This window comes from Pedobacter sp. ok626 (genome assembly GCF_900100435.1).
Taxonomy (GTDB): domain Bacteria; phylum Bacteroidota; class Bacteroidia; order Sphingobacteriales; family Sphingobacteriaceae; genus Pedobacter.
Window position 1 is genome coordinate 230,686 of the sequence record NZ_FNEX01000007.1, and the last position, 55,959, is coordinate 286,644.

Below are 55,959 nucleotides of genomic sequence, written 5' to 3' on the forward strand. Positions count from 1 at the left end.
GAAACCACTTATTTCAACGTAGGTTCTAATGACATTTTTGGATTGATATTGATCGGAAACTACAGGCCAAGTAAAAAACTAACCGCCAACGCTAATTTTACGCTCACACAGAGCAAATACTCCTCTTCCCTAAACAGTGCGCTGAATAGAGATGGTTTGAGCATCAGAAGCGCCCTGGGGCTATCCATGCAACTCCCAATGCGAACAGCTTTTGAAGCTAATGTAAATTATGCCAACAATGCCAATGCGCAGGGCCGAACTAAGGCTTCTGTATCGAGTAGCATGGCCGCCAGAAAGAGTTTCCTTAAAAACAGACTCAGCGCAAGGATAACTGTGAGTGATCCTTTTGGCAAACGCAACAACACCTTGCTTAGTGAAGGGGTTAATTTCAAACTGCAAAGTTACTCGACCAGCAATACGAGCAATGTAACGATGAGTTTGAATTACCGCTTTACGAAAATTAAAAAAGTACCAACGCCACCTAAAGCCCAATAGCTCGCCTAAAATCAGAAATTCGTATATTGCGGCATGGAAGAGCGTAATCCCTGGATAACAATTGACAGCCATAAAATCTATGAAAACAACTGGATTGGCTTAACAGAACACAATGTAATCAACCCTTCGGGGGGTAAAGGTATATATGGCGAAGTGCATTTTAAAAATTATGCCATTGGCATTATGGTATTAGACCAAGACCATAACACCTGGTTGGTTGGACAATACCGATTCCCTTTAAAAGCATATAGTTGGGAGATCCCTGAAGGAGGTGGCCCACTCGAATCCGATCCATTAGAAAGCGCCCAACGCGAGTTACAGGAAGAAACGGGTCTTCTGGCAAATGACTGGATCGAATTGCAACGGATGCATTTATCTAATTCCGTAAGTAATGAATTAGGCATCATTTATATGGCTAGAGATTTAACCCAAGGTGAATCTTCACCAGAAGAAACGGAAGAACTGGTATTGCGTAAACTCCCATTTGATGAAGCTTACCAAATGGTCATCAATGGCGAAATTACTGACAGCATGAGCGTTGCCGCTATTTTAAAAACCAAAATATTGATCCTCGAAGGTCTGCTATAATATTTTTATCTACATTAATAACTATGAACAAGTTTCTAGGCTATATCTTCAGTCTACTATTTTATATCTTCTTTGGGTTAACATTGGTGATCTTCCAGCCCATTCAATGGATTTGCTATAAGTTCTTTGGCTATAAAGCACATAAAGCATCTGTTGACGCCCTAAATTTTTTCTTAACCTATTGTGGTCTGTTGATGGGCAGCTCTATTACCTTTATAAATCAACAAAACCTGCCTACGGATAGACCAATCATCTTTGTGGCCAATCACCAAAGCATGTACGATATTCCAGGCCTCATTTGGTTCCTAAGAAAATACCATGTAAAATTCATTTCTAAAATTGAGCTGACAAAAGGGATTCCTTCTATTTCTTTTAATCTAAAATATGGCGGAGGTGCAAATATCAACCGTAAAGATAGCAAGCAGGCCGTTTCTGAGCTGATCAAGCTAGGCCAAAGGATGAAGGAGAATAATTGGTCGGCCATGATATTTCCTGAAGGTACTCGTGCCAAAGACGGAAAATTGAAAGCTTTCCAGGTTGGTGGCATTGCTACGCTGTTAAAAAAGGTCCCGAATGCTTTAATTGTCCCAGTAGCTATTGAAAACTCATGGAAACTGGTACAGTATGGTGCCTATCCATTAAGTTTTGGTGAGAAATTAAGATGGACCGTATTGACTCCGATAGAACCGCTTAATAAAAATCCAGAAGAAATTGTACTTGAAGCAGAAAATGCTATCCGGGTTAAACTAAACCAGGTAAACTACAGCACGATTTAGATATTTTTATTGTCTATATGCTTAAAAAATTCGTCCCTATAGGTATCCCCTATTGGAATGGTTTTCCCGCATATAGAGATCCTACTGCGTTCGATACTCTCAATCTTGTCCAATGCAATGATGTAAGATTTATGAACCCTGATGAATTTCCCTTTAGGTAAGGTTTCTTCCATCTTTTTCATATTCTGCAAGGTGATTACACGTTCTGTTTTCGTGAATATGGAAATGTAATCCTTTAAGCCCTCAATGTAAAGTATATCATCCAATTCAATCTTTTGAATTTTATGCTCTGTCTTCACAAAGATAAAGTCTTGAATAGGATTAACCGGTTGCGGGGCCGGAACAATAGCCATTAACGGCTGTATGGTAGAATCGGGTGGACTGGCCACTTTTACCCGATTGTGCACCTTCTCTACCGCCTTATAAAAGCGATCGAATGCAATAGGTTTTAATAAGTAATCAGACACATTAAGGTCGTAACTCTCTAAGGCATACTGAGAATATGCAGTCGTTAAAATATAGTTGGCCTTTCCACTAGCAATCTTTAAAAACTGTATTCCAGTCAATTCAGGCATCTGAATATCTAAAAATACAATATCCACCCCACCCGCCTGCACCATTTGCAATGCTTCGATGGCATTTTCTGTACGTTTAACCAACTCCAGAAAAGGTACTTTAGAAACGTAATCCTCTATAATATCAAGCGCCAGCGGTTCATCATCAACAGCTATACATTTTAACTTTGTCATATATCAAGCATTAGTTCGGTGGAATAATGAGTTGCCGAATTTACAATATTTAATTTATACCTTTCAGGATAAAGTAACTGTAACCTGCGTTCCACATTGTTTAATCCCACACCACCCATTACATCTTTGTTATAGGTATTCTTCTTATTTGACACACTAAAATGTAAGATCTTCTGGTTGGCGATGATATTGATTCTGATGGGATCTTTAGGGTCGTTAGCTACTCCATGTTTAAATGCGTTCTCTACAAATGAGATCAGAATCAATGGCACCACTTGCTGATCGTCTATCTCTCCATTTAAAGTCAACTCAACCGCAGCCCCATCTTTAAATCTTAGTTTCTGTAATTCTATATAACTCTGCACATAGGTAATTTCTTTACTTAATGAAACCCAGCTATCGTTACTCTCGTAAATCATATAGCGCATAATTTCTGACAGCTTTAAAATGGCATCAGCCGTTTTATCAGATTTTTGATAGGCTAGAGAGTAAATGTTATTTAAAGAATTGAACAAGAAATGTGGGTTAAGCTGCGATTTTAAGAACTGTAGTTCCATATCACGTTTTTCACTTAACAGGTTGCGCTGCACACGTTCGCTACCAAACCAATCTATTGCAAACTTTAACAAGGCGCTGACTACAACAAAAAAACCGGAGACAAAAATGGCGAATACAATGTATTTAGTAATTTCGAAATATTCTATTTTACCGGATTCCTGGCTAAAATAAGTTAAAAAGAGATCGCTGTTTAAGCTTGCTACTACCGTCTTTATAATTACCATAATGGCTATAAGCATAAAGATGGAGAACATATAAAGTCCGTACTTCTTTTTCTGCTCCACCAATATGGGAATCAACAAAGTATAATTGATATAAAAAATAGAGAGGTTGATGATGGCAAAGTAACCAAACTTGACCATTACTTCATAGGAAGATGGCTTTTGATCGCCATTAAAAGTATCCCAGAGCAACACAGCCAATATAAGCAGCCAAAAAAATACGTGTACAGCTAAAGGACCTTTGTTTTTCATTTATACGGAGTAATAATTAATATCTAAGCTATCAAATTACACAAATCTAATTATTTTAAGACGGAGGCATTCGACGAACAGACATTTTTCTTCTACCAACTGGCACAAACAGGCCGATTAATAAGACAACGCCCCATTTCAGCCGTTTATCTAGTATAAAATACACTTGGTCTAAAATATTTTAGCAGCCTGTTTTTATTTATTCTATTTGTTTCATCAAAGCAAAACAAATAAAAGGACTCATGAAAAAGTTAGCAAATACTTCGCCGTTTTTATTACTATTGGTTCCAGTATTTATAGTAATATTATTGACATTCATAACTGCTGGTTCTGATCGTCAAAATGAGGATTTAGCTGTAAAAGCTCCTGCTATGAAAACTACATTGATCAAAGTAGTAAGCCCATTTTCTAAGTAACAGCAGCTCTTTAGCAAAGGCTACATACTACCTAAGGCGGTTTAGCGCCCCGGGTAAATAGCATATAAATTTAGTTTAGTTAATAATGAAAAATGGCGGTGGATACCGCCATTTTTTTTGTTTGTATCTAGGTTTTTCCTCTTTTTTCTCAATAATATTTTGAAAACTAAAATATTAGTTATAGATTTATACTAAATCTTTAGTTATACCGAAAATTGCGCACAAAACGGAATAACCTGTAAGAATTAAATAACTAACCGAATATAATATGGAAATAAAAGATTTAACCAAGGCAGAAGAACAGATTATGCAAATCATCTGGCAAATCGAAAAGGGCTTTGTTAAAGAAGTAATGGACTTTTTACCAGAACCAAAGCCAGCCTACAACACCGTATCCACCATTATCCGCATTCTCGAGACCAAGGGTTTCGTTGCACATGAGGCATTTGGAAAATCGCATCAGTACTACCCTCTTATCAGCAAGGAAGATTATAAACGACATGCAACAGAAAAGCTTTTAGATGGCTATTTCGAAAACTCTGTTGAGAGCATGTTCTCCTTCTTTGTTAAAGAGGAAAAGCTGGACTTGAGCGATGTAGATGAAATCCTTAAAATGATTAACAAAATTAAAAACAGACCAAGATGAGCTGGGCACATTACATCCTGCAAGTCAATATCTACCTGCTGGTATTTTATGGCTTCTATAAGTTATTGTTAGACAAAGAAACTTATTTCACACTCAACCGAATTTACTTGCTTTCGGCAGGTCTACTTTCGTTAGCCATCCCCTTTTTAAGGTTCGAATGGTTTACTGAGCAACCGGTAACACAGCCATTTTCTGTGGGTGCGGGCCAGTTGAACGACCTCATGACAGAAGTAATGGTAGGAAATGTAACTCCAGACAGACTTAGCCTGGGCAATCTGGCAGTTTCTATTTACCTCCTCGGCGTCCTGTTTTTCTTTGGAAAATTCATTTGGCAGCTCCTTTCTATCAGCAAACTACTGAAACGAACCGACAAAGGCACTGCTTTTTCATTCTTTAAGCACAAAAGGATCGATAAAGACCTACCCCAGCTATCAACCATTCAAAAACATGAGGAGATACACATACGTCAATACCATAGTATGGATATCATTCTTTTTGAAGTCCTGGCCATATTTACCTGGTTTAACCCAGTGATCTATGCCTACAAAAACGGGATAAAGCACATTCATGAATATCTGGCAGATGAAGAAGCCGCCAAGGTTCAAGGGGATAAAGCAGAATATGCTTTATTATTATTGAGCAAAGCCTTTGGGGTTCCTCAAAACTCACTAACGAATAGTTTTTTTAATAAATCATTGATCAAAAAAAGAATTTTTATGCTACATAAACCAAGATCAAGAAAGACAGCCATATTAAAGTACGGCATGTTCCTCCCATTATTTGCCATTGCATTAACGATGTCATCGGCAACCATCAGAAACAATAAAAACATTAAGAAAATAGCTGATGAGATCCCTTTAAATACGCCTATAGAAGTGATTAAAGAGGTGGTACAAGAGACTATAAACAAACCCGCAGCACCACCGTCTGTAAAAAAAGCTACAGTTACCAGCCAAACCGCAGGAATTATTGAGCCCGGCTGGGAAGACTTCTACAGATATGCAAACCGAGCCATTAGGTATCCTTATTTTGCCCATAGAGTCAAGCTACAGGGAAATACCATGATCAAATTTAAAGTTGCTGATGGTTTGGTAGAGAACGCAGCTATTGTTGCCAAACTTGGTGAAGGCTGCGATGCCCAGGTGATGAAGGTAATTGTAAGTTATACAGGCTACAAACACATTAAAGATGGAGACTATACTTTAAAAGTTAAATTTTTACTTGATGGGGCCGATACTCCTTTGAAAAATGAGACTATAGCACCAATAAAAGGTTACCAAGCCTTAAATGATATTACCATAACTGGTTCAGCCCTGGCAAAAGAAGTTGCCAATGGCAACGTAATTGATGACAACAAAATCTATGACTTTGTGTCGATTGACAAACAGCCTAGTTTTATCGGGGGGATGGCGTTCTTCTATGCCTACTTAAAAAAAGAAGTAAAATATCCTGCTGAAGCAGTTAAGAACAATGTTCAGGGTAAAGTATTCCTTTCCTTTATCGTTGAAATGGATGGTAGCCTAACCAATATTAAAGTGGAAAGACGTCTGGGCTCAGGAACGGATGAAGAAGCCATTAGGGTATTAGAGGAATCTCCAAAATGGACTCCCGGTATACAAAATGGCAGACCAGTACGTGTAAAATACAATATCCCAATCAGTTTTACCCTAAACAAAACAAATAACCAATCGGGTAAGAGTCAAGGCCAAATCAACAATAGCGAGAGCCCAAGCTTTAGCAGCAATAACATTACAGTAACTGGATATGGAACTAAAACGGCCAATGCGCCACTGTATGTAATAGATGGAAAAATCATGGAAAATGCGGATGTCAATACCATAAAACCTGAGAACATCCATTCAATCAACATACTTAAAGATGCCAGTGCAACGGCAATATATGGAGCAAAGGGCGCCAATGGAGTAATCATAATCACAACCAAGGGAAAATCACTTGACCAAGTTGTTATAGAACAAGAGAAGAAGGAGAAATAAAACAAAATTCCCTATACAAAAAAACCCGACCAATATGGCCGGGTTTTTTCGTGTAATACCTTGTCTCGTGGTATAAAACTATTAAATATCTTCCTCAGATACAAATTTTGCAGAATAAAAATCTCTATTCATGCGTGCGATGTTCTCTAAAGATATGCCTTTAGGGCATTCTGCCTCACAAGCTCCTGTATTGGTACAATTACCAAATCCTTCTGCATCCATCTGCGCAACCATACTTTGTACCCTACGGTAACGTTCAGGCTGTCCTTGAGGCAATTGTGCCAACTGAGAAATCTTAGCAGATACAAAAAGCATAGCCGAAGCATTTTTACAAGTCGCCACACAAGCACCACATCCAATACAAGCTGCAGCTTCGAAAGCTGAATCCGCTTGCACTTTAGGAATTGGAAGGTTGTTTGCGTCTTGTGCATTCCCTGTATTAACCGAAATAAAGCCACCTGCAGCAATAACTCTATCAAATGCAGATCTATCTACCGTTAAATCTTTAATTACCGGAAAAGCCTTTGCTCTCCATGGCTCAACAACGATGGTATCACCATCTTTAAATGAACGCATGTGCAATTGGCAAGTAGTAACTCTATCCTTTGGTCCATGCGGTCTGCCATCGATGTACATAGAGCAGGCACCACAGATCCCCTCTCTACAATCGTGATCAAACACAACAGGTTCGTCACCCTTAGAAATTAACTGTTCGTTCAATACATCAAACATTTCTAAGAAAGACATATCAGGAGAAATCTCTGATAATTTATAATCCACCAAACCGCCTTTGGCTTTTGTATTTTTTTGACGCCAAACTTTCAGCGTTAAATTCATATTTCCTGTACTCATAATATTGAGATTTTAGTACTTAGCTATTATTTATAACTTCTTTGTGCAATCTTGATGTTTTCAAATTTTAGCTCTTCTTTATGTAGCTCAAATTTAACACCCTCTTTGTACTCCCATGCAGCTACGTAAGCGTAGTTTACATCATCACGCATTGCTTCACCTTCTTCAGTTTGATATTCTTCTCTGAAGTGACCTCCGCAAGATTCGTTTCTGTTCAAAGCATCAATACACATCAACTCACCAAGTTCGATGAAGTCGGCCACACGACCTGCTTTTTCCAACTCAGGGTTAAATTCGTTAGCCTCTCCTGGTACACGAACATCGCTCCAGAATTCCTTACGAAGTTCTTGAATTTCTGCAATTGCTTCAGTTAAACCCTTAGCATTACGTGCCATTCCACATTTCTCCCACATGATCTTACCTAATTTCTTATGGAAATGATCTACAGTCTTAGTTCCTTTAATGGCAAAGAATTTGTCGATAATGCCTTTTGCACTAGCCTCAGCTTCAACAAATGCAGGGTGATCTTGCGGAATTGGTTTTGTAGCCAATTCTTTAGATAAGTAAGCACCAATTGTGTAAGGAATTACAAAATAACCATCAGCTAAGCCTTGCATCAAAGCAGAAGCTCCTAAACGATTCGCACCGTGATCAGAGAAGTTAGCCTCTCCTAGCGCATATAAGCCCGGCACAGTAGTCATTAAGTTATAATCTACCCATAAACCACCCATGGTATAGTGAACCGCAGGATAGATACGCATTGGCAATTCATAAGGATCCTCTCCAGTGATCTGCGCATACATATCAAACAGGTTACCATATTTTTCCTTAATTACCTCACGGCCTAAGCGCATGCAGGTTTCTTTATCAGGGTTGTGGATATTCTGTACGCTAGCCTCAATACGACCATAACGCTCAGTGTTAGCTTTAAAATCAAGATACACAGCCAATTTAGAACTACCTACTCCATAACCTGCATCGCAACGCTCTTTTGCTGCGCGTGATGCAACATCACGTGGTACAAGGTTACCGAAAGCAGGGTATCTGCGCTCTAAATAATAATCTCTTTCATCCTCAGGAATCTCAGAAGCTTTACGAGGATCATCTTTCTTTTTAGGAACCCAGATACGTCCATCGTTACGTAACGACTCAGACATCAAGGTTAGTTTAGATTGGTGATCTCCAGAAACTGGAATACAAGTAGGGTGAATTTGCGTGTAGCAAGGGTTACCAAAGAAAGCTCCTTTTTTGTGTGCTTTCCAAGCTGCAGTTACGTTACTGCCCATTGCGTTTGTAGAAAGGTAGAATACGTTACCGTAACCACCGCTGCAAAGCAATACCGCATGACCTGAATGACGTTCTAGTTCACCAGTAAGCAAATTACGGGCAATAATACCGCGTGCTTTACCATCAACTACAACAACTTCAAGCATTTCGTGACGGGTAAACATTTCAACTTTACCCATACCGATTTGACGCTCCAAAGCGCTATAAGCACCTAAAAGCAATTGCTGACCGGTTTGACCTGCAGCATAAAATGTACGTTGAACTTGTGTACCACCAAAAGAACGGTTGTCTAACAAACCTCCATATTCTCTGGCCAAAGGCACACCTTGAGCCACACACTGATCTATAATGTTACCACTTACTTCTGCCAAACGATGTACGTTAGCTTCACGTGCACGGTAATCACCACCTTTTATCGTATCATAAAATAAACGATAAGTACTATCGCCATCATTCTGATAATTTTTTGCCGCGTTGATACCACCCTGAGCTGCGATTGAGTGCGCCCTTCTCGGTGAATCCTGAAAACAAAAACATTTAACCTTATAACCCATTTCAGCAAGACTTGCTGCTGCCGAGGCACCTGCTAGTCCAGAACCTACTACGATAACTTCTATGCTTCTTTTATTGGCCGGGTTAACCAATGGCATAGACGAACGTAATTTAGTCCATTTTTCTGTTAACTCTCCTTCAGGTATATGAGCATTTAATTCTGCCATGTTATTTAAACTTTAAGATCAAAAATTATTTAATAAGGCCCAGGTACATTGCGATAGGCATAGAAGCAAACAGCAAAGAAATGATAATTGAATACCATATCCCTACGCTTTTAATGATTGGTGTATACTTCTTGTGGTTCCAACCTAAAGTTTGAAATGCTGAAGAGAAACCATGCAGCAAGTGATAAGCCAACGAAACCATTGCCAATACATAAAGTACAACCAACAAAGGATCTTTAAAAGTTTCTACCATTACGGCAAAAAGATCGTGGTTGCCATTAGCATCTGTAGTAGGAATGCCTGTAAAACGCGACATTACCCAGAACTTGTTGATGTGAACGATTAAGAAGATCAAAAGCAAAGTACCTAATAAACCCATTGAACGGGAATACCATTTGCTATTTGCAGCACCATTAGTAACTGCATACTTTACCGGACGTGCAGCCTGATTTTGAAGAACTAATCTGAAACCCTGGATAATATGCGCAAGCAAACCTGCGAATAAAACTACTTCCATAGCTCTTATTATCCAGTTAGTACCCATAAAATGAGCGCCCATGTTAAAAGTTAAGCCGCCGTCATTTACATAAATCAATGCATTGATAAAGCAGTGCACTAAAAGAAATGAAATGAGAAACAGGCCCGTTATGCCCATTATTAATTTTTTTCCAATTGATGAGGAAAAAGCGTTTCCGAAACTTGCCATTAGATTGTTTTTTTATTTCTGTTATGTGCAAAAGTATTTAATAAAAGAATTAATCGGTTAATTCAAAGCACAAATCAGCTATTTAGAAACATTCTAACCTTACAATTCGATGATAAATGTCAATGCGAACAAAAAAAGGGCAGCCGGTACTCCCGGCTGCCCTTATCTATCGATATTATAAATTAGAAGGAATAGGTAAACCTACCCTCCGCTGTCACCCCTGTAATAGTAGTCATACCATTTCTTGATTGTGGCAAAGCCGCTTCAATATCTTTAGCACTGTTCACTGGCCTACCGTTTACAGCTGTAACTAGCAAACCTTTAGATATATCCAAAGAGTCGAAGATCTTACCTTGCTCAACACCTGTAACCACTACCCCACTTTTTGCACCATATTTACTTTTAAGTTGTGTCGAAGCAGGAGCAAATGAAGCACCTAATTTTTCGATGCTTGCACTAGCACCAGTTTTAGCAATTACATTCGGATTTGTCGCAGCACCTTCACCTTTCAATGTCACACGCGTATCTTTCAACTGTCCATTTCTGGAATAAGTTAACTCTACCTTGTCACCAGGGCTTAAACGACCTATTTTTTCTTGCAAATCCGGAGAATCATAGATGATGTTACCGTCAATCTTTTTGATGATATCACCTTTTAACAAGCCTGCAGCTGCTGCACCACTACCTGGAAGCACTTCATTCACATACAATCCAGAGTTGTCTTTTACATTTAACCTCTCAGCCAAATCTGCATCCAGTGTAGAGAATGTAACCCCAATATAGCCACGTTTAACAGCACCATATTTTCTAAAATCGTCCAATATCTTTTTGGCCAAATTAACTGGAATAGCGAAACCATAACCTACGTTTGTACCTGTTTGAGATGCAATAGCCGCATTGATACCAACCAATTCACCATTTGCATTTACCAACGCTCCACCACTATTGCCTGGGTTAATCGCTGCATCTGTCTGTATATACGACTCAATGCTTGTGTTTGCCGCACGCGCAGGCATTTTTCCAGTTCTTTGGTACTCCTCAAAATCTTCTTCTGATGGCTGTTGCTGATCTCTAGCCAAAATACCAATACTACGTGATTTTGCACTTACAATACCAGCTGTAACTGTAGTTTGTAAATCCAAAGGGAAACCTACAGCCAAAACCCATTCACCAATCTGAACGTTATCAGAATTACCCATTTTCACTACAGGCAGGTTAGTTGCATCAACTTTAATCAAAGCCAAATCCGTATTTGGATCTTTACCAACTACCGTTGCACTAACCTTACGTCTATCAGACAAGATTACTTCAATTTTATCTGCATTATCTACCACGTGGTTATTGGTTACGATGTAACCATCAGGAGTTAAAATCACACCCGAACCCGAAGCCGCTCTTGGGGCACGTTGTATATTACGACCGCCGCCGCCAAAAAAATCAAACATATCCATTGGAGATGATGACCGTCCTGTCGACCCACTATATGACGTTTTAATGTGGACCACCGCCGGCGACACTGCCGCTGCTGCTTCCACAAAATCTACAGCTCCTGCTGAAGATATCTTAGCATTACTTGCAAAAAGTACCTTTTGCTCGTCTGCAAATGACAGTAAGTTGTCATTTTTATGTTCCATCCATTTGTAGCCACCTAAGGCAGCTGCACCACCTATAAATGCAGCCAACGCTATTAATCCTATCCTTTTCATTTATATATTAGTTTATATTTAACTTATTTAAAAAACCTATTTAGTATTTTCTTTCTTAGATCTATTCAAATTTAATACCATAAGCCCGATATTTGCATCTGTAAACAGTCACGAATACTGTTAAAAAATGTTAAATGAGCAGTAAGCACTAAAAATGGACATTCATTTCTTCAAATACCAAGGCGCCGGCAACGATTTTATACTGATAGACCACAGAGTCAGCCCATTACAAAACATCAGGTACGAACGCATTAAACAACTATGCGATCGCCGTTTTGGCATCGGCGCGGATGGGTTGATGTTCTTAACTGCTCATGACGATTATGATTTCGAAATGCATTATTACAATGCAGATGGCAGACCCGGTAGCATGTGTGGAAACGGAGGAAGATGCATCGTCGCATTTGCTAAACACCTTGGTATAATCGACCGGGAGACTAACTTTTTGGCAGTTGACGGCCCCCATTATGCCAAAATTTCAGAAGAAGGTAACTGGGTAGACCTACAAATGATAGACATAGACACTATTAACAAGGATGGAGATGCCTTTGTATTAAACACAGGATCACCTCATTATGTAGCCCAAATGGAAAACCTTAAAGAATATGATGTTTTCCATAATGGTCAAGCTATCCGCAACAACGATACTTATAAAAAAGAAGGCATTAACGTTAATTTCGTAGAAGATAAAGGCGACTACCTTTTTGTACGCACTTTTGAGCGTGGCGTTGAGGATGAAACTTATGCCTGTGGCACAGGAGTAACTGCAGTAGCCCTATCTATGGCACAACATAAACACCAAAACGGTCATATCAAAACACCTATAAAAGTGTTAGGCGGAGATTTAAGCGTAGAGTTTGACTATGATGGAAAAGAATTTACACATGTATTTTTATGCGGACCAGCTGAAAAGGTATTTGAAGGGCAACTAAGCATTTAAAATGCCCTTCATCCTACTCTCTTTCTGCAAGGTGTGCTGCTACACCGATTTTAATTTCGCCAAAAGAATAATCCCTGCCCAGATGTTCCCTTATAGGATTCATCTGCAGGGTTTTCAATTCACTAATTGCCTCTAGTATCTTATTCAATTTTTTTGCACCAATAATATCTTTGGCTGAAATCTCTTGCTTGGCCACATAGTGCGCCAAATGTCCTTCAATAGTACCAACAACCATTTTACGCTCCTCAGCAATCTCCTGAATAGTCTTACCCTCGTTAAGTAGGATCAGGGACAACTCCTTCGTATCAGCCTTCGGCTCCTTTTCCTTCTTTGGCGCTTTAGCAGTTCCAGATTTGGTTGATTTCCCTTTTTTCTCGGTAAAATCAAGCTTGCCAGGCATTGCAAACACCGTTTCCATCTGCGCAGCTCTTTCTGCCTGACTTAACAAGGCATTCACATCCTTCTTAGTAAACTCTTTTCCACTAATCGTAGCACTTAATAGCGCTGTAGCCTTACGAATTTTCTTTACTTGCTCATAAAACAAAGCTTCCATTTCCAGCAGCTCAGTCAAAAAAGCGACGACCTGCTTGTCCTGCTTTACCAATTCCATGCGCTCAAATATCCTTTTGGAGAAAGCTGAAAGCAGAGGATTAAAATAATTTTCCGCAGCCGTTGCTCTATCCAGCAAAGTCTGTAGCCCAGATTCAGATCTATCTTCGTACAGCCTTTTAATTTGTGATAAGAACTTATTGGCATTTGCTTTCACTTCGCTCAGATCCTTTAACAGCTGAGCGGCCCATTTTACATGCTTTTGCTTGGCCGATTTATTAATGTCTTTCGTATAAGAATGCACATGTTCGTACACATAATTATCCAATGGAGTTAAATCAAAACACTGCAACAGATAGAATCTTAAAAACGTTTCCGTTTCTTGCTGAATCCTACTTTCCAATGCTGATGGATCTTGCTTATTCTTTGAGAAAAAAGTCACATTCTGATCCTGTCTGATGCCTGATCCAGAAATAAGGGAAGTTAGCACCAGCCCATCTAAAGACCTTAATCTGGACAAGGCTACATAAATCTGCCCTGGAGCAAAGGCATTCCCAATATCAATAATTGCCTTATCGAAGGTTAGCCCCTGGCTTTTATGTACAGTAATGGCCCAAGCCAGCTTAAGTGGGTATTGTGTAAAGGTACCGATCAGTTCTTCTTTGATCTCACCACTTACCTTATCGGTGGTATACCTGATGTTTTCCCATTTATATTTTTCGACTACAATTTTTTCATTGTTTCCTTCCGTCTGCACTTCTATCCTATCCGTACTAAGGGCAATAACGGTTGCAATTTTACCATTAAAATAACGCTGCTCACCAGTGGGATCATTCTTAATAAACATGACCTGCGCTCCAATTTTCAGTTCCAGAATATGTTCTGCGGGATATGCATACTCACTAAACTCCTTCTCCACCTTAGCCACATACAGATAAGCAACATCCTTAAGTTCTTCCAGTCGTTGCTTGTTTAAGGTATCAGCCTTGTTATTGTGTGTAGTCAGGGTAATGTACTTTTCGTTTAATGAAGGCATAAAGTCGGCCTTATAATGCTTTTCCAGCAAAGTAAGGTCCTCGGCTGTGACTTCATTATTCCTTAAATTATTAAGTAGGTTAATGAAGACGTTATCGGCCTGCCTGTATATTTTTTCCAGCTCTATATAAACTGGGGGCTCATGATATAAAGCATGGGCATCGAAAAAATAGGCGCTTTTATAGAATTGCGCAAGCATCGTCCATTCATTAGATTTTACTACCGGAGGCAACTGATGCAAATCACCGATAAATAAAACCTGAACACCTCCAAAACTAGCTGTATTGTTTCGTCTAACATAACGCAGCACCATATCAATGGCATCCAGTAAATCTGCGCGAAGCATACTTACCTCATCGATGATCAACAATTCCATATCTACCAGCACCTTGCGTTTGGCAGCAGTCATGTTTAAATGGCGGACAATAGATTTTGGGGTATTGTATTGCTGATTGTAATGATCGCCATCTGCTGCAGGCTGTTTAGGGAGGTAAGCACCAAAAGGGAGCTGAAACAAAGAATGAATGGTCACCCCGTTTGCGTTGATGGCGGCAATACCTGTAGGCGCGGCAATTACCGCTTTTTTATGTGTTAAGTCTATTAACCGTCTTAAAAAAGTAGTTTTACCCGTCCCTGCCTTTCCAGTAAGGAAAATATGTTTGGATGTATAATTTACAAACCTGGCGGCAAGTTCAGCAGGATTAGCAGTTTCTGAATTCAGCATACTGCAAATCTAGCAAGAATTGGCTACTTTACCCTAATTAGCAAGTAACCATTGTAACTTAACTGGCGGTTTAATTCTTCAGGATCTTCTGTGTCAGAATTCGTATCAAGTGAGATAACCACTAATTTTAACTCGTAGTTATTTAAATTTTGAGTTAACGCGAGTGAATCTTGTGATAAATAATAAGCATTACCGCCATTAGGTCTTTCTTTTAATTTACCCGATTTAAAAGCTTTAACCGCATCTCCGGCCAATTTATGTAAATCAAATTCAGCCGGAGCCCCAGCTCCTATCCTTACTTTTAGATTTCCAGTCGGCCTAACCCTTTCAACAACGACCGGCTGATGATTAATCACAGAGGTACTTTCATTTGGATAATTCTCAATCGGAATTACATAATCATATCCTTTCACATTCACAATCACCTCATCCAACGGAACAAATCGCACATTATCCGTATATCTCCTACCTATTCTTTTTATTTTGAGTAAAGCATAAGCCGTGTCCGTTTTTTTGCTTTTAATAGCATAACGGGACTGGGTAGTATCTCTCGCTTCAATTTTAACCTCCAACTCCTCAAGATTTACCTTTGTAAAAGGCTGCAACGTGCTTAAACCATGCCTATCCACCAAATAATCTACCACATCAGCGCGTTGCGCCACATCCTTCTGACTGTTAGAAACCATCAGTCTTTTTAAACGAGCTACCTGCGAATATTTAGATACTGAGAATGCACTTTGAGGCCCATAAGTAGCCAGCAAAGCCAATACACATAAGCTAACCGGAATGATTTTGATATTTTGTTTTTTACTGATCAGGAAGTAAACGGTAATTAAAGTCAGCCAAACCGCTAGTATAATCAGTATATAACGGGACTCAGTAACGCCATAATTACCTACTCTTTTCCAAACGGCGAGCAGCAATAACACCACCAAAGGAATCATCATCACATAGAAAAACCGTGAAAACAGTTTCATCCAGCCATTCCCCTCCTTCTCCTTAATGGGATAGATGAGCAATAAAGATAAAATTCCAAATACAGCATACCCCAAAATCAAAGTTGACACTAAACCTTTGGGCAACTCCCAGTTGATGATGATCTTAGCCTCATATACCAATAAAATAAGCAGATATATGGTCATTAAGGGAATTAGCACATACTGGGTAAATATTTTAAGCCCTTTTGGATAACTCTCTTCTTTATCCAGTTCTTCAAAATTATCTGGCACACCAGCCAGGAAGAAGATGGTCATAAATCCAGCAGTAACTATAGCAAATAGGCGCATATAGGTCCGCCAGCTAATACTTACATTAAATAAGCCATCAATTGCGACAAGCGCAATAGCCAATCCAGCGAAAAGCACACCTGCATAAAGTGCAGATGTTAGAATCCTTAAGAATAAAGTTTTATTGTACTGCCAAAAGCCATTAGCGCTTCCATTTCTTATAAAAGGAGCAAAAGCAACCAATAAATGAAAGCCAAATGCCAACAAGCCTATTCGAAAAATATCGGCCAGGTAAAAAGATGGCTTCAACACAAAATACAGGCCGGTGCAGATCAATACAGCAGCCAATCGTAAGGCCCATTGTTTAGTAGACTGAAGCTTATTGGCTTCTGCATAAAGATCTACAGCCAGAAGCAAAGTCAATGCAAGGTTGCAAACCGAAAGGAATACAGTGAGCCGTTCTTCTGTATGCCTACTTACGTCGACAAGATAACACCATGATATTGTAGCCGCTATAGCCACTAAAACCTGCAAAGGAAACCGAGAAACAACTTGAACAAAGCTGATCCATAAGGAATGTAGGGAAGGTAGTTTGAGTTTCATTTGGAGATAGATGGATAGAACGGTTAGTTATAATTGTCTGTTATAAAAGTAGTAATATTTAAGCTAAGGACCGGATTAGATAACATTTAACAAAAATTAACAAGAAAAGACTTTTACGACTAAATCTTTAGTTATACCTTTAAATTAAACATCATCTAACCAAATGAAATTAACGACTCTGCTTACTCTATTGCTTTGCCATGCCCTAGTCACTTCTGCCCAGCAAAGTTACTCTCTTAAAGGTTCCGTTACAGATAGCCTAGCCAGCTATAAACTGATCAACACCACAATTACCGTATTAAATCAACAGGATTCTACCCTGGTCAAGTTTGGCAGAGCTGATGCCGAAGGTAATTTTTTGGTAACAACGCTACGTCCCGGTAAATTTATTTTGTTAGTTACCTATCCAGGTTATGCCGATTATGTAGAGAATTTTACACTGGACACAGCACAATCTCTTAAAGACTTTGGTTTCCTAAACATGGTCTTAAAATCAACACTGCTTAATGATGTGATCATCCAGGGAAAAATGGCAGCTATCAAAATTAAGGGTGATACCACCGAGTTTAATGCAGGCAGTTTTACCGTCAGGCCCAACGCAAGGGTAGATGACCTTTTGCAGCAGCTCCCTGGTATACAGATAGACAAGGATGGAAAGATTACAGCTCAGGGACAAACGGTTACTAAAGTACTTGTAGATGGCGATGAATTTTTTGGAGATGACCCTACCCTGGTGACTAAAAATCTACGGGCCGACATGATCGACAAAATACAGCTTTATGATAAAAAAAGTGATCAGGCCGTATTTACCGGAGTAGATGACGACAAGACCGAAAAAACGATTAATCTAAAACTGAAAGAAGACAAGAAAAAGGGATATTTTGGAAAAATAGATGCAGGCGGAGGAACGGATGAGTTTTACGGTCTGCAGGGCATGTTCAATATTTTTAAGGCCAAACAAAAATTCTCAGCTTACAGCACGCTGGCCAATACTGGAAAAACCGGGCTCAGCTGGGAAGACAGCAGAAAATATAAAGAGAGTGCAATAGTAGAGTTTAGTGATGACGGCGGCATGATGCTGACAATTGGCGATCAAAATGACGAGCTAGAATCCTTTGACGGCCGATATAACAATGAAGGGATACCTCTGGCACGTACGGGAGGACTGCATTACGACACCAAATGGAATAAAGACAAACAAAGCATCAATACTAATTATAAAATAGGGTCACTGGGTGTAAGGGGCAGCAATAATACGCTAACCCAGAATAACCTTCCAGATGGAATTTTAAACAGCAATTCCGATCAAAACTTTAACAAGTACATTTTCAGACAGAAACTGGATTTTAGTTACTCTACCAAGCTTGACTCCATGTCTACATTAAAGGTATCAGTGGATGGTACGCTAAAAAAATCAGAAACAAATTCCGCATTTAATTCTCAAAGTACAAAGGCAGGACAACGCCTGCTCAACACCAGCGATAGAAAGCTGAGCAATGATGGGAAAGACCAGCTCTTTAACATGAGCGCTTTATATACGCTGAAATTTAAAAAGCCTCGCCGCACTTTTTCTGCCAATACGAGCTATTCCCTGAACAAAGATTCAAATACCGGATTTTTAAACTCAGTAAATACCTTTTATAATGAAACAGGTGGGCAAGACAGTGTCAAGCATATCGACCAATACAAGACCAACGATGGGGTAAATTCGGTATTAAATACCAACCTGAGCTATACCGAGCCGCTTTCTAAAAGCCTTACTATTGTTTTTAATTATGGCTTAGGCTTTAGCAGGGGGACATCCGACAGGAAATCTTTTAACCAGGCCCTCAATGGTAATTATGATCTACTGGATACTTTGTACAGCAATGACTATAAACTTGATCAGTTCACCAATCAGCTGGGCGCAATTTTCAACTACAAAAAAGACAAGACAACCATTAACTTTGGTACAAAGGCAACCGCTGTACAGTTTAATCAGCGGGATATTTTTAGAGCGCAGAATTTCGACAGAAACTTCATCAACTGGAGCCCACAGGCATCCTACCTACTCAAGATCTCGCAGCAGGCTTCTTTCCGTTTTAGCTACAACGGCAACAATAACCAACCCCAATTGGACGAAATACAGCCAGTACGTGTAAACACCGACCCTCTAAACGTCACCATCGGCAATAAGGACCTGACACCATCATTTACAAACCGCTTTAACCTGAATTACAATTCCTATAAAATGCTCAGCGAGCGATACATAAGCCTTGGGGGATCCTTTGACTTTACCGGCAATGCGATCGTAAGTAATATGATCTCCGATGCCGTTGGAAAAAACACCTTCCAATCCATCAACCTGAACGGAAAAATGCCCAATAACTTTAATTTTTACGCCAACACGGGCCGGAAAATCAAGCCACTCAACATCAATTTAAATTTGGGCTTAGATGCCAACGGAAATACTTCATACAATTACATCAACAAAGCGCTGAATGAAGCTAAGTCTTATAACTTCTCTGGACATTTATCTATATCCAAATGGGACGCAAAAAAATATAACTTCAATCTTCGGATCTCGCCTGGCTACAATACCAGCCAGTCCTCACTGCAGCAACAGGTAAACAACAATGGCTGGAACTTAAACTCCAGCGCTGCATTTACCTTATACCTACCTGGTAAATTTCAGCTCAGCAGCAACGCCGAGTATGGTTTTACCGCAGCAACAGCCTCATTTGACAAAAGCTTTGAACGCCTAATATGGAATGCGGCTATCCGCAAAAATTTCTTCAAAGAAGATAACTTCTGGATCGAGCTAAAAGGCAACGACCTCCTGAACCAAAATACAGGCCAGAACAGAACTGCCTCAAATAACCAGATCATCCAGAACACCTTCACCACCATAAAGCGATATTTTATATTCTCAGTAGTCTGGGACTTTAATAAAATGGGCGGATCAACTAACAAATAACCATCATGAAACACATACCTACCCTAATTATCTACCTATTGTTGACCATAAACTCCCTAAAAGCGCAAAATGTAAGATTTATCAATCAGGGTGTTATCGAATTTGAGCGCTCTGTAAATACGCATGCTATTTTAAAAAAGATGCTAGGAAACCAAGGCAGCAGTATCGCTTCTGATGCTTACGAGCATTACAAAAGTTCTCAGCCACAGTTTAAAAAACTAGTCAGCACCTTACATTTTGCAGAGAATAAAACACTTTTCAGTCCCATTGCTACCGAAACTACGGGGATTAGCTTTATCCAGATTCCTTTTGGCACACAAGACAATATTACCTATACCGATCTGAATACAGGTTTATTTACCACGCAAAAAAAGTTCTTTGAAGAAACCTTTCTGTTGAAAGATACGGTCAGAAAGATTAATTGGAAATTAACGACCGAAATGCGCAACATCGCGGGTTATGAATGCCGCAGGGCAAATGCGATTGTCGCCGATTCGATTTATATCGTGGCCTTTTACACTGATAAAATTCCGGTTTCGGGTGGACCAGAGTCTTTTACCGGTTTACCGGGGATGATACTTGGTCTGGCTATGCCCCATGAACATGTAACTTGGTTTGCCACAAAAATAACAGACCGTCCCGTTAGCCCAAATGAACTAAAAGCCCCTGCTAAAGGCAAACCAAAGGATCTTAAAGGTCTTAAGGAAGCCATAGGCAATTTTGCCGCAAAATCTGGTAATTGGGGGAAACCTTTACTAAAAACACTAATCCTTTAATTTACCAGCAACTTATAGCCTTTACCGTGTACATTCAGGATCTCCACTTTAGGATCATCCCTCAAATACTTCCTCAATTTACTTAAAAAAACATCCATACTACGACCATTAAAATAATTATCATCATGCCAGATGCTTAACAATGCTTCTTCACGGGTAAGTACAGCATTCTTTTTAAGACAAAGCAAGCGCAACAATTCGGCTTCTTTGGTCGATAGCTTTTGTTGAAATCCGTTGAAATGAATCAACTGTGTGGTATAGTCGAAAGTATAATCACCTATTTGAAACTGTGTTTGTGCAGGTCCCGGATCAACCTGCTCCTTTACTGCAACACGTTTCAATAGAGCATTTATACGCAGTAGCAATTCCTCAATCCTAAACGGCTTTGTAATGTAATCATCACCACCAAGATCATAAGCAGAAGCTTTATCTTCCATCATGGCCTTGGCTGTAGCGAAAATTATAGGCACATCCTGATTAATCTTTCTAATCTCTTTACCTAATGTAAAACCGTCCTTTTTTGGCATCATTACATCCAAAATACAAAGATCAAACTCTTGTTTACTAAATGCCCTCAATCCTTCTTCCCCATCAGTACATAGTACTACATCAAATTTCCCTTTTAACTGAAGGTAGTCCTGCAAAAGCAACCCAAGATTAGGATCATCTTCTACCAATAAAATTCTTTTCATTAGTTGTGGTTTAGTGGTAAATTTATCTCAAATGTAGTTCCTTTATCTTTCTCACTGTGCACTTTTATGCTGCCGTTCATTTGTTCTACAATATCCTGTACATAATTAAGACCGAGACCAAAGCCCTTTACGTCATGTAAATTACCGGTTGGCACCCTATAAAATTGATCAAAAATACGCTTGGTGTGTTCCTTGGTCATACCAATACCTTGATCTGCAATCTCAATAGTCAGCATTTTATCCGTACTCCTGGTGGTTATCGTGATATCAGGATCGTTGGCGCTATACTTATTGGCATTGTCGACCAGGTTAAAAAATACATTAGAGAGATGCAACTCATCCCCATACACCCTATCATGACTGGCATTTAGGTTTAATGTAACCTTTGCATTTTTCTTTTGCAGCTGCAGACTCATGCTATCCACCACCGCCGAAATCAGATCGTGGATATTAACTTCTCTATGCTCTAGCTTTAACTCTTTCTTTTCCAGTCGGGCAATACTTAGCACGCGTTCTATATGATTGCCCAATCGCACATTCTCATCGTAAATAATACCGGCAAGCCTGCTTATCCGACTTTTATCTGCTACTACCTCCGGATCTTTCAGTGCCTCACTGGCAATCATAATGGTAGCCACAGGGGTCTTAAACTCGTGGGTCATATTATTAATGAAGTCGGTCTTCATTTCAGAAATTTTCTTCTGCTTTAATATCGCATAAATCGTATAGGCAAAGATAAAAATCAGCACCAGCAATAATCCCGCAGAAGAGGCCATAGTAGCCCACATATTGCTAAGAATTAACGAATTCTTATTGGGAAAGTACAAGTACAACATTCCCGGATCACGAAACACCTCATTACTAAATAAAGCTGTGCGATAAGTATTTTCAGGCAAAACATCCGCTTGAGCGTTGGAAACCTTCTGATAAAGAACAGAATCTTTATTCGCCAATTTTAACCAAAAATCATACGTCAAACTCACATTTCGATTTTGCAACTCCTTTTTAATCAAGGTATCTAATGCGTCTATGGATACCCGTTGATTGATCGGTACATATACCTGACGCATTTCTTTCGCCACATCTTCCAGGTAATTCAAATTTGCCCCTTCCAAAGCTACCGTATCCTGCATCAAATCTTTTAGCCCTTCCTGATATCGCTGAGCCGCGGTTCTATCCTCTATCTTAAATTTAAGTGCTAGCTCAGGTGTCACTCTTTCTAGTGTTACCGTTATCGGGTTAAGGTTTTGAGGATTATAAGCGAGATACCTTATACTGTCGGCCAGATGATCTGGCGCTAACGTAAATGTGGAAGATTTTCTAGACACAACAGTTTGATTCACATTGCCGCGTACATTTCCAAAAGCATCCACTCCAAAATCAACCTGAACCTGTAAGGAGGTTTTCCCTTTATTATTTACATTCGAAATTTCCTGATATACCTCTTCACTGATCAGCTCCGGTTTCAGAAAAGTAACCCTAACAATACTATCTCGCATATTCAGGTCGGTAATTACCTTCTTTTGCTGCTCCCGTTTCCTTCGAATTTCCTGCTCCTTAAATTGCTCCTTAAAATCGATGATTCGCTGCGCCTTATCCCTAAAATCACGCTCGCGTTCTTTTCTTACCTCGAAATCTTTTTTAGTGATGTGAACCGCAGCATAGCGCCTTTGCACTTTATTTACAACGGCATTTAAGGCTTGCTGTACATCCTGTTCAAAAAGTTGAGATTTTAGATTATAAGCCTCCCTGATGTAATACAATTGCATTACAAACACCCCTAGCAATGCTATGGTCATTAGTCCGGTAATTAGCCAAAGGCTCCTTTTCTTCATTATAGATTTAATCAAAAATAAAGAAGCATTCACAGAAAACGCCTTATTTAACAAATTTTAACACGGAATTGACGGCTATCTTTTCAATTGTCGCCGCAGTACGGCGACAATTCGTTCATTAAGAAATAGCTAAAATCCAAGCCAAAAAAAAATGCCGGAAGGTATTTCCGGCATAATTGTAAATTTGTTTGCTTAAAAAAAGCTCTTAGAAAGGAAGATCATCTTCCTCGCCCGGTGCGCTGTTTAAATCAGCTGGTGGGGCATATGCTGGAGTAGAAGCGGCGGCTGCACCTGGTGTTAATGCATTGATACGCCATACTACCAAACTGTTGAAATAAGATGTTTTTCCGGTTTTATCAGTCCACGGACGACCGCGTAAATTGAATGAAACTTCGATATCATCACCTTGTTTCAAGCTATCAAACAAAGCTGTTTTATCTTGTAAAGCCTCAAACCTGATGTATTCAGGATAAGTAGGGTTTTCTGCATATTCTATAATCAGGTCTCTTTTCTTAAAAGTCTCGCTCACCTGTTGTAATGCACCGATTTCATGCACTTTTCCTTTTATTTCCATAACAAATACTCGTTTATTCTACTACAAAGTTCAAATCTCTATATTTTTATTGATAACTTCGCACAATAAATTATGCAAGTTTTCCACACAAAAAGTAAGGTTATTATAACCTGCAATAAGCGCCTTTCTCCTTATTTATTAGGGGAGGTTAAAGACCTGGGTTATGAAATCGTAAGAGATTTCCCTACAGGCGTAGAACTGAACATCACCCTGTCTGAATGCATTAAGCTAAACCTTAATCTAAGGTGTGCGAGTCAGATTTTATACTGCTTGAAGAGCTTCAAGGCTAATAATCCAGAAGAATTGTATCGCGAGATGGTGGATATGGCATGGGAAGAACTCATCGATTTTTCAGGTTATTTCTCTGTAACTTCAAATGTGGATAACCCAACCATTACTACGCCACTTTTTGCCAACTTAAAGGTAAAAGATGCTATAGTTGACAGGATTAAAGAAAAAAAAGGCATCCGCCCAAATTCGGGTTCTGATGCCAATAAAGCAGTAGTACACCTATACTGGAAAGACAGTGAAGCTGACATATTTATCGATACTTCTGGAGAAACACTAGCTAAACATGGTTACCGCAAGATCCCAGGAAAAGCACCCATGCTTGAAGCATTGGCCGCAGCCGTGGTATTGAGCACTAAGTGGGATCAAAAATCACCTTTCGTAAATCCAATGTGTGGTTCTGGAACATTGGCTATTGAGGCCGCCTTGATCGCGACTAACCGTCGCCCTGGATTATTCCGCATGAATTATGGTTTCATGCACATCATGGGATATGACGAACAAGTGTTTTTTACCGAACGCAGAATATTAAAAGATCAAGTAATCAAAAACGTTGATCTACAAATCATAGCTACAGATTTATCTGACGATGCAGTTGACATCAGTCGAAAAAATGCTAAAACTGCAGGTGTAGATACACTGATCACTTTTGAAGTTTGCGATTTTGCGGACACTCAGGTTCCTGAAGGTGCAAAAGGTGTTGTCGTATTTAACCCTGAATATGGGGAGCGATTGGGTGTACACTCTAAATTAGAGGCAACTTACAAACGCATGGGTGATTTCATGAAGCAGTATTGCAAAGGTTATTCTGGCTATATATTCACAGGAAACCCTGATCTAGCTAAAAAGATTGGCCTAAAAGCCGACCGCAAAGTAGAATTTTACAATGGAAAGTTGGATTGCCGCATGCTAGAATACGAATTGTATGACGGCAGCAGAAGACCTGATGACGAGAGACCAGTTAAACCATAAATTATCAATCATAATGAAATCTTAGAGCAAAAACGGTAATCGTATTTTGCTCTACTTTATAAATCAATCGGTGTTCTTTATTGATCCTTCTAGACCACCATCCACTCCAACTATGTTTTAATGCTTCGGGCTTACCCGTTCCAGAATATGGGGTAAGTTCAATGGAGGCTAATAAATCTCTGATTTTCTTAAGAATATTTGTATTCCCGCTTTTCTTCCAATATTCCAAATCGTCAAGCGCTGAGGGCATGAAGATTATTTCCATATATCGTCAAGACGGACTTTAGTCCCTTTGCCTTCTCTCTCTTCATTTTTTGCAGCATCAAGATGTTTCACCATAGCCTTGCTAGATGAAATCAATTCAGTATCGTCATTGATCGATTCTACTTTATAAGTCAAACCCAAAGCATCCAAAAAGGTCTTTACCTCCTTCTCAGTTTTTTTGTCCTTGATCTTAACCGTTAAAGTATTCATAGTAACAAAATTACTAATATTTATTCTATTTTTTTTCAAAGACCTCCCTACTGATCGAACAAAAATACTCCTCATAACTAAACGTTTAATTAAAATATAATACTAATCGTAATTTATGCAAAGTCATAGGTCCGCTCCACATTTTAGAAAGATTATTTTTCACGAGCCATCCCTTTCGTATGAATCAATATCTTTGTAAAAAACACAATCATGGACCAAATCATAGAAAAAACCATACAATTTGTTAAGCAAACTCTGTCAAATGCTGAGGCCGGTCACGACTGGTTTCACATAGAACGGGTTTATAAAAATGCACTAAGTATTAATTCGTCAGAAAAAGCTGACGAATTAATTGTTGCACTTGCAGCCTTACTCCATGATATTGCAGATGCTAAATTTAACAATGGTGACGAAGAAATTGGGCCAAGAATAGCGGGCGACTTTTTAACTTCCCTGAACCTCGAGCCATCCATTATTGAGCACGTACAGCAAATTATTAGAAATTTGAGTTACAAAGCCAGTTTAGGCGAAGTCACTTTTAAGTCTGTTGAACTAGACGTTGTTCAGGATGCAGACCGATTAGATGCCATTGGCGCCATCGGAATCGCCCGTGCTTTTACCTATGGTGGTTATAAAAACAGGATTTTATATGATCCTGAAATAAAACCTGAGCTCAATATGAGCAAGGAAGCCTACAAAAACTCAAATGGCCCCACTATAAACCATTTCTACGAAAAACTATTAAAGCTAAAAGACCTGATGAAGACCTCGACAGGCAAAAAAATTGCCCAAAAACGCCATGATTTTATGCTGATTTACCTGGAGCAGTTTTATAATGAATGCGAAGGAAAAATTTAACGTACAATTAAAATATATCTTGTAAATTGCTCTCAGTCTAAGCAAGTGCTCTTACTGTAAAAATTTATAAGAATGAAGTTAAGTATATTGGTGTTAATTACTGCCTTTGCAGTGGGCCTTTCTATCGGCCTGGTGAATTTCTATTTTCAAAAGGACTTGTATTATATGCTGGTTTCCTTTGCAGTTACTTTCATTACCAGTTTTGTTGTTTTCTATTACCTGATTGAGAAGTATATCTATTCTAAAATAGTCCTGATCTATAAAATGATCCATAATTTGAAATTAGGTAAAGACCTTAAAGACGCTTTAGGCGAATATGTAAGTTCCGATCCAATCAATGATGTGGAACAAGAAGTAAAAGAGTGGGCGGGTGCTAAGAAAAGAGAAATTGAGGTCTTGAAAAAGCAAGAACAGTTTAGAAGAGAATTCTTGTCCAACGTATCTCATGAATTTAAAACCCCATTATTTGCCATCCAAGGCTATATAGAAACACTAAAAGATTGTTTAGTCGACGACCCGGATACCGCTGTTAAATTTTTAGGCAAAGCCGAAAAGAACGTTGAACGGTTAAGTTATCTGATCGATGATTTGGATTCTATCTCGAAACTGGAAACCGGTGAGATTCCTATTAATTACGAGCGTTTCGACTTTGTTCCACTTGCCAGAGAAGTAATGGAAGGATTGGAAGATTCTGCAAAGAAAAGGCATATTACCCTTTCCTTTAAAGACAAGTATACTCATCCCGCCTATGTTAGGGCTGATCGTGAAAAAATCAGACAGGTATTAATCAACCTGATCCACAATTCCTTAAAATATGGTAGAGAGCATGGGTCTACAGCGATAAAAATCTTTGAATTACATGATCAGTACCTAGTTGAGGTAACAGACGATGGTATTGGTATTGACGAAAAGCACCTTGCTCGTTTGTTTGAACGTTTCTACAGAATAGATTCTCATAGATCGAGAGAAGAAGGCGGTACAGGGCTTGGATTGGCTATTGTAAAGCATATTTTGGAGGCTCATGAACAAATTATATCCGTAAGAAGTACCTTGCAGATTGGAACAACCTTTGCCTTTACCCTTGAAAAGATTGGCTAACAGGTTCTTCTATTTTAAAAAATATGTTAACACTTAACACTAACTTAACATTGCACTCATACTTTTGCATCATATTTTAAATTAATATGAATAGCATTTTTAAGTTCTTTACCCCGAAAGACAAGAAATTCCAGCCCTTATTTGAGCAGGCAGGGAGCAACGTATTAAAGATTTCTCAGGCTCTTTTGCTTGCGCTTAGCGCAACAGACCTGGAGAAAAGAAAAGAATACATTAAGGAGGTAGAACGTTTGGAGCATGTTGGAGACGACATTACCCATTCAATTTTTCTTGAATTAAGTAAAAACTTTATCACTCCTTTCGACAGAGAGGATATCCACGCACTAGCTAGTGCTGTTGATGATATTGCAGATTATATTCACGCTTCGGCAAGCAATATAGAATTATATAACGTAACCCATATTGGTGATGCAATGATCAAACTTGCAGAACTTTTAGTGGAGATGTGTATCGATTTGGAAAAAGCAATTAAAGAATTAAGAAGCTTTAAAAACATTCGTGTTATTGCTGATGCCTGCGTACGTATCAACAGCGGTGAAAACCAAGCTGATTACGTTTGTAACCTGGCGATTGCCCGTTTGTTTGAATTCGAAACCAATGCGATCGAGCTAATTAAACAAAAAGAAGTGTTGCAAACCTTAGAATTGGCGACAGACAAATGTGAAGATGCAGCAAACGTGCTGGAATCTATTTTGGTAAAGAACGCTTAAAAAAAACGAAATGGTAATAACTACCTTATTGGTCGTTGTAATTGTTTTGGCAATAGCCTTCGATTACATAAACGGCTTTCACGATGCGGCAAACTCTATTGCAACTATTGTATCCACAAAAGTACTTTCGCCTTTTCAGGCAGTATTGTGGGCTGCAGTATTTAATTTTGCTGCCTATTTCTACTTTACAGATCATAAAGTAGCCAACACCATTGCTAAAACTGTAGTAGAAAATTACATTACATTGGAGGTTATTTTAGCTGGTTTGATTGCCGCCATTACCTGGAACCTATTTACATGGTGGTTTGGTATTCCTTCTAGTTCTTCTCATACATTAATTGGTGGTTTTGCAGGTGCAGGTATGGCTAAAGCTTTCACCATGGGTGCAGGCATTATGTCGGCCGTTAACTTTGCTCCTATTTTAAAAGTAGTCGCGTTTATTGTATTGGCTCCTGTAATTGGTATGCTGATCTCGGTGATTATTTCCATCATCATCTTGCATATTTCAAAAAATGCAAGGCCATCTGTAGCGGAGAAATGGTTTAAACGTCTTCAATTAATTTCATCAGCTGCATTGAGTTTTACCCACGGTGGTAACGATGCGCAGAAGGTCATGGGAATTATTTTCGTAGCGATTGTTGCGGTTAACCCTTCAATGGCAAACACCAGAATGCCAGAATGGATTCCGATCTCGTGTTATGCTGCAATTGCATTGGGCACAATGAGTGGTGGTTGGAAAATTGTTAAAACTATGGGATCCAAGATCACAAAAGTAAATGCTTTTGAAGGTGTAGCTGCTGAAGCTGCTGGTGCTGTAACTTTAGGAATCACAGAACACTTCGGTATCCCTGTTTCTACCACACACACCATTACAGGATCTATTGTTGGTGTTGGTTTATTAAAACGGGTTTCTGCAGTACGCTGGGGCGTTACAGTGAGCTTATTATGGGCATGGGTTTTAACCATTCCTGTTTCTGCTACACTAGCTGCGCTTGTTTATGCCGTAATCCATCTTTTCTTTTAAAAAAAGACAAATCATATTTAATGAGAAGGGCTGTATCTAATGATATGGCCCTTTTTGTGTTAATTTACTTCTCGTCAAATACCTCAACATAACAATCATTTTCAGGAAAGTATTTTTCAAAATCAAATAATACCAGAATAGGACAAGGTTTTGGAAGCCGTTACCATAACTAGGGAATAAGTATGGGATAAATAGCGCTAAAATAGGGGGTTGCTTTACCCTTGCTTTAGGGTTGCTATAGCAACCCCCTATTCATTCCCAACTTTAACCCTACTTAACCGCGATTCATAATGATGCCTGACAGGTCTATTTCACGCTCTTTCCCAATATTTGACCTAAACTTGGTCTATTTACAAACTCGTTGTTTGCAATAGTCTTATCTCGGATCTTGCGAGCCGCTTTTATGGCATCCTCTTCGCATGGCGCCATTAGGTAAATGCAAATTTGATCTCCTTCAAAAAAGTAATGTCCCTTGATTGCCAGTTCAGAGCGTTGAAGATCATTCGCCAGAGAAATCACATATACATCCGAGTTCATGTCCAGCTGGATAAAATAACAGTCCCTAGTTATATCGGTGTAAAAAGCGGGGTTGAGGCGGCATTCCAGAATCTGTGCATCGCTAAAAGTTCTAAACCTGTTGAAATAGGCTTTAGCCGCAAATGCATCATCAAAAACTATATGAACAGGGATGTCCGTTTCGGCATTTGGTTCCAAGATAAAATAAAGGTTTTCGTTGTTTTCTTCGTCGTTGAGTTCCATATTATTGTTGATTAAACCGTTAATAATAGGAGTCCGGGACGGGATTTAGCTGGAGGCTTAGCGAGCTGTTTTAACCACAGGTCGGGTTAAAACGAAGGTGCAACTATAGCAAGTTCTAAATACCGCCCTACCTGGCCTACCACAGCCTTGGAACCCGGTTTTACAATAGAACCCGTGACGCTATAGTGCACCTACGAAAGTACAACAAATATTGTCATGGGCATTAATCTATTGTCTCGGTTCCTATTTCGTGGTAGTTCGGTAGGAAAGACTCTTTAAATTAATACCTCATTTAAGAAGTAATTGATATGTTGTTTCTATATTTCTTTAGTTCATTGGCTTGATATTTTGTTTTTTATACACGGTTATAACCTCTATTCATTTAATTTAAAAAGTAGATCTACAATACCTCTATTTCTTTGATTGACAGCTTGGTGTATTTAGCAATTCTCTCCAAAGGTTCCTTTTCGATAAGCATCTCCTTTGCCGTCTCAAGTGCTTTCTTATGCATTCCCTTTTGGATTCCCTTCTGCATCCCTTCTTTTTTACCCCATTTAAATAAAACATCACGCTCTTTTCTCCAAAATGTGTTTACTGAATCCATAGCCATTTCTAATTCTTTATCTAATTTACGTAACTGAACAATGACGCGTAATTGTTCATAATATTTATTCCCCATTAACACATCGGGATCACCTTTACCAATTTTTTCTATTATTGCCTGTATTACCTCAACTGGTTCTTTCTCTCCAAAATTTGCCAGTACAGCCAGCAATTGTGCTTCCGGTTCGTCTGAAGATAAAAACAGCTCATAAGGCAAATCAGAGAATGAGATTAATTTGTACTCATATTTAAAACCGGGTAAGTCAATCTTACATGGCATACTTAAAGCCTCCTTACCCATGTACATTACATATTGATTTATCGGTTGGTCGTAAATCTGATGTAGCATTGACCGATATTCAGCCATTCTGAAATGCATTTTTGGCTTGTTACTAGATTCAAATTCAACTTGCAGGATACTAGAAATTCCATCAGCATCCGTTACCATATACAAAGCATCGACTTCTTTTTGTCGTGTAATTTGTATCTTATCCTTAAGTTCTGCGCTTTTTACAATGTTCAGCTTAAGTACCTTTTCAATAATGCCGGGCAAAATAAATTGCATATTCTCGCGCAGTATCTTATCGTACTTGCTTCCTTGTAAACGACCATTGGTATTTTCCCGCATATCTTTACTTTGAAAAGTATATATGCAAAGCTCCCTGAAAGAAATTTAAAATCCACTATCCGACAAAAATTCGACGTTATTCTCCGTTGTATTGAATTTAGCCCTTATAAAATATGGAAGGCGGCATTTACCAACCGCACGGTACGGAATATAATTCTGTATTTGATTTTGGTAGAACCCTCTTTTGTTAGAAGTCTATCTTGAAGGTCATCCTGCTGCTATCTTTAGCAGGTTTTTTCCATTTAGGACCATTAAGAATCAACCGAATTGCTTCCTGCTCATACTTATCATCCGCTACTTTAATGATTTCAATAGCTGTAGGCGTACCGTCCTTATCAATTTTAAAACTCAACTCGACTGCCTGACCTGTTTTAGCCTCTTTTGCAAAATCATTGTTTGCTTTAATGTAGGCAAATAGCTTATCCCAGCCGCCAATAGGGGAAGAAACCATGGTATCCTTATTAACAGAACTTGAACCCCGGATCACAATGCCACCAACCCGACCAGATAATGCTCCATTAAGCTTGGTGCTGCCTACGTTCTGTTCTTTCTTTTCTTTGCCATAACCCACAACGACCACCTCATTAAGTGCTAAATCAGCAGGCACTAAAGCAACAGCTACGGGCTGATTCACTTTTGCAAGCACCTCAGTAGCTTTATAACCGATATAATTAACACGAATTGTTCCTTCTTTAATTAAAGTATCTGCGGTAATTTTAAACATACCCTCGGCATTGGTCAACGTCCTTAGGTTTGTCCCCACGACTTGTACAGACACCCCAGGTAGAGCCTGTCCCCTTTCATCAACCACTTTACCATTCAAGGTGCCTTGCAAAGGAGCAACGCTTACAACAGACATTGAAGCTGTTGCCTGCTTTTTAAACTGAGCCGGCGCAGCCGAAATAACGACTTCTTTTAACGGCTCTGCAACATCCGCAGCACTCGATGCTATTTTTGCCTCAGACTTTACTCTTGCTACATAAGTATTCGTTTTTGCGGCTTTAATGGCCTTATCAATTTCTTTTTCTGTTTGCTTATCAGCAGATTCTGCAGCTAAGACAGGTGCAGCATCTACTACTGTAGGAACAGTATCTCCTGCTTTAGGCGCAATCGTAACATCAACTTTCTTAGCACGGCCTGCCAATTCTTTCTGATGATTATTTTCCTTCATCCAAAACATAATACTCACGGCAACAAACATCACCGCGGCTGTAGCAGCAATACTTAAACGTTGCCAGGTAATTACTGAAGTTTTTTTAACTGACTGATGTTCCGCAATCCTTTCATGCAGCTGTTTTTGAAGCAGAGATAAGGATTGCAGCGAACGCTTAGGCGATTCACTTAAGCCAGCCAATGCCTCGGCCACGAAAGGGTCTTCTAAAGCTTCGCGCTCTACCCTATTCATGGTTTTAGCATCAAGCTTACCATCAAGGTAATCCTCTAAAACGCCTATATCTAACCAGTCCTTATTCACCACTATTCTTTTCTATACAAATTTTAAGATTTCTTTTCCCATTCTGGATATAACTCTTCACTTTCAGCATTTCGTAGCCCGTAATATCTGCAACCTCTTTATAACACTTCTCCTGCAAATAGAAAAGATCCACACTCAAACGCTGTTCTTCCGGAAGTGTTTCCATACACTTTTCCATAACGGTTAGCTTGTTCTCTTTTGTATGATCCATATCAAGATGCACAAAATCTGTGTTTTCCACAAAAGTATCATCGATAGAAACTGTAGTATGCTTAGATTGTTTGCGAAGCGCCATCAAACAATGGTTCCGGGTTAACACATGCAGCCAGCTTTTAAAATTCTGTACCTCGTGGATTTTTAGCTTCAACACCAATTCCTCAAAGATCTGCATTACAGCATCCTTACTCAGCTCCTCGTCCTTTAAATAATTTAAACAAACCCCAAATACCAGGTGCATGTATTTGTTGTAAAGTGTACCCAATGCCCCCAAGTCGCTCTCGCTTTTATAGCGTGCGATTAAAGCAGCATCATCCTGCTCCTCTATTTTTGCGTTATTTTTTATAAACTTCAATGGGCGTTTAAGGCATAATCTGTTCAAGTATAAAAATATTTTCTGACACTGGTATGGAAATTCTTCAAAGCCTACATCATTAAAAAAACAGAAGATTATGAAAACATTATTGCTACCCTTGTTTGTGCTGATATTTATAGGCTTCCACGAAAGTTGTGCATCTATTAAAGTGATCAGCGGAGTTGTTACCGATAAAACAGATGGAAAGGCCATTCCCGGAGTAATAGTAAGCACAGCAGCCAATAAAAAGCACGTAGTGACAAACGCTGATGGCAAATACAGGATCTCTGTCGAGGATGATAGTCAACAACTTCGTTTTTCTTTTTTAGGTTATAAATCCCTTAAGGTAAAGATCGGTAAGTCTGCAATTATCAATGTCGCCTTGGAACAAGATAACCAGACACTGTCCGAAATAATGGTAGTCGGTTACCCTGCCAAACTGAAAAGGCAAACGACGGGCTCCGTTGCATTCGTTTCACCGTCAGTCATGTACAACTCAAAGTCTTATAATGCCCCCCAGAATACAGAAAGCTACGCCGCTATCCAGGAGAATGGTTTTCAAAATCCTTTTAAAAACCCGTTGTCTACTTTTTCCATTGACATTGATGCAGCCTCATACAGCAACGTTCGCCGATTTATAAATAATGGTGGCTTACCCCCTAAAGATGCAATAAGGATTGAAGAAATGATCAACTACTTTGATTACGAATATCCTCAGCCAAAAGGTTCAGATCCTGTAAATATTGTAACAGAAATTGCCAGCGCACCATGGAATACAAAGCACAAATTAGTGCAAATTGGCTTGCAGGGTAGAAAAATACCTACAGACAATCTTCCTGCATCCAATTTGGTATTTTTGATTGATGTATCAGGTTCCATGAATGAACCGAACAAACTTCCTTTGCTGGTTTCTTCATTTAAATTACTAACGGATCAGCTCCGTGCTAAAGATAAAGTTGCCATTGTAGTATACGCTGGAAATTCGGGCTTAGTGCTACCTTCAACAGCGGGGAGCGACAAAGCTAAAATTAAGGATGCTTTGAATAGCTTAAGTGCAGGCGGATCAACTGCAGGTGGTGCAGGAATTGAGCTGGCTTATAAAGTAGCTGGACAAAACTTAATTAAGGGAGGTAACAACAGGGTAATCCTGGCAACGGATGGCGATTTCAATGTAGGCGCATCAAGCGATAAGGACATGCAAAGTCTGATTGAAGAAAAGCGCAAAACTGGTATCTTTTTAACTGTATTAGGTTATGGAATGGGTAATACAAAAGATAGCAAAATGGAAACCCTTGCTGATAAAGGCAATGGCAATTATGCTTACATAGACAACATCAACGAAGCCCGTAAAGTACTAATTAATGAGTTTGGAGGCACATTGTTTACTATTGCAAAAGATGTAAAACTACAGGTTGAATTTAACCCAGACAAGGTGCAGGCTTACCGGTTAATTGGCTACGAAAACAGACTGCTGGAAGATAAGGATTTTAACGACGACAGAAAAGATGCCGGCGAATTAGGCTCTGGACATACCGTAACGGCTTTGTATGAGGTGATTCCAACAGGCGTAAAGAGTAGCTTCGCTGGCGCTGTTGATGATTTAAAATATCAGGAAAATAAAAAAACAACCAAAGGCAGTCAAGAAATGCTTACCGTAAAACTGCGTTACAAAGAGCCTTACGGAAGTTCCAGTAAATTGATTCAAGAAGCAATTATTGATCATTCGGCCCCTTTTGAAAATGCCAGCAACAATTTCCGTTTTGCAGCGAGTATCGCAGAATTCGGAATGCTACTAAGACAATCTGATTTTAAACAAAATGCATCATTTGAACACGTCATCCATACGGCGACACAAGCAATGGGCAAAGACCAGGAAGGTTATCGCTCAGAATTTATTAAACTGGCTAAATCGGCTAAATTAATGGCCGAAGATTTGCTATCTTCGAATCAAAAAACAATAACGCATAACAAATGAAACGCACAAAACTTGTTTACCTTGCCCTTTCGGCTTGCTTTTTAATGACTACTTCTACTACTCAGGCACAGTCTAAACTAGGCGATGTTTTAAAAAAGGTAACTGGAGTTACTAAAAGTAGCACCACAACTACGACAACAACAACTAGTAGCAGCAGTACAACCGGAACGCCAAGCACATTAGATATGGCTTCGGCTATTAAGCAAGCATTAGAAATCGGAACATCGCGCGGGGCAGACTTGCTTTCGGCGAAAGACGGTTTTATGGGTAATTTGGCGGTAAAAATCCTTTTTCCACCTGAAGCACAAAAGGTAGAAAAAACCTTGCGTTCATTGGGTATGGGTAAACTGGCGGATAATGTGATTTTAAGTTTGAATCGTGCTGCTGAAGACGCGGCAAAGGAAGCAAAACCAATTTTCGTTTCTGCCATTAAACAAATGACCATTACAGATGCTACCAATATATTATTGGGAAACAAAGATGCGGCAACTGATTATTTTAAAAGAGTAACGACCTCTCAGCTAATGGAAAAGTTTAAGCCAGTAATTAATACCAGCCTTTCAAAAGTTGGAGCGACTAAATACTGGGGCGATGCCACTGCCCAGTATAACAGACTTCCAATGGTGAAACCACTAAATACTGATCTTTCTGATTACGTTGCACAAAAAGCTATTGATGGTATGTTTATACAGGTAGCCCAAGAAGAACTTAAAATCAGAGACAACCTGGGATCGAGGTCTACTTCGCTCTTACAAAAGGTGTTTGGCTACGCAGATAAGAATAAGTAAAATAAAAAGGTTACTTTTATACGGTAAATACTAACAACATAAAAGTATATTGGATTTTAAAGATTTTAATTTTAACCCAGACTTATTAGAAGGGTTATTAGCAATGGGGTTCCGTAATGCAACCCCAATCCAGCAGCAAGCAATCCCCCTTATTTTAGATAAGAAAGACTTGATTGCCTGCGCACAAACAGGAACCGGAAAAACAGGCGCCTACCTTTTACCAATCATGAATATGATTGCTGGCACTGAGGAACGTCATAACAATACACTGATACTAGCCCCAACAAGGGAGCTTGCCCAGCAAATAGACTTGCAGGTAGAAGCACTCTCCTATTTTACCAATATCAGTTCTTTAACTGTTTATGGTGGTGGAGACGGCATTGCCTACGAGCAGCAAAAACGATCGATGCGCGAAGGTGTAGACATCATTATTGCAACACCTGGTCGATTGATTTCTCACCTGTCTTCGGGTGTTTTGAAACTGGATCAGTTGCAACATCTGGTATTGGATGAGGCAGACAGAATGCTTGACATGGGCTTTTATGATGACATTGTACGCATTGTAAGCTACTTACCACAAGTTAGGCAAACGGTAATGTTCTCGGCAACTATGCCTCCAAAAATCAGGAAGCTGGCTGCGACATTACTAAATAATCCAGAACAGATAAGTCTTGCTATTTCCAAACCTGCTGAAGGAATATCGCAACAAGTATACATGGTTCATGATGAACAGAAGGTGCCTTTATTGAGCAGTCTGTTAAAAACGGATGAATTTAAAAGCATCATTGTTTTTGCCTCAACTAAAGAGAAAGTAAAAAATCTGGGCAAGGTATTCAGAAATCTGGGACTTAAAACAGAAGCTTTTCACTCTGATCTGGGACAAAAAGAAAGAGAAAGCATTTTACTGAAGTTTAAAAACAGACAACTACCGATTCTTATTGGTACCGATGTTTTGAGCCGCGGTATTGATGTGGAGGGTATTGACCTGGTGGTTAACTTTGATGTACCTCATGATGCAGAAGACTATGTACACCGTATTGGCCGTACTGCCAGAGCTGCAACCAAAGGCACTGCGATTACCTTGGTTAACAGCCGCGATAAACGCAAATTGGCTAGCATTGAAAAGCTGATCGAAAAGCAAATTGAAAGGATGCCTTTACCAGAACATTTGGGTGAAGCTCCAGCCGAAACACCTTTTGATCCATTAGCACCAAGACCTGACAAAAAACCGGGCACTGGTAAACCAAAACGCAAATTCTGGAATAAGAAACCAAAAGCACAGTAAATACCAGGGAGGGATAACCGACATTTTTGTATCTTTACTTTTATGCAAAATCTCCCTCCTTTAGCCGAACGTATGCGCCCACAGAATCTGGACGAATACGTTGGGCAAAAACATTTGGTTGGGCCTGATGCAGTATTAAGAAAGGCCATCCAAAGTGGACAACTGCCCTCAATGATTTTTTGGGGGCCTCCAGGAGTAGGTAAAACAACACTTGCCTACATCATTTCGCAAACGCTAGACCGCCCTTTTTTTAACCTGAGTGCCATTAATTCGGGGGTTAAAGATATCAGGGATGTTATAGATCGGGCTGCTTTACTTAAAGACAGCTTGATGGGTTTACCCATCCTATTTATTGATGAGATTCACCGATTTAGTAAATCGCAACAGGATAGTTTATTAGGTGCGGTAGAACGTGGCCTTGTTACTTTAATTGGCGCGACTACAGAAAATCCATCTTTCGAAGTCATATCAGCACTCTTGTCCCGCTGTCAGGTTTACATTCTAAAAGCATTGGACGAGGATGAACTTGCCGGCCTATTGCAAACTGCTATCAAGCAAGATATCCTGCTGAAGGATAAAAAAATCACCATTAAGGAGCATGAAGCCTTAATCCGTTTATCTGGTGGTGACGCCAGAAAATTACTCAACGTACTCGAAATTGCCATTAATGGTATTGGTGGTAACAAAATAACGCTTACCAATGAAAATGTTTTGGCGCATGCCCAACAAAATCTGGCATTGTACGACAAAGCCGGGGAGCAGCATTACGACATCATTTCTGCTTTTATAAAATCGATAAGGGGTAGCGACCCCAATGGAGCCGTTTACTGGTTGGCTAGAATGATTGAAGGTGGTGAGGACCCACTATTTATTGCCAGAAGGTTACTTATCCTTGCGTCTGAAGACATAGGTAATGCCAACCCTAATGCATTGCTATTAGCAAACAATTGCTTTCAGGCCGTTAATGTGATCGGCTTTCCTGAGTCCAGAATTATCCTTTCGCAAGCGGTTACTTACATGGCTTCTTCGGTAAAAAGCAATGCCGCCTATGAAGCTATAAATAAAGCTCAGGCATTGGTAAAACAAACCGGAAATTTACCAGTACCTCTACATATTCGGAATGCACCAACCAAACTTATGAAGAATATTGGTTATGGAAAAGACTATAAATACTCACATGGTTATGAAGGAAATTTTGCTGAGCAAGAGTACTTACCTGAAAAACTAAGTGGCACGAAGTTGTATGATCCCGGGAATAACCCTGCAGAGGAAAAGTTAAGGGAGCAATTGAGAAAAAATTGGAAAAATAAATACAATTACTAATATGCTTTCGACCTTTTTAAATCACCAGTGGAAAGCGTTTTGGCGCTCAAGAAACAAAGGCACAAGCATAGCCGCGCAGCTATTTCTAGGCTTTATATTCCTTTACCTGTTGGTAGTGGCCATCGCCATTGGTTTTTTAATGGAGCCGATCATTGGGAAGCTCTTACCTGGAAAAGATGTATTCTATGTTTTCAATGGTTTAATTCTTTACTATTTTGCTGTTGACTTTTTAATGCGGCTGCAATTACAAGAATTACCAACTTTGAGCATCACCCCCTATCTACATTTAAGGATTGCGAGGCAAAAGATTGTGAACTTTCTAAATATCAGATCGCTTTTTAGTGCCTTTAACATTTTACCCCTATTTATTTTTATTCCCTTTTGCTGCACTGCAATAGCTGAAGTATACGGTCCCTTTGTCGCGATAATGTACATTGTATCTATCATTTCACTATGTGCGTTTAATAATTTTACGGCCATGTACATTAAGCGCCTGACTACCCTAAGCGTAAAGACCATTATTGGGGTTGTGGTAGTAATCGCAGGTATGGCACTACTCGAATATTTTAAAGTTCTATCTATTACCCAGATATCTAACCGCATATTTAGCTTTATAGCTTTGCATCCTGCAGCGGCTTTTGCTTTTACAGTTGTTGCCTTGATCATGTATTTCATAAATGCCAAATATTTGCAGCGCAATATGTATACAGAGGAACTGAGTACATCGCAAGAAAAAAAAGTAAGTACTGCTTATCCTTTTCTGGACAGGTTTGGCGCAGTGGGTGTGCTAGCGGCATTGGAGCTTAAATTAATCCTTAGACATAAGAGAACGCGGTCGGCACTAATCATGAGCCTTTTATTCATGTTTTACGGCTTCATTTTTTATAAAAAATTGCTAATAGAGAAGGATGATATCAGGATGATGATTTTTGCCGCAGTATTTATAACCGGGAGTAGCATTAGTATTTACGGTCAGTTTATGTTTGGCTGGCAGGCGGCCCATTTTGACGGCTTAATGGTTAACAAAACCAACCTTAAGCACTTTATAAAGGCAAAATTTCTATTGTTTACAACTATATCTACTATAGTGGCTATAATTACCAGCTTCTATGGACTTATCAGTCCTAAGATTTTGTTCATACAGTTTGCGGCATACTGCTATAACATCGGCATAGGAACCGTTATTGTACTTTATTTTGCCACATGGAATTCTAAAGCTATTGATTTAAGTAAAGGCTCTACATTTAACTACCAAGGAGTTAGTGCCAGCCAGTTTATATTAATGATCCCTTATTTTTTAATCCCCTATGCTTTTTATTTACCTTTTGCATTAAACGGACACCCTTATTGGGGTATTGCCTGCTTAGCCTTTTTTGGCCTCCTTGCACTTAGTACCCGCAGCTTTTGGGTTAATTTTCTGGCAAAAGAACTGAATAAAAGAAGATATAAAATTGCTGAAGGTTTTAGAGAACTTTAAAGAATAATCATGATTTTAGAAATTACAGACTTAAAGAAGGTATATGGCAACAAAACTGTTGTTAACATTGATGATCTAAAAATCAATGCCGGAGAAACCATTGGCCTTGTTGGCAATAATGGCGCGGGAAAAACAACCCTCTTCAGGATTGTACTCGATCTGATTCGTCCCAATCAGGGAGAAGTACGCTCGAAGGGCAAAAATGTAGCTGCCAATGATGAATGGAAGAAATATACTGCTTCTTATCTGGACGAAGGTTTCTTAATAGATTACCTAACAGCCGAAGAGTATTTTATATTTATTGGAAGTCTACATCATTTTAGTCCTGCACATGTAATGGATTATCTAAAGCAATATGAAGAATTCTTTAATGGCGAGGTTTTAAATAAAGGGAAATACATCAGGGATTTTTCTAAAGGAAACCAAAACAAAATTGGTATTGCTGCCGCATTGATGCAAAAACCAGAATTATTGATATTAGACGAACCTTTCGCAAATCTTGACCCTACAACGCAGATCAGGCTTAAAACACTAATTAAATCATTAAAAAATGAACATGCGCTAACTACCTTAATTTCTAGTCACGATTTAAACCATGTTACGGATGTTTGCGACAGAATCATATTATTAGAAAAAGGTATAATTATCAAAGATTTCAATAAGGACGAAAACACTTTAAAGGAACTAGAAGAATACTTTTCTGAATAAGCACCACACTGTATAGAATTATAGTCACATTAAAGTTACTTCCCTATATTTTATACATCACCCCCCTCTTTCTCGCTAGTTTTTTAAGGATCTAAGAACATTTATTCTGGAAACATTAAAACTTGGCATTAGGTTTGACTTACGGTTGTCCTAAACAAATGATAACATTATGGTGACTTCAAAATTTAAAATAGCAACACTAAGTATCGCTCTAGCCATCGGTTCAATGGCCTTTCAAGGATGCGATAGCTTAACAAAAACACAAAAAGGAGCAGGTATAGGTGCTGCCGCAGGCGGTGTTCTTGGTGCTATTATTGGTAAAAAAGCTGGTAATACAGCCGTAGGTGCAATTATTGGTGCAGCTGTTGGTGGTACTGCAGGTGGTTTTATCGGTAAAAGAATGGATAAACAAGCCGCTGAAATACAAAATGCTATCCCTAATGCTGAAGTAATTCGTGAAGGCGAAGGTATCATTGTTAAATTTGATAGCGGTATCTTATTTGGTTTCGATAAATCAGATTTAACTGCACAAGCTAAAACAAATGTTAAATCTTTAGCGAATTCATTAAACCAATATCCAGGAACAGACATTAAAGTAATTGGCCATACCGATAATAAAGGTACTGAGGCTTATAACATGGCGCTATCTGAAAGAAGAGCTGCAGCTGTTAAGGCTTATGCAGTTTCTCAAGGTGTACCGTCATCACGTTTGATCACTTTAGGTAAAGGATTTTCTGAGCCAATTGCTGACAACACAACTGAAGCTGGAAGAGCTGCAAACCGTAGAGTTGAGGTTGTAATCGTTGCCAACGATCAACTGAAAAAAGAAGCTCAAACACAAGGAAAATAATCAAAACATTCACATCTACCTATTAAAACGAAAACCCGTTGTACATTGTACTTCGGGTTTTTCATTTTTAAACGTTTTTATTATTAAGGATTCTATTCGTAGATATCTTCGAAATAATGGATAGCCAGTGATTTAAGCAACAACTCCTGCTCCATCATCGCAAAAGATGGAACCGGTTTTATTAATTTCCAATGTGGCCAGCCATCCTGATCCAGACCCTCCAGTTCGTAGAATCCCATTTCACTTAACAAGCGACAGGTAGCGATATGCATCAATTCCTCTTTTTGGCGCTTACTGTATTTGCCAGGACCTTTACCAAGTTCCTGTACTCCAATCAAAAACAGCATCACCTTCAAATCCGGAATATCAGAATCAAACTCCTTCGCTATTCTTTCTTGCAAAATTTTCCATTTTGCATGTGTTTCTGCAGGCTTCATAATACAAAGATACAATTAGCCTCCCAGCTTTATTACAATAAACTTTGGCTAATAGTAAAGTGATTTAACTAAATTTAGCACACAATAGATTACATAAACCTTAACAATCATCAAACAAAATTTTTCGAATGAATACAGAAATTGTAACTGGTATAATGGCTTTTGGAATGTCCGGAAAAGTTTTCCATGCCCCTTTTATAGATAAACATCCCGGATTTAAACTACATGCAGTAACCGAACGTAACCAAAAAAATGCAGCTTCTATTTACCCAGGAATCATTAGCTACAATACCATTGATGACCTGATTGCAGATGATAAAATTGACCTTATTATTATAAACACCCCCAACTACACGCATTTTGATTACGCTAAAAAGTCTTTAAAAGCGGATAAGCATATTTTGGTTGAAAAACCATTCACTGCTACCTCGACAGAAGCTAAAGAAATATTTGAACTGGCTAAAAGTGTGGGGAAGCAGGTATTTGTTTACCAAAACAGAAGATGGGATAGTGATTTTAGTTCGGTACGTGAGGTAATTGAAAGCGGGCAACTCGGAAAACTAAATGAAGTACATTTTAGGTTTGACCGTTATCGTGCTGATATCGGTCCGAAAACATTTAAAGAACAGCCTATTGCCGCTAGTGGATTAATATACGATCTGGGGCCTCATTTGCTGGATCAGGCAATCAGCCTATTCGGAAAGCCGGATTCGTATCATAAAATACTGGGTGAAAACCGCAAAAACACTAAGGTGAATGATTATTTCTCCATTCATTTGAGCTATCCAAACAGTGTCAATGTTTTTGTACACGCTAATCTATTGGTGGCTGATCCCTTGCCTGCATTTGTATTACATGGAAGTCATGGCTCCTTTATAAAGGATCGCTCCGATGTACAGGAAGAGCAATTATTGCAAGGCATGAAGCTTAATGATCCTATTTATGGGGTTGAACTTCCTGGAAGAGCAGGTAAACTCACGCTGATAGATGAACATGGTAATAAAATTCAACATTTAATCCCCTCCCTAAAAGGAGATTACATTCCGTTATTTGAGGCCATATATCAAAACATCACAAACCAGGTTGCCTATCCAATAACAGAAGAACAAATCATTACACAACTGGAAATCCTCGAATCATAGGCTATGAACACGATCCTCTTCTTCCTAATCCCGTTGTTTATTATTGTTGTTTACCTTATTCTTAGGGGCAATCCCTTTAAATCGAAATCTATTTCAACGCTTAGCGAAGCAGAACTTGATCAGCTTTCAAAGCATGTACATTTTTACCAACAGCTGAGTGTAGAAGATAAAAGGAAATTTGAAGGTAAAATAGCCGCGTTTTTAAGCTACGTACGGATAGAGGGGATAGATATCGAGGTAAATCCATTAGACAGGGTATTGGTTGCATCTAGCGCCATTATTCCCGTGTTTGGATTTGAAGACTGGAAATATAAGAATCTATCCAGCGTGCTGTTGTACCCAGACACATTTAATAAAGACTTTCAATTTGAAGGTGGGGAAAGAAATATCCTTGGGATGGTTGGTGAGGGCTACATGAACGGTCAGATGATATTATCACGTTCGGCATTATTACATGGTTTTTCGAACGCTGCTGACAAAGAAAATACTGCTGTTCATGAGTTTGTTCACCTACTCGATAAGTCTGATGGTGCAACAGATGGCGTACCAGAGAACCTGATGAAACATGAATACACCGTACCATGGGTAAAAATGATTCATCAGGAAATGCAACAAATAGAACAAGGCAAATCGGATATTAACCCTTATGCCATTACGAATGAAGCGGAATTTTTTGCTGTAGTATCTGAATACTTCTTCGAAAACCCAAAGCGTTTAAAAGAAAAACATCCAGAATTATATCAGATCTTATCGGATATTTTTTTACAGGATCTTGCCAGTAAATAGCCTTTTTAAAGGCTTCCTAATAATGCAACAATAAACTCTGTAGGGATTTCGATATGGGGAATATGGCCACAGCCATCAAATTCAATTATTTTAGCCCCGGGTATTTTAGCAGCAGTTTGCTTTCCTAAAAACTTGTATTGCCCATATAAAACCTGTTGATCAGGGCTAAGCAATCCTTTCCCTACGATTGTTTTGTCTTGTTTACCGATAAACAAAACAGTTGGCACTCTTACATTTATAAACTCGTGTACAACTGGCTGCTCATAAATCATGGTATAAGTCATTGCGGCAACCTTTGCCCATCTTGGAAAATCAGCACCATTGGTCACTCCCGCAGCTACACGCACCAGTTCTTCATATTCAGGCTTCCAAATGGTAAAATAAGAGCTTTGATAGTATTTCTTAATGCTTTCGGCTGTAGCTTTCAGCTCGGTTGCATACTGTTGATCAGTGTTCACATATGGAACAAAAAGACGATAATCCTCAAGCCCTATAGGGTTTTCAAGCAACAACTTTTCTGTTTGCGCTGGATACATCAGCGCAAAACGAGTGGCTAACATTCCACCCATCGAATGTCCCAGCACACTTGCTTTCTGGATCCCCAAGGCATCTAGCAAAGCCTTATTCCAGGCTGCCATTTGATGAAAACTATAATGAATGAAGGGTTTGGACGATTTACCAAAACCAATCTGATCTGGAACGATCACTCTAAATCCTCTACTGGTTAAGGCTTTAATCACTTCAGTCCAATAGTAGCCCCCAAAGTTTTTACCATGAAAAAGCATCACTGTCCTGCCATTTGCCATTTGTGTAGGTGCAACATCCATATAGGCCATGCGTACATCCAGTCCTTCTACCGCTATAGGGAAATACTTTACAGGATAAGCGTATTTAACATTCTCTAAAGTGATGGATAAAGTATCTGTTTTTTGAGCCTGAGCCACCACAGCCGAGCTGCAGAGGATAAGTAGAGATAAGGTTATTCTTTTTAACATAGGTAGTTTTTCTATCAAAAATAATTCAGTGAAAGGCCTAAACTTAAGCATTATTTCTTTTTTACTTAACAAGAAACGTAAAGGTTACATATTTCCCCAATGGGATTGGTATCTTTATTTAGGTGGATCACGACGTTAAATTTTACTATTGCCAAAAAATCCTTTAATTTACATCGGGATAACAGCATGACTAATTATAGTGACTTTACGGATACAGAGCTGGCAAACTTACTGAAGTCTGGTAACCGTTCGGCTTTTGCTGAGATTTACCATCGGTATAAGTTTGTACTACATCATCATGCCTGGAACAAAACCCGCAATAAAGAAGAGGCGCAGGACACCTTACAAGATGTTTTCGCAAGCCTTTGGGCTCGTCGGGAGACGCTCAACATTGGCAACAATCTTTCTGGTTATTTATATAGTTGCGTCCGCAATCAAATTTTAAACACAATTGCACATCGGCAGGTTCAAACCAAATATATTGATTCTATAAAAGCCTTTTCAGATACACAACCAGTAATCACGGATCATAGGGTGAGGGAAAGCATGCTTAGAGCCCGCATTGAAAAGGAAATATCGGCTTTGCCCCCAAGAATGAGAGAAGTATTTGAGCTTAGCCGCAAACACTACCTCAGTCACAAAGAAATTGCTGAAGTGATGGGTACCTCAGAGCAAACTGTCAAAAAACAAATGACCAATGCGCTTAAAATTCTACGTAACAGAATGGGCCTGTTTACCTGGATTATGTTCTGCTTATTAAAAAGCTAATATTTTTTCATTTCTAAATACCTCCTGCTTAAGCCTATCCTGTCTTACTCTTACTAGACAATTAACTAAACATTTAAGCAGGTGAAACAAAGTATTGTTCGAATAGAGCACTTATCGCACAGGTACAGTAAAGACTGGGCCATACGCGACATTAATTTTGAAACTGGCCATTCAGGCATTCTGGGTTTACTTGGCTCAAACGGAGCAGGTAAATCAACCACCATGAACATTCTTTGCGGCGTTTTGAACCAGACCGAAGGTAAAGTTTACATAGATGGAATAGACCTGCAGAAAGAGCCAGAAAGGGCCAAGAAACTGCTTGGTTTTCTTCCTCAGAATGCCCCTTTACATCTGGATTTGACGGTAGATGAATACCTGACCTACTGTGCTTTTATCCGTGAAATGGATAAGAAAAACATTTCAGCCGCAGTTAATGAGGTTAAAGACAAATGTGGCATTTCACATTTTAGTAAGCGGCTGATCAGCAACCTCTCCGGAGGCTATCGTCAGCGTGTAGGTATTGCTCAGGCCATTATACACAAACCCTTACTGGTGGTGCTGGACGAACCGACCAACGGATTAGATCCGAATCAGATTCTGGAGGTCCGCAAATTGATTAAAGAAATTGGAGAAGAACGTTCCGTCATCTTTTCATCTCATATTTTATCCGAAGTAGAAGCAACATGCAGAGACATACGGATGATAGAGAACGGACGGATGGTATTTTCAGACACCATGGAAGCATTTAACAATTATATTATGCCCAATTCTATGTTGTTGTTTATGGACAACCCTCCCACGATGCAAGAACTTGGCGCTTTACCTGGGGTAACCGGAACAGAGCTCCTGAATGACGGCAGCATTCGTTTACATTTCGAAGCTTCAGATACCTTATCCAAATCGATCATTGAGTTAAGTGTTCAAAAGGGATGGCAATTGACGGAGATTATGCTTGAAAAAAGCTCTCTTGATGAAATTTTTGCTCAATTATCCAATAAAAACCCACGGTAGAATTTATGAAAATACTTAAAATAGCGAAACTTGAAATCAGTATACTTTTTTATTCGCCTGTAGCCTGGCTTGTACTGGCCATATTTGTTGTACAAAGCGGCACTGGCTTTTTTACTTCGTTCGCCATGGTACAGGAGGCTATCTCAATGGGCGAGCGTACATCTGATCTTACTGCGAGTTTTTTTATAGGCATGAGTGGTTTATTTACCAAAATTCTGGACACTTTGTATTTATACATCCCCTTGCTGAGCATGGGGGTAATGAGCCGCGAGATGAGCAGCGGCTCTATAAAATTACTCTTGTCTTCTCCGGTAAAAATAAAAGAAATTATTTTGGGTAAATACCTTGCTCTGGTAGGTTATGGGGCAATCCTGGTATTGATATTGGCCGGTTACGGAGTCATAGCCGCAATCACTATTGATCATGCGGATATTTACCTTATACTATCAGGCTTAACCGGGATTTTTCTGCTTATTTGTACTTATTCAGCTATCGGTCTTTTTATGTCCAGCTTAACAAGCTATCAGGTCGTTGCCGCAATTAGTACCCTTGCCGTATTTGCAGTACTACGTTATGTCGGCGGGATAGGTCAGCGCATAGACTTTATCCGCGACCTGACCTATTTTCTTTCTATATCCGGGCGTGCCGATGAAATGCTTAAAGGACTGATCAGCAGCAAGGATGTGATTTACTTTATACTGATCATCTGCTTGTTCTTATCGCTTTGTATTCTGCGTCTGCAGGCTGGCCGGGAATCGAAGCACTGGACGGTCTTAACAGGTAAATACACACTTTTGATTTGCTTGATATTGTTCACTGGTTACCTGAGCTCAAGACCAGCGTTAATTGGGTATATTGACATGACCGCGACAAAATCAATGACCTTGACAAGGGGCAGTCAGGATACCGCTAAAAAAATTGACGGTGAACTGGAAATCAACACTTATGTAAATTTACTTGACCGTTCGGTATATTCAGGGTTGCCGGTTTCACGCAATGGAGATTTATCGTTATTCGATGGTTATCGACGGTTTCTGCCTGGTTTAAAAATGAATTACGTGTACTATTATGATGTTGAAGATTTAAAGAACAGTCCCAATCTGACCTACCAGGGAGATATTAGTGGTATGAATAAACATCAGATTGCTGAAAAGGTAGCAGAGAATATGGAACTTGATCTCGATGACTTCATGTCGCCTGATCAGATCCGAAAGCAAATTAACCTGATTCCTGAAGGAAATACCCTTGTGAGACAATTCAGATACAAAGGAAAAACGAGTTGGTTAAGATTTTACAATGATTTCAACCGCATCCCCGGAGAGGCCGAAATTACTGCAGCGTTAAAAAGATTAATTGCTGGCGCTCCTAAAGTTGCCTTCATCACAGGAGATAACGAAAGGAGTATCGAAAAATCGGGTGACAGAAACTATCTAATATTCAGTAATTCAAAACCCACAAGGCGAGCATTGATCAACCAGGGGTTTGAGGTATTTAACATTGATCTTTCCACACAAGAAATACCGGACAGTTTAAGTGTATTGGTATTGGGGGACCCGACCACTGCATTAACTGCGGTAGCTCAGAAAAAAATCAAGGCGTACCTTAACAAAGGCGGAAATATGCTCATTACAGGAGAGCCGGGAAGGCGGCAGATACTCAACCCATTATTAGAACATATTGGTGTCCAACTCTTAAATGGCACCTTGGTTAGTCCGAGTGAAGACAATGCTCCTGACCTGATCATGGGGACCTTTTCTAAACAGGCCAAAGAAACAGACACGCTGTTCGCAAGGCTAAGGCGAAGCGGCACCTATATGATTATGCAGGGAACTGCCGGTCTAAGCTTTGATAGATCAGCTGGATTTAAAACAGACACGCTGGTAACCAGTCCGGAATTTGGCTGGAACAAACAGGGACCAATAGACCTAGCTGCAACCGATGTAAAATTTAACCCGATATCCGGTGATCAGCCAGGGCCTTTTCCGATCGTCTTATCCATGACGAAAAATAAAGGATCGTTTCTGCAGAAAATTATTGTTTCCGGGGATGCAGATTTTATGAGTAATGGGGAGCTCGCAAAAGACAGGAGCTATAATGAGCAATTTACCTTAAAACTCTTTAAATGGTTTAGTAACGGGCGATTCCCCGTTGAGATTAAACGTGCAGCTAAGCTTGATAATTCACTGAAAGTGAATAAAAAGCAAGTTTCAGCATTAAAAGTGGCTTATCTGGGAGTTTTGCCTGCACTAATCGTAGCTTTAGGCTCATTTATCCTCATCAGGAGAAAAAGAAAATAATTTTTTAACAGGCATACCTCCTCTAAGGGGCAATACCTGTCTTACCATTATAAGCGCATTCAAATTACAAGATGAACAACGAAGAAATAAAGATCTTATTGGACAGGTATAAGGAGGGCTTAGCCACCGAGGCAGAGTTGGCCTTGCTTGAAAGCTGGTATCTGAGTGATGAAGACACACTGCCCCCGGAAATGTCTATGGAAGAACGTGTGGCTGCGGTAGATCAGGTTTGGGCCAAACTAGAACCCAAAAAAATGGCGCTATGGCCACGCCTGATTGCAGCTTCAGCTGTTCTTCTTGTAGTTTCGATCGGCTTATATTTTGGCATTGTTTACAAAACCGGTAAGGTATCAGACACACCTATCACGCTGCAAAATGACATCAAACCAGGCAGTAATAAAGCACAACTGACACTTGCCAATGGTAAAGTGATCGACCTTAACGGACTGAAATCAGGAGTAGGGGTACATGCAGACCGTCTTGCATATGACGATGGTACAGCTGTTGTCGCTAAAGGAAATGATATTAAAAATAACAGTACGATGCAAATGGCCTTAAAAACCCCAAATGGCGGCACGTACAAACTGAACTTACCCGATGGATCAGTGGTGTGGTTGAACGCCGCATCTACGTTAAAATTTCCTGCATCTTTTGCGGGTTTAAAGTTTCGTAAAGTGCAACTAAGCGGGGAGGCCTATTTCGAAGTTAAACATGATCACCAAAAGCCTTTCCAGGTAGAAACTGCTGGTCAGCTGATAGAAGATTTAGGTACAGGCTTTAATGTGAATGCATATAGTGATGAGGAAACAATCAAAACAACACTTGTAGAAGGCAGCCTACGTATTGGCGAAGTAATATTGAAACCAGGCGAACAAGCATCTGGCTCCGGTAGCCAGATTCGCATAAGCAAAGCTGACCTCGAAGAAAGCATAGGCTGGAAGAATGGTTATTTTGTGTTTCAAAATGAACACATCAGCTCCGTAATGCGAAAAGTTGCCAGATGGTATAACGTAGAAGTAGTTTATGATGGAGAAATACCAGACGATGAATTTGGAGGGCGTGTAGCTCGTACAGCAAATGTATCACAGTTATTAAACAAGCTGGAATTAACGAATAAAGTACACTTTAAAATACAAGGAAGGAGGATTACTGTGCGTAAATAATTACCTGTCCGGTAATCCTGAAAAAAAAGCCAGAAGTGCTTGCAACACAACTGGCAACTCACTGGATTACGTCAATAATTTTTAGATCCTATCAACTTCTTAAACCAGCATAACAAATGTATAAAAATTATACCACGAATATTGGTATGTACAAAAAGTACATCCAAAAAATTAGGCTAATTATGCGATTAACCACCGTTATACTTATTGTATCCATCATGCAGGCCAGTGCCTCGGGATATGCCCAAAAAATAACGCTTTCTGAGAAAAAGGCGTCATTGAAACAATTGTTCATTAAAATTCAGCATCAGACTGATTACGATTTTGTGTACACGAAACAATTGTTGAACAATGCAAAGCCGATAGACATCGATGTAAAGGCTATGGACTTAAAGGATGTTCTTGAGTACATTTTCAAAAACCAGTCATTATCCTATACGATTGATGAAAAAACAGTCATAGTTAAAGCAAAGGAGAAATCGTTTCTGGACCACTTAACGGGCCCGTTTGCGAATATAGACATTGAAGGCCAGGTGCTCAATGAAAATGGATTACCACTTCAGCGGGCTTCCGTTAGAGTTGAAGGAACCCAGAAAAGTACGCTAACAGCTGTAGATGGCAAGTTCTACCTTAAAAATATATCCAGCGAGGGAAGGCTGATCATCTCTTATATCGGTTATGGTACAGATACGGTTGACATCAAAGGCAAAACCAACTTCAGCATTAAACTGGTTCCTGTTGCAAATATGATGGACAATGTAAATATTGTGTCTACCGGTTACCAGAATATTCCTAAAGAACGTGCTACAGGTTCATTCGAGGTGATTACCAAAGAACAGCTGCAGCACAGTACGGATCCCAATCTGATCAGGAGACTGGAAGGGATCACCAACTCTATGGATTTTAGAAATGACCTGCGTCCAGTGAATTCAAGTAATCCCAATGCAAACCGTTCGCCCCTGGCTAACCTCACAATAAGGGGGAAAAACACGCTTAATGAATCGGAGAATGCAGATTTAAATGGGAACTATAGTGGTCAGGTTCTCGTGGTGATTGATGGAATCGCCACTCCTTACTCCATTGATCAGATCAATCCCCTGGATGTAGAAAGCATTACGGTTTTAAAAGATGCGGCAGCAGCCAGCATTTGGGGTTCAAGGGCTGCCAATGGCGTAATTGTGATCACAACCAAAAAAGGAAAGTACAGCAGTCCCACCAGACTGTCTTTTAATACGAGCGTAAACATTGCGGAGAAAATAGACTTGTTTTATAATAAAACGATGAGCATTTCTGACCTGATAGATGCCCAGGTATTACAATTTACCAATGCAAACAGGCCACTTCCTGAATTGAGCATTGACAGATTGTATGGACAGGAACCCGTTTCACCAGTTGCTGAAATCCTGGATGCCTGGAAAAACAAAGGAACATTAAATGAAGGGCAGGCTACGGCACAATTGAATGCCCTTCGTGGAAATGATATCAGAAGAGACTATGATCAATATTTCTTACGCAATGCTGTCACCCAGAATTACAGTTTATCATTGGACGGAGGGTCGGAGACGTTCAAATACCGCTTGTCGGGAGGTTATGACAAAGGCCTTAACAATACCAAAAACTCGGGATCTGATCGTTTGACACTCGGTTACAATGCCGGTGTCAGGCCGTTGAAAAACCTGGAACTTCAGGGATCGATCAATTATACGGTTAGGAACAATAAAGAACAGGCGGGTGAAAATAGAATTATGGGGGTAACGGGTGCTCCATTTTACGCATACAGCCGTATGGCAGATGATGCAGGCCAACCCCTTGAATTGTCTAAAATGTATCGTCAGGGATTTGCGGACCTGTTCGAGCGTACCTACCCCAGTCAATTTCTAAGCTGGCGCTATAAACCACTTGAAGACATCAGTGAGGGATATAACAACCTTAAAGATCAAAATCTCAACCTCGATTTTACCGCAAATTATAAAGTAGCTCAAGGGCTATCTGTTCAGGCCACTTATAATTACAATACCGGCCGTGTTGAAGACAATACCCTGTACAGGCAGAATTCTTTTTACATGCGGAACAAAATCAATTATTTTACAACTTCCCTGGCTTCTACAGATCCGAGAACAGGAAATTCAGTGACACCATACGTCAGACAGCTTCCTTTGGGCGGACAGTTCAACACGGATCTGACAAAATCAAGTAATCAAACGCTAAGGGGCCAGGTAAACTACGACAAAACCTGGAAGAACAAGCATCAAGTTTCTGCTATTGCCGGTATGGATGTTAACCAGACTTACAGGATTATACGAGGTGATGGATACTACGGTTATGATGAGGAGACGCTCCATAGCGAGAATAAACTGGATTACAAAACAATGATCCCGATCGTTTTTGCGGAAGACTTCAGCGGCTATAACGGAGAATATATTGCAAACCTGAACACAGGCTTCAGGGAAACCAGACTAAGGACTATGAGCTGGTACAGCAATGCGGCCTATACATACGACCGCAGGTATACTTTATCTGCCAGCATCCGTAAAGACATCTCCAGTGAATTTGGAGACGGCACCAATACTGGCGGTACACCCTATTACTCCATCGGAGGAAGCTGGAACATCAACAATGAACCTTTTTATCATTCAGAACTTTTTCCAGTACTCAGTCTGAAATCTACCTTTGGCTATAACGGAAATGTTAACCCAAGGGTAATATCAAAGGCGACGATTGTTTATTCCTCGGTATTCGGATTGCCTATGGGCGACAATAACCTTCCCTATGCCTACACAGATCCTAGCGGAAGTGTTTCCAACCGTCTGCTCCGTCCTGAGAAAACCGGGGTTTGGAACATCGGTGTAGATTTCGGAATGAAAGGAAACAGAATCTCAGGAAGTCTGCAATATTACGTGAAGTCAACCTCCGATTTGCTGGACTATGGCAATCTTGATCCGAGTACGGGATATAGCTTCACGATTTACAACATCGGAAACCTGAGGGGTAAAGGTGTAGATTTCGCTTTAAACTCTGTAAACATAAAAGATGCGAAATTAAGCTGGAATACCAATTTATTAATGAGCTACAATCGGGTTAAAGTAACCAAATTATTTGGGAACTCTGCGAGCTCCGCAGGCCAGGTAGTGGGAAACAGTGGGGGGACTTTTAATGAAGGATATGATTTGTCAAGAGTGTTCGGATACGAATGGGCCGGCTTAAACCCTTTAACAGGTGATCCGCAGGGTTATGTAAATGGGGCGCCGGTAGCCATATCTAACTCTGCCGAGGGCAATGAAGCTTACAATAACATTCAGAATGCGCCCATTACTTCCCTGAAATACTTTGGGTCAGCTGTGCCCGTACTCTATGGTGCGCTGCGCAATACCCTGAACTATGCGGCATTCTCCCTTTCCATTAATGTGCAGTATAAACTGGGCTATTATGTAAGAAGACCAAAAGCACAGGTTGTAAACTATGGCTCCTTATATAATGTAAATGCGATCCTGCAGGGCGAAGAATACAACAACAGGTGGCAGCAAAGCGGTGATGAACTGAAGACAAATGTTCCATCAGCGATATTTTCGGCGACCAATACCAACCGGGATAATTTCTATTACTACTCCAGCATCAATGTGCTGAAAGGCGACCACGTAAGGCTGCAGGAAATTAACTTCTCGTATACCATACCCGTAAAAAATAACAGGTTCATTAAAAATCCACGGGTTTACGCCAACGTAAATAATCTGGGAATTCTATGGAAGGCCAATCATCTGGGTATTGATCCGGAAGTTTTTGATTATCCCTCACCCAGGTCGTACAGTCTTGGTTTTTCTGCTAACTTTTAATTAAATTGTCATGAAACATCTCAATATATATTTATCGCTGTTGGTATTTGGCCTGGCATTTACCTCCTGCAAGAAATTTGTCGACATTAAAAAAGACAGTTCGCAATCTTTCATAGAAACGGCAAACGATTGCCAGCTGTTGCTGGACAACTATGATTTATTCAATACCGGATATCCTATAGATGGAGAAATCTCCGCAGATGACTATTCTCTTAATGATACGAGGTACAATGACCCCTACTCCATTACCATCGAAGACCGCACCTTATATACCTGGCGGGCAACTGCCCAGCGGATCACAGCACAGCAATGGGTAGGCCCTTATAACAAAATATATCATGCCAATTTAGTGATTGAAGCCCTGGCCAAACTGGAAGGCAGGGAGCAAGCCGCAGTGATAAATCCCTTAAAAGGCAGTGCATTATTTTTAAGGGCATATTCCCTGTGGCATGTTGCCCAATTGTACACCAGGCCCTACGGAGCTACGTCAAATCAGGACCCGGGCGTACCGGTCCATTTAGTATCCGACATCAATGATACACCAGGTCGCGGAACGGTGAAACAAACTTACGATCAGATCATCAAGGATTTAACCGATGCCGCATCCCTGTTGAATACAACCACAAGCATTGCTTCCAGGCCCAATAAGGTGGCGGCTTATGCCATGCTGGCCAGGGTCTACCTTTCTATGGAGGATTATCCTAATGCATTGAACAGCGCGAGCGCTGCGATAGCATTAAAACCGGCAAGTAACCTGATTGATTTTAATACCCTCGATAAACAAAGTTTTGCACCATTTCACAGATTTAATGAAGAAGTGATTTTCCATTCAGTTATCCTAAATCAAAACGGCATGTTAGAACCCGGGTATGGATATGAAGACTTAGCGATCATCGCTCCGGAAATCATTGCATCTTATCAGAGCAACGATCTCAGAAAAACAGTATTCGTAAAAGAAAACACAGATTTGCCTACGCCAATGAATACCTGGCGATTTGTAGGCAACTATGAATCGGCCGTGGGATCTGCAAAACTATTTAATGGTTTGGCATTAGACGAGTTGTATATTATCCGTGCTGAATGTTATGCAAGGGCTGGAAACTCAGCAAGTGCAATGACTGATCTAAACACATTGCTACGCAGCAGATGGATTACGGGCACTTACACAGATCAGACGGCCGCCAATGCCACAGACGCACTGGAAAAGATTCTGGGGGAGCGCCGCAAAGAATTGCTGATGCGCGGGCAACGTTGGACAGATTTGCGCAGGTTGAATAAGGACACCAGATTTGCAAAGACGCTGACCAGAACCGTTGAAGGGGTGACTTATACGCTTTTGCCAAATGACAGCAGGTTCACTTTACTAATCCCCCAGGAAGTAATCACTAATTCCAGGTTACAGCAGAACCCAAGATAATTCTGAAAAGATACATTAGGAGATCCAGATATTGCATAGAGTAGGAAGGTAATCATTATTTGATTACCTGTCCCCTCACACCACCGTACGTGCCGTTCGGCATACGGCGGTTCATTAAACATAAACAGCTTTAGGGGCTACTATTTCTTTAAGACATAGTAGCCCTTGTTTCTTTAAAAATGCGTTGTTGAGCGTCCGGGTCAAGATCGGGCTATGCACCGTTCTCCAATGGCCCTTACGAGTATTTCCCCATTGATAGGCTTGATAGGGTTTCACCCCTAGTTTCTCAAGCTGTTTAACACGAGTCTTTACCTGTTTCCATTGGATCCAGTAGCATAGTCGGATACGACTACGA

General features: G+C 39.8%; 48 protein-coding genes and 1 pseudogene (1 of these 49 only partly in view). 29 read left to right on the forward strand and 20 right to left on the reverse strand.

The window, feature by feature from the left end; translation table 11 throughout:
• The 3 genes in view from BLS35_RS12315 to BLS35_RS12325 are tightly spaced (at most 33 nt apart) and all read left to right on the forward strand, a layout consistent with a single transcriptional unit that may run on beyond the window.
• Window positions 1–495 carry the 3' portion of an outer membrane beta-barrel family protein gene (locus BLS35_RS12315; RefSeq protein ID WP_090781336.1) on the forward strand. It extends 1,923 nt beyond the left edge of the window, so 495 of the gene's 2,418 nt are visible here — the last part of the coding sequence; the start codon falls outside the window, past its left edge; its stop codon occupies window positions 493–495.
• Between the two features lie 33 nt (window positions 496–528).
• A complete protein-coding gene (locus BLS35_RS12320; protein ID WP_090781338.1) occupies window positions 529–1,083 on the forward strand; it encodes an NUDIX domain-containing protein in 555 nt (184 codons plus the stop codon).
• A 23-nt stretch (window positions 1,084–1,106) separates the two neighbouring features.
• Entirely contained in the window at window positions 1,107–1,859 is a 753-nt protein-coding gene (locus BLS35_RS12325; protein ID WP_090781340.1) for a lysophospholipid acyltransferase family protein, read from the forward strand.
• Here BLS35_RS12325 and BLS35_RS12330 read toward each other — a convergent pair.
• Window positions 1,856–2,608 (reverse strand): LytR/AlgR family response regulator transcription factor, encoded by a 753-nt coding sequence (locus BLS35_RS12330; protein WP_090781341.1) that lies wholly within the window; start codon window positions 2,606–2,608, stop codon window positions 1,856–1,858. The two genes, BLS35_RS12325 and BLS35_RS12330, sit on opposite strands and share 4 nt — an antisense overlap.
• On the reverse strand, window positions 2,605–3,639 hold the full coding sequence (locus BLS35_RS12335; protein ID WP_090781343.1) for a sensor histidine kinase: 1,035 nt from the start codon (window positions 3,637–3,639) through the stop codon (window positions 2,605–2,607). Before BLS35_RS12335 ends, BLS35_RS12330 begins: the two co-directional genes overlap by 4 nt.
• 242 nt (window positions 3,640–3,881) lie before the next feature.
• Between BLS35_RS12335 and BLS35_RS27790 the strand changes: the two genes are divergently transcribed.
• The 3 genes from BLS35_RS27790 to BLS35_RS12345 all read left to right on the forward strand — a co-directional run bounded on the left by BLS35_RS27790 (window position 3,882) and on the right by BLS35_RS12345 (window position 6,695).
• The gene (locus BLS35_RS27790; RefSeq protein ID WP_165973302.1) at window positions 3,882–4,055 is read left to right on the forward strand and encodes a hypothetical protein; all 174 of its coding nucleotides are present in this window, start codon (window positions 3,882–3,884) and stop codon (window positions 4,053–4,055) included.
• Window positions 4,056–4,323: 268 nt separating this feature from the next.
• Window positions 4,324–4,701 (forward strand): BlaI/MecI/CopY family transcriptional regulator, encoded by a 378-nt coding sequence (locus BLS35_RS12340; RefSeq protein WP_090781345.1) that lies wholly within the window; start codon window positions 4,324–4,326, stop codon window positions 4,699–4,701.
• Window positions 4,698–6,695: a TonB family protein gene (locus BLS35_RS12345; protein WP_090781348.1), complete on the forward strand. Its 1,998-nt coding sequence runs from the start codon at window positions 4,698–4,700 to the stop codon at window positions 6,693–6,695. Before BLS35_RS12340 ends, BLS35_RS12345 begins: the two co-directional genes overlap by 4 nt.
• Before the next feature lie 81 nt (window positions 6,696–6,776).
• On the opposite strand, the gene BLS35_RS12350 is transcribed toward BLS35_RS12345, so the two are convergent.
• The 4 genes from BLS35_RS12350 to BLS35_RS12365 form a co-directional block, all read right to left on the reverse strand.
• Entirely contained in the window at window positions 6,777–7,547 is a 771-nt protein-coding gene (locus tag BLS35_RS12350) for a succinate dehydrogenase/fumarate reductase iron-sulfur subunit (RefSeq protein ID WP_090781350.1), read from the reverse strand.
• 26 nt (window positions 7,548–7,573) lie between these two features.
• A complete protein-coding gene (locus tag BLS35_RS12355; protein ID WP_090781352.1) occupies window positions 7,574–9,553 on the reverse strand; it encodes a fumarate reductase/succinate dehydrogenase flavoprotein subunit in 1,980 nt (659 codons plus the stop codon).
• A 25-nt stretch (window positions 9,554–9,578) separates the two neighbouring features.
• Window positions 9,579–10,259, reverse strand: coding sequence for a succinate dehydrogenase cytochrome b subunit (locus BLS35_RS12360; RefSeq protein WP_090781354.1), 681 nt, complete (start codon window positions 10,257–10,259; stop codon window positions 9,579–9,581).
• Between the two features lie 182 nt (window positions 10,260–10,441).
• Window positions 10,442–11,965, reverse strand: a complete 1,524-nt coding sequence (locus BLS35_RS12365; protein ID WP_090781357.1) for a S1C family serine protease — start codon at window positions 11,963–11,965, stop codon at window positions 10,442–10,444.
• A gap of 154 nt (window positions 11,966–12,119) precedes the next feature.
• On the opposite strand from BLS35_RS12365, the gene dapF reads away from it, so the two are divergent.
• Window positions 12,120–12,905, forward strand: a complete 786-nt coding sequence (dapF, locus tag BLS35_RS12370) for a diaminopimelate epimerase (RefSeq protein WP_090781359.1) — start codon at window positions 12,120–12,122, stop codon at window positions 12,903–12,905.
• 13 nt (window positions 12,906–12,918) lie between these two features.
• On the opposite strand, the gene BLS35_RS12375 is transcribed toward dapF, so the two are convergent.
• Window positions 12,919–15,213: a helix-turn-helix domain-containing protein gene (locus BLS35_RS12375; protein WP_090781361.1), complete on the reverse strand. Its 2,295-nt coding sequence runs from the start codon at window positions 15,211–15,213 to the stop codon at window positions 12,919–12,921.
• 23 nt (window positions 15,214–15,236) lie between these two features.
• Window positions 15,237–17,042: a DUF4153 domain-containing protein gene (locus tag BLS35_RS12380; protein ID WP_090781363.1), complete on the reverse strand. Its 1,806-nt coding sequence runs from the start codon at window positions 17,040–17,042 to the stop codon at window positions 15,237–15,239.
• Window positions 17,043–17,205: 163 nt separating this feature from the next.
• Between BLS35_RS12380 and BLS35_RS12385 the strand changes: the two genes are divergently transcribed.
• Both BLS35_RS12385 and BLS35_RS12390 read left to right on the forward strand, forming a co-directional pair.
• Entirely contained in the window at window positions 17,206–19,998 is a 2,793-nt protein-coding gene (locus tag BLS35_RS12385) for an outer membrane beta-barrel family protein (protein WP_090781365.1), read from the forward strand.
• A gap of 5 nt (window positions 19,999–20,003) precedes the next feature.
• Window positions 20,004–20,774 carry a GLPGLI family protein gene (locus BLS35_RS12390; protein WP_090781367.1) on the forward strand — a complete coding sequence of 257 codons (771 nt, stop codon included), beginning with the start codon at window positions 20,004–20,006 and terminating at the stop codon, window positions 20,772–20,774.
• Here BLS35_RS12390 and BLS35_RS12395 read toward each other — a convergent pair.
• From BLS35_RS12395 to BLS35_RS12405, 3 genes are all read right to left on the reverse strand, one after another.
• Window positions 20,771–21,466 (reverse strand): response regulator transcription factor, encoded by a 696-nt coding sequence (locus BLS35_RS12395; RefSeq protein WP_090781369.1) that lies wholly within the window; start codon window positions 21,464–21,466, stop codon window positions 20,771–20,773. The genes BLS35_RS12390 and BLS35_RS12395 overlap by 4 nt on opposite strands.
• Window positions 21,466–23,301, reverse strand: a complete 1,836-nt coding sequence (locus BLS35_RS12400; protein WP_090781371.1) for a sensor histidine kinase — start codon at window positions 23,299–23,301, stop codon at window positions 21,466–21,468. Before BLS35_RS12400 ends, BLS35_RS12395 begins: the two co-directional genes overlap by 1 nt.
• A gap of 205 nt (window positions 23,302–23,506) precedes the next feature.
• Window positions 23,507–23,875 carry a DUF3127 domain-containing protein gene (locus tag BLS35_RS12405; protein ID WP_090781373.1) on the reverse strand — a complete coding sequence of 123 codons (369 nt, stop codon included), beginning with the start codon at window positions 23,873–23,875 and terminating at the stop codon, window positions 23,507–23,509.
• A gap of 72 nt (window positions 23,876–23,947) precedes the next feature.
• Here BLS35_RS12405 and BLS35_RS12410 point away from each other — a divergent pair, with 72 nt between their 5' ends.
• Complete coding sequence (locus BLS35_RS12410; RefSeq protein ID WP_090781375.1) at window positions 23,948–25,135, forward strand: THUMP domain-containing class I SAM-dependent RNA methyltransferase; 1,188 nt, start codon at window positions 23,948–23,950, stop codon at window positions 25,133–25,135.
• Between the two features lie 4 nt (window positions 25,136–25,139).
• Here BLS35_RS12410 and BLS35_RS12415 read toward each other — a convergent pair whose 3' ends face one another.
• Both BLS35_RS12415 and BLS35_RS12420 read right to left on the reverse strand, forming a co-directional pair.
• Complete coding sequence (locus BLS35_RS12415) at window positions 25,140–25,400, reverse strand: Txe/YoeB family addiction module toxin (RefSeq protein WP_090781377.1); 261 nt, start codon at window positions 25,398–25,400, stop codon at window positions 25,140–25,142.
• A complete protein-coding gene (locus BLS35_RS12420) occupies window positions 25,391–25,609 on the reverse strand; it encodes a DUF2683 family protein (RefSeq protein ID WP_090781379.1) in 219 nt (72 codons plus the stop codon). The genes BLS35_RS12415 and BLS35_RS12420 overlap by 10 nt, the downstream gene beginning before the upstream one ends.
• A 210-nt stretch (window positions 25,610–25,819) precedes the next feature.
• On the opposite strand from BLS35_RS12420, the gene BLS35_RS12425 reads away from it, so the two are divergent.
• The 4 genes from BLS35_RS12425 to BLS35_RS12440 all read left to right on the forward strand — a co-directional run bounded on the left by BLS35_RS12425 (window position 25,820) and on the right by BLS35_RS12440 (window position 29,317).
• Window positions 25,820–26,467, forward strand: coding sequence for an HD domain-containing protein (locus tag BLS35_RS12425; protein WP_090781382.1), 648 nt, complete (start codon window positions 25,820–25,822; stop codon window positions 26,465–26,467).
• Window positions 26,468–26,539: 72 nt separating this feature from the next.
• A complete protein-coding gene (locus BLS35_RS12430) occupies window positions 26,540–27,565 on the forward strand; it encodes a sensor histidine kinase (protein WP_090781385.1) in 1,026 nt (341 codons plus the stop codon).
• 86 nt (window positions 27,566–27,651) lie between these two features.
• A complete protein-coding gene (locus BLS35_RS12435; protein ID WP_175459594.1) occupies window positions 27,652–28,293 on the forward strand; it encodes a DUF47 domain-containing protein in 642 nt (213 codons plus the stop codon).
• A 10-nt stretch (window positions 28,294–28,303) separates the two neighbouring features.
• A complete protein-coding gene (locus BLS35_RS12440; protein ID WP_090781389.1) occupies window positions 28,304–29,317 on the forward strand; it encodes an inorganic phosphate transporter in 1,014 nt (337 codons plus the stop codon).
• Between the two features lie 306 nt (window positions 29,318–29,623).
• On the opposite strand, the gene BLS35_RS12445 is transcribed toward BLS35_RS12440, so the two are convergent.
• The 4 genes from BLS35_RS12445 to BLS35_RS12460 form a co-directional block, all read right to left on the reverse strand.
• The gene (locus BLS35_RS12445; RefSeq protein ID WP_090781391.1) at window positions 29,624–30,076 is read right to left on the reverse strand and encodes a hypothetical protein; all 453 of its coding nucleotides are present in this window, start codon (window positions 30,074–30,076) and stop codon (window positions 29,624–29,626) included.
• Window positions 30,077–30,476: 400 nt separating this feature from the next.
• On the reverse strand, window positions 30,477–31,307 hold the full coding sequence (locus BLS35_RS12450) for an RpnC/YadD family protein (protein WP_090781393.1): 831 nt from the start codon (window positions 31,305–31,307) through the stop codon (window positions 30,477–30,479).
• A 187-nt stretch (window positions 31,308–31,494) separates the two neighbouring features.
• On the reverse strand, window positions 31,495–32,781 hold the full coding sequence (locus BLS35_RS12455; RefSeq protein WP_090781395.1) for a carboxypeptidase-like regulatory domain-containing protein: 1,287 nt from the start codon (window positions 32,779–32,781) through the stop codon (window positions 31,495–31,497).
• Window positions 32,774–33,352 (reverse strand): RNA polymerase sigma factor, encoded by a 579-nt coding sequence (locus tag BLS35_RS12460; RefSeq protein WP_090781396.1) that lies wholly within the window; start codon window positions 33,350–33,352, stop codon window positions 32,774–32,776. The genes BLS35_RS12455 and BLS35_RS12460 overlap by 8 nt, the downstream gene beginning before the upstream one ends.
• A gap of 97 nt (window positions 33,353–33,449) precedes the next feature.
• Here BLS35_RS12460 and BLS35_RS12465 point away from each other — a divergent pair, with 97 nt between their 5' ends.
• The 7 genes from BLS35_RS12465 (at window position 33,450) to BLS35_RS12495 (ending at window position 41,758) form a co-directional block, all read left to right on the forward strand.
• Entirely contained in the window at window positions 33,450–35,327 is a 1,878-nt protein-coding gene (locus tag BLS35_RS12465; RefSeq protein WP_090781397.1) for a vWA domain-containing protein, read from the forward strand.
• Window positions 35,324–36,115 carry a DUF4197 domain-containing protein gene (locus BLS35_RS12470; protein WP_090781399.1) on the forward strand — a complete coding sequence of 264 codons (792 nt, stop codon included), beginning with the start codon at window positions 35,324–35,326 and terminating at the stop codon, window positions 36,113–36,115. The genes BLS35_RS12465 and BLS35_RS12470 overlap by 4 nt, the downstream gene beginning before the upstream one ends.
• Before the next feature lie 49 nt (window positions 36,116–36,164).
• Window positions 36,165–37,400 (forward strand): DEAD/DEAH box helicase, encoded by a 1,236-nt coding sequence (locus tag BLS35_RS12475; protein ID WP_175459595.1) that lies wholly within the window; start codon window positions 36,165–36,167, stop codon window positions 37,398–37,400.
• A gap of 42 nt (window positions 37,401–37,442) precedes the next feature.
• Window positions 37,443–38,723 carry a replication-associated recombination protein A gene (locus tag BLS35_RS12480; protein ID WP_090781401.1) on the forward strand — a complete coding sequence of 427 codons (1,281 nt, stop codon included), beginning with the start codon at window positions 37,443–37,445 and terminating at the stop codon, window positions 38,721–38,723.
• A 1-nt stretch (window position 38,724) separates the two neighbouring features.
• A complete protein-coding gene (locus tag BLS35_RS12485) occupies window positions 38,725–40,200 on the forward strand; it encodes a DUF5687 family protein (protein ID WP_090781403.1) in 1,476 nt (491 codons plus the stop codon).
• A 9-nt stretch (window positions 40,201–40,209) separates the two neighbouring features.
• Entirely contained in the window at window positions 40,210–40,908 is a 699-nt protein-coding gene (locus BLS35_RS12490) for an ABC transporter ATP-binding protein (protein WP_090781405.1), read from the forward strand.
• 169 nt (window positions 40,909–41,077) lie between these two features.
• Window positions 41,078–41,758, forward strand: coding sequence for a YiaD family glycine zipper/OmpA-like lipoprotein (locus BLS35_RS12495; RefSeq protein ID WP_090781407.1), 681 nt, complete (start codon window positions 41,078–41,080; stop codon window positions 41,756–41,758).
• Between the two features lie 92 nt (window positions 41,759–41,850).
• On the opposite strand, the gene BLS35_RS12500 is transcribed toward BLS35_RS12495, so the two are convergent.
• Window positions 41,851–42,195, reverse strand: coding sequence for a hypothetical protein (locus BLS35_RS12500; protein ID WP_090781408.1), 345 nt, complete (start codon window positions 42,193–42,195; stop codon window positions 41,851–41,853).
• Window positions 42,196–42,323: 128 nt separating this feature from the next.
• Between BLS35_RS12500 and BLS35_RS12505 the strand changes: the two genes are divergently transcribed.
• Window positions 42,324–43,337: a Gfo/Idh/MocA family oxidoreductase gene (locus tag BLS35_RS12505; protein WP_090781410.1), complete on the forward strand. Its 1,014-nt coding sequence runs from the start codon at window positions 42,324–42,326 to the stop codon at window positions 43,335–43,337.
• A gap of 3 nt (window positions 43,338–43,340) precedes the next feature.
• Window positions 43,341–44,123, forward strand: coding sequence for a M90 family metallopeptidase (locus BLS35_RS12510; protein WP_090781412.1), 783 nt, complete (start codon window positions 43,341–43,343; stop codon window positions 44,121–44,123).
• A 5-nt stretch (window positions 44,124–44,128) separates the two neighbouring features.
• Here BLS35_RS12510 and BLS35_RS12515 read toward each other — a convergent pair whose 3' ends face one another.
• Entirely contained in the window at window positions 44,129–45,118 is a 990-nt protein-coding gene (locus BLS35_RS12515; protein ID WP_090781460.1) for an alpha/beta fold hydrolase, read from the reverse strand.
• Between the two features lie 186 nt (window positions 45,119–45,304).
• Between BLS35_RS12515 and BLS35_RS12520 the strand changes: the two genes are divergently transcribed.
• The 6 genes from BLS35_RS12520 (at window position 45,305) to BLS35_RS12545 (ending at window position 55,604) form a co-directional block, all read left to right on the forward strand.
• On the forward strand, window positions 45,305–45,886 hold the full coding sequence (locus tag BLS35_RS12520) for an RNA polymerase sigma factor (protein ID WP_090781462.1): 582 nt from the start codon (window positions 45,305–45,307) through the stop codon (window positions 45,884–45,886).
• Window positions 45,887–45,967: 81 nt separating this feature from the next.
• The gene (locus BLS35_RS12525) at window positions 45,968–46,897 is read left to right on the forward strand and encodes an ABC transporter ATP-binding protein (RefSeq protein WP_090781414.1); all 930 of its coding nucleotides are present in this window, start codon (window positions 45,968–45,970) and stop codon (window positions 46,895–46,897) included.
• 5 nt (window positions 46,898–46,902) lie between these two features.
• The gene (locus BLS35_RS12530; RefSeq protein ID WP_090781416.1) at window positions 46,903–49,194 is read left to right on the forward strand and encodes a Gldg family protein; all 2,292 of its coding nucleotides are present in this window, start codon (window positions 46,903–46,905) and stop codon (window positions 49,192–49,194) included.
• A gap of 71 nt (window positions 49,195–49,265) precedes the next feature.
• Window positions 49,266–50,357 carry a FecR family protein gene (locus BLS35_RS12535; RefSeq protein WP_090781418.1) on the forward strand — a complete coding sequence of 364 codons (1,092 nt, stop codon included), beginning with the start codon at window positions 49,266–49,268 and terminating at the stop codon, window positions 50,355–50,357.
• Window positions 50,358–50,473: 116 nt separating this feature from the next.
• Window positions 50,474–54,187, forward strand: coding sequence for a SusC/RagA family TonB-linked outer membrane protein (locus tag BLS35_RS12540; protein WP_090781420.1), 3,714 nt, complete (start codon window positions 50,474–50,476; stop codon window positions 54,185–54,187).
• A gap of 10 nt (window positions 54,188–54,197) precedes the next feature.
• Window positions 54,198–55,604, forward strand: a complete 1,407-nt coding sequence (locus BLS35_RS12545) for a RagB/SusD family nutrient uptake outer membrane protein (protein WP_090781422.1) — start codon at window positions 54,198–54,200, stop codon at window positions 55,602–55,604.
• Window positions 55,605–55,718: 114 nt separating this feature from the next.
• Here the strand turns inward: BLS35_RS12545 and BLS35_RS28065 are convergent.
• A pseudogene (locus BLS35_RS28065) lies at window positions 55,719–55,959 on the reverse strand (hypothetical protein); the annotation flags it as partial.

Excerpts from the sequence above, each read along its gene's own strand:
- BLS35_RS12350 (WP_090781350.1), bottom strand. The coding sequence starts at position 7,547 with ATGAGTACAGGAAATATGAATTTAACGCTGAAAGTTTGGCGTCAAAAA.
- BLS35_RS12505 (WP_090781410.1), top strand. The coding sequence starts at position 42,324 with ATGAATACAGAAATTGTAACTGGTATAATGGCTTTTGGAATGTCCGGA.
- BLS35_RS12355 (WP_090781352.1), bottom strand. The coding sequence starts at position 9,553 with ATGGCAGAATTAAATGCTCATATACCTGAAGGAGAGTTAACAGAAAAA.
- BLS35_RS12365 (WP_090781357.1), bottom strand. The coding sequence starts at position 11,965 with ATGAAAAGGATAGGATTAATAGCGTTGGCTGCATTTATAGGTGGTGCA.
- BLS35_RS12345 (WP_090781348.1), top strand. The coding sequence starts at position 4,698 with ATGAGCTGGGCACATTACATCCTGCAAGTCAATATCTACCTGCTGGTA.
- BLS35_RS12540 (WP_090781420.1), top strand. The coding sequence starts at position 50,474 with ATGTATAAAAATTATACCACGAATATTGGTATGTACAAAAAGTACATC.
- BLS35_RS12410 (WP_090781375.1), top strand. The coding sequence starts at position 23,948 with ATGCAAGTTTTCCACACAAAAAGTAAGGTTATTATAACCTGCAATAAG.
- BLS35_RS12325 (WP_090781340.1), top strand. The coding sequence starts at position 1,107 with ATGAACAAGTTTCTAGGCTATATCTTCAGTCTACTATTTTATATCTTC.
- BLS35_RS12515 (WP_090781460.1), bottom strand. The coding sequence starts at position 45,118 with ATGTTAAAAAGAATAACCTTATCTCTACTTATCCTCTGCAGCTCGGCT.
- BLS35_RS12530 (WP_090781416.1), top strand. The coding sequence starts at position 46,903 with ATGAAAATACTTAAAATAGCGAAACTTGAAATCAGTATACTTTTTTAT.
- dapF (WP_090781359.1), top strand. The coding sequence starts at position 12,120 with ATGGACATTCATTTCTTCAAATACCAAGGCGCCGGCAACGATTTTATA.
- BLS35_RS12440 (WP_090781389.1), top strand. The coding sequence starts at position 28,304 with ATGGTAATAACTACCTTATTGGTCGTTGTAATTGTTTTGGCAATAGCC.
- BLS35_RS12360 (WP_090781354.1), bottom strand. The coding sequence starts at position 10,259 with ATGGCAAGTTTCGGAAACGCTTTTTCCTCATCAATTGGAAAAAAATTA.
- BLS35_RS12420 (WP_090781379.1), bottom strand. The coding sequence starts at position 25,609 with ATGAATACTTTAACGGTTAAGATCAAGGACAAAAAAACTGAGAAGGAG.
- BLS35_RS12465 (WP_090781397.1), top strand. The coding sequence starts at position 33,450 with ATGAAAACATTATTGCTACCCTTGTTTGTGCTGATATTTATAGGCTTC.
- BLS35_RS12470 (WP_090781399.1), top strand. The coding sequence starts at position 35,324 with ATGAAACGCACAAAACTTGTTTACCTTGCCCTTTCGGCTTGCTTTTTA.
- BLS35_RS12450 (WP_090781393.1), bottom strand. The coding sequence starts at position 31,307 with ATGCGGGAAAATACCAATGGTCGTTTACAAGGAAGCAAGTACGATAAG.
- BLS35_RS12485 (WP_090781403.1), top strand. The coding sequence starts at position 38,725 with ATGCTTTCGACCTTTTTAAATCACCAGTGGAAAGCGTTTTGGCGCTCA.
- BLS35_RS12480 (WP_090781401.1), top strand. The coding sequence starts at position 37,443 with ATGCAAAATCTCCCTCCTTTAGCCGAACGTATGCGCCCACAGAATCTG.
- BLS35_RS12395 (WP_090781369.1), bottom strand. The coding sequence starts at position 21,466 with ATGAAAAGAATTTTATTGGTAGAAGATGATCCTAATCTTGGGTTGCTT.
- BLS35_RS12495 (WP_090781407.1), top strand. The coding sequence starts at position 41,078 with ATGGTGACTTCAAAATTTAAAATAGCAACACTAAGTATCGCTCTAGCC.
- BLS35_RS12400 (WP_090781371.1), bottom strand. The coding sequence starts at position 23,301 with ATGAAGAAAAGGAGCCTTTGGCTAATTACCGGACTAATGACCATAGCA.
- BLS35_RS12335 (WP_090781343.1), bottom strand. The coding sequence starts at position 3,639 with ATGAAAAACAAAGGTCCTTTAGCTGTACACGTATTTTTTTGGCTGCTT.
- BLS35_RS12500 (WP_090781408.1), bottom strand. The coding sequence starts at position 42,195 with ATGAAGCCTGCAGAAACACATGCAAAATGGAAAATTTTGCAAGAAAGA.
- BLS35_RS12490 (WP_090781405.1), top strand. The coding sequence starts at position 40,210 with ATGATTTTAGAAATTACAGACTTAAAGAAGGTATATGGCAACAAAACT.
- BLS35_RS12320 (WP_090781338.1), top strand. The coding sequence starts at position 529 with ATGGAAGAGCGTAATCCCTGGATAACAATTGACAGCCATAAAATCTAT.
- BLS35_RS12385 (WP_090781365.1), top strand. The coding sequence starts at position 17,206 with ATGAAATTAACGACTCTGCTTACTCTATTGCTTTGCCATGCCCTAGTC.
- BLS35_RS12425 (WP_090781382.1), top strand. The coding sequence starts at position 25,820 with ATGGACCAAATCATAGAAAAAACCATACAATTTGTTAAGCAAACTCTG.
- BLS35_RS12545 (WP_090781422.1), top strand. The coding sequence starts at position 54,198 with ATGAAACATCTCAATATATATTTATCGCTGTTGGTATTTGGCCTGGCA.
- BLS35_RS12535 (WP_090781418.1), top strand. The coding sequence starts at position 49,266 with ATGAACAACGAAGAAATAAAGATCTTATTGGACAGGTATAAGGAGGGC.
- BLS35_RS12340 (WP_090781345.1), top strand. The coding sequence starts at position 4,324 with ATGGAAATAAAAGATTTAACCAAGGCAGAAGAACAGATTATGCAAATC.
- BLS35_RS27790 (WP_165973302.1), top strand. The coding sequence starts at position 3,882 with ATGAAAAAGTTAGCAAATACTTCGCCGTTTTTATTACTATTGGTTCCA.
- BLS35_RS12435 (WP_175459594.1), top strand. The coding sequence starts at position 27,652 with ATGAATAGCATTTTTAAGTTCTTTACCCCGAAAGACAAGAAATTCCAG.
- BLS35_RS12415 (WP_090781377.1), bottom strand. The coding sequence starts at position 25,400 with ATGGAAATAATCTTCATGCCCTCAGCGCTTGACGATTTGGAATATTGG.
- BLS35_RS12380 (WP_090781363.1), bottom strand. The coding sequence starts at position 17,042 with ATGAAACTCAAACTACCTTCCCTACATTCCTTATGGATCAGCTTTGTT.
- BLS35_RS12330 (WP_090781341.1), bottom strand. The coding sequence starts at position 2,608 with ATGACAAAGTTAAAATGTATAGCTGTTGATGATGAACCGCTGGCGCTT.
- BLS35_RS12430 (WP_090781385.1), top strand. The coding sequence starts at position 26,540 with ATGAAGTTAAGTATATTGGTGTTAATTACTGCCTTTGCAGTGGGCCTT.
- BLS35_RS12445 (WP_090781391.1), bottom strand. The coding sequence starts at position 30,076 with ATGGAACTCAACGACGAAGAAAACAACGAAAACCTTTATTTTATCTTG.
- BLS35_RS12405 (WP_090781373.1), bottom strand. The coding sequence starts at position 23,875 with ATGGAAATAAAAGGAAAAGTGCATGAAATCGGTGCATTACAACAGGTG.
- BLS35_RS12375 (WP_090781361.1), bottom strand. The coding sequence starts at position 15,213 with ATGCTGAATTCAGAAACTGCTAATCCTGCTGAACTTGCCGCCAGGTTT.
- BLS35_RS12510 (WP_090781412.1), top strand. The coding sequence starts at position 43,341 with ATGAACACGATCCTCTTCTTCCTAATCCCGTTGTTTATTATTGTTGTT.
- BLS35_RS12390 (WP_090781367.1), top strand. The coding sequence starts at position 20,004 with ATGAAACACATACCTACCCTAATTATCTACCTATTGTTGACCATAAAC.
- BLS35_RS12520 (WP_090781462.1), top strand. The coding sequence starts at position 45,305 with ATGACTAATTATAGTGACTTTACGGATACAGAGCTGGCAAACTTACTG.